Source organism: Neobacillus drentensis (assembly GCF_021560175.1).
Lineage (GTDB): Bacteria > Bacillota > Bacilli > Bacillales > Cytobacillaceae > Neobacillus > Neobacillus drentensis_A.
Map to the genome: position 1 here is coordinate 610,001 of NZ_CP091110.1, position 57,671 is coordinate 667,671.

A 57,671-nucleotide genomic window follows, 5' to 3' on the forward strand; every position below is an offset into this window, starting at 1 on the left:
AAGGCTCGTCCGCTCAGGGTTAGTCGGGACCTAAGCCGAGGCCGAAAGGCGTAGGCGATGGACAACAGGTTGATATTCCTGTACCACCAAAGAATCGTTTGAGTGATGGGGGGACGCAGGAGGATAGGGTAAGCGCGCTGTTGGATATGCGCGTCTAAGCAGTTAGGCTGAGAAGCAGGAAAATCCGCTTCTCGTGAAGGCTGAGCTGTGACAGCGAGGGAAATATAGTACCGAAGTTCCTGATTCCACACTGCCAAGAAAAGCCTCTAGCGAGATTCCAGGTGCCCGTACCGCAAACCGACACAGGTAGGCGAGGAGAGAATCCTAAGGTGAGCGAGAGAACTCTCGTTAAGGAACTCGGCAAAATGACCCCGTAACTTCGGGAGAAGGGGTGCTCTTTGGGGTTCATAGCCTCGAAGAGCCGCAGTGAATAGGCCCAGGCGACTGTTTAGCAAAAACACAGGTCTCTGCGAAGCCGCAAGGCGAAGTATAGGGGCTGACGCCTGCCCGGTGCTGGAAGGTTAAGAGGAGGGGTTAGCGCAAGCGAAGCTCTGAATCGAAGCCCCAGTAAACGGCGGCCGTAACTATAACGGTCCTAAGGTAGCGAAATTCCTTGTCGGGTAAGTTCCGACCCGCACGAAAGGCGTAACGATCTGGGCACTGTCTCAACGAGAGACTCGGTGAAATTATAGTACCTGTGAAGATGCAGGTTACCCGCGACAGGACGGAAAGACCCCGTGGAGCTTTACTGTAGCCTGATATTGAATTTTGGTACAGCTTGTACAGGATAGGTAGGAGCCTGAGAAGCCGGAGCGCCAGCTTCGGTGGAGGCGTCGGTGGGATACTACCCTGGCTGTATTGAAATTCTAACCCGCACCCCTGATCGGGGTGGGAGACAGTGTCAGGTGGGCAGTTTGACTGGGGCGGTCGCCTCCTAAAGAGTAACGGAGGCGCCCAAAGGTTCCCTCAGAATGGTTGGAAATCATTCGTAGAGTGTAAAGGCACAAGGGAGCTTGACTGCGAGACCTACAAGTCGAGCAGGGACGAAAGTCGGGCTTAGTGATCCGGTGGTTCCGCATGGAAGGGCCATCGCTCAACGGATAAAAGCTACCCCGGGGATAACAGGCTTATCTCCCCCAAGAGTCCACATCGACGGGGAGGTTTGGCACCTCGATGTCGGCTCATCGCATCCTGGGGCTGTAGTCGGTCCCAAGGGTTGGGCTGTTCGCCCATTAAAGCGGTACGCGAGCTGGGTTCAGAACGTCGTGAGACAGTTCGGTCCCTATCCGTCGTGGGCGCAGGAAATTTGAGAGGAGCTGTCCTTAGTACGAGAGGACCGGGATGGACGCACCGCTGGTGTACCAGTTGTCTTGCCAAAGGCATCGCTGGGTAGCTATGTGCGGACGGGATAAGTGCTGAAAGCATCTAAGCATGAAGCCCCCCTCAAGATGAGATTTCCCATAGCGTCAAGCTAGTAAGATCCCTGAAAGATGATCAGGTTGATAGGTCAGAGGTGGAAGCGTGGCGACATGTGGAGCTGACTGATACTAATCGATCGAGGACTTAACCATAGTAATAAGCGAACTCGTTTTTACAACATTTCTTCTACATTATCTAGTTTTGAGAGAATGATCTCTCAATTTAATAAGTCTGGTAATTAAGGCGAGAAGGTCACACCCGTTCCCATACCGAACACGGAAGTTAAGCTTCTCAGCGCCGATGGTAGTTGGGACTTTGTCCCTGTGAGAGTAGGACGTTGCCAGGCTTCGCCCCTTTGGGGCTATTATTTTGTCAATTTTAATAGTTGGCCCCTTGGTCAAGCGGTTAAGACACCTCCCTTTCACGGAGGTAACACGGGTTCGAGTCCCGTAGGGGTCACCATCTTAATATGGAGGATTAGCTCAGCTGGGAGAGCATCTGCCTTACAAGCAGAGGGTCGGCGGTTCGATCCCGTCATCCTCCACCATGATTTATTTACGAAAGTGAAAATTCACTTTATTATCTTGCGCCCGTAGCTCAATTGGATAGAGCGTCTGACTACGGATCAGAAGGTTATGGGTTCGACTCCTTTCGGGCGCGCTTATTTGCGGGAAGTAGCTCAGCTTGGTAGAGCACTTGGTTTGGGACCAAGGGGTCGCAGGTTCGAATCCTGTCTTCCCGACCAGTCGCAGGTTAAAATTGGATTATGGCGGTGTAGCTCAGCTGGCTAGAGCGTACGGTTCATACCCGTAAGGTCGGGGGTTCGATCCCCTCCGCCGCTACCATATAGTTTTATACGGAGGAATACCCAAGTCTGGCTGAAGGGATCGGTCTTGAAAACCGACAGGCGGGTCAAACCGCGCGGGGGTTCGAATCCCTCTTCCTCCTCCATATTTACTTAACTTTTTATTTTTTCCTTTTATTATCGCGGGGTGGAGCAACGAGCGTTGCCTCAATGAATAAACTGCGAGTTGTACCCATCGAGCTGTTGCTTGAATAAGCTTTCTGAGATGGGGACAGTCAATAACAAAACATGGAGCATGCTCCAAACTTTATAACTTTTATTATCGCGGGGTGGAGCAGTCTGGTAGCTCGTCGGGCTCATAACCCGAAGGTCGTAGGTTCAAATCCTGCCCCCGCAATTTGGTCCGGTAGTTCAGTTGGTTAGAATGCCTGCCTGTCACGCAGGAGGTCGCGGGTTCGAGTCCCGTCCGGACCGCCATTTTTATACGAGTAGCTTTAGCTGCTAATGATATATATTTCGGCGATTGTGGCGAAGTGGTTAACGCACCTGATTGTGGTTCAGGCATTCGTGGGTTCGATTCCCATCAGTCGCCCCATTTATATTTAAAAAAACTTTTGGGCTATAGCCAAGCGGTAAGGCATCGCACTTTGACTGCGACATGCGTTGGTTCAAATCCAGCTAGCCCAGCCATTTTTTTAGGCAGCATAGCCAAGTGGTAAGGCCGAGGTCTGCAAAACCTCTATCCCCGGTTCAAATCCGGGTGTTGCCTCCAAAATGTATATTGCGGGTGTAGTTTACTGGTAAAACCTCAGCCTTCCAAGCTGATGTAGTGGGTTCGATTCCCATCACCCGCTCCAATATGGGCCTATAGCTCAGCTGGTTAGAGCGCACGCCTGATAAGCGTGAGGTCGATGGTTCGAGTCCATTTAGGCCCACTTAAAAACCTGATTTCCATCTGGAAATCAGGTTTTTTTTCGCATTTGAAGGAATTGCTGTTTTCATGAGGACAGAAAGAAGAAGAGCAAAGTTATGTATATCCGCATGAAGAGCTAATGAAGACAAAAAGAGAAAGATCCAGGTATGTATGTCCGCATGGAGAGCTCATGAGGACATAGAGAGAAAGATTCAAGCTATGTATGTCCACATGGAGCGTTCATGAGGACAATGAGAAAAGGATCTAAACCAGAAAAGTCCACATGACGAGCTTAAGAGGACAAAAATGAGATAAGCCTCAAATTTTTTTAAAAAACCCCCCTCACTTTTTCTCTATTATACTTTCATATTCAGTTTCTATTTAAATAAAACGAACAGTGGCCTGCACTGTTCGTTAACTCCGAGTACTAAAGAGCAAGACTTTCTTCCAACAGTCCCACCTTCAAAAGTCCATTGAGGATCCCATGTTGAGAGGAAGAGGTAGTAATGACATCAGCCGCTGCTTTTGCTTCTGGCACGGCATTGCCCATAGCCACTCCTGTTCCTACTGATGCCAACATCTCAATGTCATTTAATCCATCCCCAAAGGCAAAGGAATTTTCTTTTTCAATTTCTAATACTTCTAGAAGTTTCTGAATCCCGATTGCCTTTGAAGCACCGCGCGGGAGAATATCGTAGGCAACATCATGCCATTTGACGAAACTGAAATCAGCGAAGTAATCGATATATCGTTGGGCATCCATTTCGCTGCAATATAAATGACCTTGATAGATCGACAATTGATTAAAATAATCTTTATCTACCTCGGGATAGGGCATCATCAAGGAATCGAAGCTAGCTTCAATAAATGGATGGTTTTTTTCATTCACTTTATAATCCTCATGACTGCAATAGGCTAAGGCATGGCCATTGCGAAGTGCCATAGCAGACATGGATTGAAGGATACTAGGGTCAATTGGATTGGAGTAGACCTCTTTTCCTCGGTACACCACATATTGTCCGTTCATGGAAACATAAGAATCAATGTTTAGTTCCTTTTGAATCCAGTAAAACATCTTAGGAACGCGGCCAGTCGCAATGACGGTCTGTATCCCTTTGTCCTGGAGCAGCCGAACAGCTTTCTTCGTGGACTCTGGAATTGACTTTTTATCATCTAATAATGTTCCATCAATATCAAAAAATACAATTGGTTTTGTCAATATAGCCACCTCCGGGTAGACACAACACCGTCGTTACGCTCTAGTGAGTTAGATCACGCCGACGGTTGTTGTATGTCGTGCATCTACATCATATTTTATGAAACGCGTTTCAGGTCAAGGGAATAATAAAAAAAGACTTGTGCCTTCAGGTCAAGTCTTTACAAAGCTTATACAGTTTCACGTTCAATTAATGCAGCTGGAATCTCTTGATGGAGAGCCACATGACTATCGCTAACAACCTGTAGAAATAGTTTCTTGCCAATCTCGATGAGAGGAATTTCAATCGTCGTAATCCGCATCATTTGTGCGATTGGCTGATTGTTAAAACCAATAATCGCGAGATCACGTGGAATGGAAATCTTGCGTTTTTGTGCACTGGTAACAAGACCGGCTGCAACCTCATCACTTGTTAGCAGCATAGCCGTTGGCGGATTTGACAATTGTTGAATCCGGTTTAATACCTTATTTCCATCCTCAAAGTGCAGACAACGAGTAATAATATATTCTGGATGATAGGGAAGCTGATATTTTTCAATAAAATGCTGATAGGCTAATGCTCTATTTTTGCTATTTGTACCCGAACTGCGGTAGATACAATAGCCAATTTTACGATGCCCTTTCTGGTATAAGTACTCAAGAGCTGCCATGAAACCTTGATAATGGTCTACAAACGTAGAAGGGACATTCCTGCCTCTTGTATCTTCACATAAAGTAATGGGTCCATATGATAAATATTCTTCAATAGTGGCCCAGCTGGAGGTCCTTGAACAAATCACTAAACCATCAATCTGCTTTTGTTTAAGCATTTGCAGGGCTTCAAATTCTTTGTCCTTATCATAGCTGGTCTGGAATAAGACCAGCTTATAGTTATGTCTTAATGCTTCTGCAGCGATCCCTTTTATTAAGAGAGAAAAATATGGATGGTCAATAAAGGGAACAACCACACCAACAAGAAAGGTCTTGCCCATACTTAAATGGACAGCATTAATATTCGGCTGGTAATTACTTTCCTTAATGGCTGCTAAGACCTTATTTCTTTTTTCCTCGCTTACATAGGGATGTTTATTTAACACCCTTGAAACTGTGGTTACAGAAACTCCAGCCATTTTGGCTAAATCTCTAATGTTTGTCATCGCATCACCTTCTTAGTAAGTGCTTGGTTAATACGATTATAGTACAAACACCGGGCATTCTATATAAACGAGAAAATTTTTAAAAAATTATGGTTGCAAAAACGCTTACATTGGGTTTATAATACAGATAAATCGATTTACTAAATCGGTTTACTAAAACGTTTTAGAATAATTTTCATCTGGAAAGGGTCTTGATTATGAAAAATGTGATTGTCCCGTTAAATGCTTTTGACAGCAACGATGTGACAACTAACGGCCAAGCATCATTTGTCAAACTGATTGCTGAATCCGGTGCTTATGGGATTGAGATTCGTCGAGAATTATTACCTGCAGTAGTTTTACCACTTGGTAAAATAAAGAGTGAAATTGATCGATATGGACTATTCACTGTATATTCAGCTCCAATTGAATGCTGGAAAGAAGATTATCAGTTAAACGAAGATCAGTTGAATTGTATTTTTCAAGAAGCTGTCATCCTTGGTGCAAAGTGGGTAAAGGTTTCATTAGGACATTTCCAGCAAGATAAATCAAATATAGCTGAACTGGGAAAATTTCTGACTAAGCAAAAGGATATACAACTTTTGGTTGAAAACGATCAGACACCTCATGGAGGAAGTGTTCAGCATCTCCAGGCCTTTTTTGAAAGCGTTGTCGACCAAAATGTACCTGTCAAAATGACCTTTGATACAGGTAACTGGTATTATTCAAAACAGGATGTAGAGGAAGCAGTTCAAAAACTAGCACCATATGTAAGTTATCTTCATTTGAAACAGGTAACAGAAACGCTCGAAACCGTGCCGCTTGAGAGAGAGGGTGAACACATCTGGAAGCAAGTTATGAGTAGTTTCCCAGCCGATATTGTGAAAGCGCTTGAGTTTCCAATTGTACCCAAAGAGAAAACGAAAGAATTTATTCAAATGATTACCGATATGTCAAGAGAAAGGGAGGCGTTAGTAAGATGAAACCGCTAGACGTAGTTACGTTTGGAGAAGCGATGACGATGTTTATCGCTAATCAGCCGGGCGCATTACATGAAGTAAGCCAGTTTACTAGAGAACTAGCAGGGGCAGAAACGAATGTCGCGATTGGGCTGGCGAGGCTGGGACTTTCCGCCGGCTGGGCTAGTAAGGTCGGAAATGATGCCTTTGGCAAATTCGTCATTAATCGGCTGAAAAATGAAAACGTCAACATCGATCATGTATGGTTAGATGAAAAATATCCAACAGGATTCCAATTAAAATCAAAAGTGCTCGAAGGTGATCCAGAGGTTCAATACTTCCGAAAAGGTTCAGCAGCAAGTCATCTTAATGTAGCTGATTTTAAAGAGGATTACTTTTTAGCAGCAAAACACATGCATATGACGGGGATTCCGTTAGCAATATCGGACGAGGCAAGAGAATTTGCCAACCATGCTCTTGCGTTTATGAAAAAAGCTGGCCGCACGGTTTCCTTTGATACCAATTTACGCCCAAGTCTTTGGAATTCACAAGAAGAAATGGTGAAACATATTAACGAAGCGGCTTTTCAAGTTGATTATGTGCTGCCGGGTATTTCTGAAGGCGAAATGTTAACCGGTTACAAAGATCCTCGTGATATGGCTTCCTTTTATCTTGATAAAGGTGTTAAGCTAGTCGTGATAAAGCTTGGCAGCACGGGAGCATTTTATAAAACAACATCTGAAGAAGGAACGGTGCCAGGCTTCAAGGCAGAAAAAATTATAGATACCGTGGGGGCCGGTGATGGTTTTGCTGTTGGGGTTATCAGCGGATTATTAGCTGGGCTTACCATTAAAGAAGCGGTGATAAGAGGAAATGCGATTGGTTCCCTTGCTGTTCAAACACCTGGAGACAATGATGGTTATCCGACAAAAGATAAACTTTTAGCTTATATAGAAAAAAATACACAGGGAGTGAAATAGGATGAAACAAACAATTGCAAAACAAAGATGGCTTCGCTTAATTCCAATCGCCTTTATTACCTATAGTCTTGCCTATCTTGACCGGGCAAACTATGGATTCGGAGCAGCGGCAGGATTAGCAAAAGATCTCCATATTACACCTGGTACTTCCTCATTACTTGGTTCGCTATTTTTCTTAGGTTATTTCTTTTTCCAAGTACCTGGTGCTAGTTATGCCGAAAAGAAAAGTGCAAAAAAATTAATCTTCTGGTCCTTGATTTTATGGGGCGGATTAGCTTCGGCAACGGGCCTTATTACTAATATTAAACTATTGTTCGTCATTCGGTTTGCACTTGGGGTAGTCGAAAGTGCTGTTATGCCGGCAATGCTTGTATTCTTAAGCCACTGGTTTACAAAAGCAGAACGTTCCCGTGCGAATACCTTCTTAATTTTAGGTAATCCAGCCACTGTCCTATGGATGTCGATTGTATCCGGATACTTATTAAACTCCGTTGGCTGGAGATGGATGTTTATCGTTGAAGGAATGCCAGCAATCATCTGGGCATTCATCTGGTGGAAATTAGTGAATGACAAGCCAAAAGATGCCAAATGGTTATCAGAAGATGAAAAACGCGAGTTTGAATTACAGCTAGAAAAAGAACAAGAAGGTTTGAAAGCGGTTAAAAACTACGGTGAAGCTTTTAAATCAAAACCAGTCATTTTATTAAGTGCTCAATACTTTCTTTGGAGCATCGGCGTTTATGGCTTTGTGATGTGGCTTCCTTCTATTATCAAAGCGGCACCAAACATGGATATTGTGACAACCGGCTGGTTATCATCTGTTCCGTATATTTTAGCTGTTGTGTTAATGTTATCAGCCTCCTATTTCTCTGATAAAACATTAAATCGCAGTGGTTTCGTTTGGCCATTCCTATTAATCGGTGCAGTAGCATTCTATGCTTCCTATGCACTTGGCACAAGTCATTTCTGGATTTCGTTCATCCTGCTTGTAATTGCTGGGGGTGCAATGTATGCACCATACGGACCGTTCTTTGCGATTATTCCTGAAATCCTTCCTCGTAATGTAGCCGGCGGGGCAATGGCGCTAATTAACAGTATGGGTGCGTTAGGTTCATTCGTTGGTTCGTATATTGTTGGTTACTTAAATGGAACTACAGGTGGGTTTGGTGCATCTTATATCTTTATGGCAGGTTCTCTATTCCTTTCTGCCATCTTAACTGTTTGGGCTGTAAAAGCTGCAAAAAAGGATCGAAACAGCAAGCCTGCAGGTGTAAAAGTAACTGCTTAATTTAGAGATGAAACGAGGGATGACAGCAGGCAGCTTGCCAGCGCTCATCCTTTTTTCTTTTAAAATTGGAAAATTAACCGCATTGCCGCTAAAATGAAGTCATCGACAGTGAATGAAAGAGGACGAGTAGAATGGAAAAAGTGACGATGGCAGATGTTGCAAAAGCAGCAGGTGTTTCCAAAAGTACAGTTTCACAGTATTTAAATAATCGCTTTGAATATATGGGTGAAAAAACAAAGCTGAAGATTGAAGAGGCGATTGAAGCCCTTGGTTATCAACCCAATTATATTGCTAGAAGCTTAAAGCAAAAACGAACCTCGATGGTCGGGATTATTGTTGCCAATATTATGCACTATTTTTCAACTGAGGTTAGCAGGGCAATTGAGGATTTTTTCCAAGGCCATGACCTTCATGCAATTGTGTGTAATGCGGATGATGATCCTGAAAAGGAAAAGAAGTACATCGAAATGCTGCGGGCCAAACAAGTGGATGGTCTGATTATCTTTCCAACAGGACAAAATAATTCATTATATGAAAGTATGATAAAGCAAGGTTATCCGGTTGTCTTCATGGACCGAAAAGTAGAAAATCTACCGGTGTTTTCGGTCGTCACAGATAATCGCGAGTCGACCTTTCGTGCCATTCAGCAATTTGTGGCAAACGGCCACCAGCGGATTGCTTTTGCTGTTCAGCCGCTGATGGTGAGTACCCGAAAGGAACGTTTTGAGGGTTATCAGCAAGCGATGAAAGCTGCCAATCTAGAAATAAATCCAAACTATGTGATTGAATCGGACATTCCAGGGATGAGCAGTAAGCTAGAAAGGCTATTTTCATTGGAGGAAAGGCCAACTGCGATTTTTGCTGGTAATGATCGTGTATTTTTAGAAGTAGTTAAGTGCCTAAGAGCAAAAGGATTAAAGATTGGCGAGGATATTGAGCTAGTTGTCTTTGATAATATCCCATTTGCACAGGTCGTGGAAACGCCGATTACCTTTATTGTTCAACCCGCTACGGAGATGGGAACAAAGGCTGCGGAACTGTTATTTGAACAAATCAATAAAGTAGATAGGGCATCGGAAGAGTTTGTTTTTCCAAGTAAGTTGGTTTAGAGGAGAGTGGAGATGCTCCCCTCTATCCAATTATGCTAAAAGGGTATATACTTTTAATAAACCGATTTAGTAAACCGTTTTACTTTTAGTGAAGGAGTCTATTCAATGAAAATACAATTAGCTTTGGACCGGATGGGGATTGCAGACGCCATCGAGCTTACCAGAAAAGTCGCTGATTCGATTGATTGGATTGAGGTGGGTACATCGTTAATCAAAGAATTCGGTATTGTCAGTGTCAAGGAACTGAAACAGGCCTTTCCAGAGAAAACCGTCGTTGCGGATATTAAAACGATTGATAATGCCAGGTATGAATTTGAGATGTGTTTTGAAGCGGGAGCTGATCTAGCGACTGTCATGGGGGCAGCGCCGCTTGTTACCATCGATGCGTGTATGGAAGTGGCCCGTCGATATAAGAAGAAAGTGATGATTGATTTATTGAATACCTCATCAGAACAAAAGAGGGTGTTAATGAAATACAAGGATGCGATTCTTTGTGACCATGTTAGTAAGGATGAACAAGAGGAAGCGGGCTCACAGAATCGTGGAACCACGAGTGGGCAGCCTTTTGTTGAACCGGCCATTCAAATGGCGGCTGCCGGAGGAATTACCTTAGAGTCAATTGGTACGTTGAGAGCAACGATGAATCCAGCTGTCGCCATTATTGGATCGGCGATTACGAAAGCGGAAAATCCTGCTGAAGCGGCCGCAAAGTTTAAACAAGTATGCCATCAAGAGGAGGAGTTAGTATGATTGTTTCAACTATTTTAAAGGAAATTGAGACTGTATTACGTCAGGTGTCTGAGGAAAATCTGCAAGGTTTGGCAGTTGAATTACAAAAGGCTAAGCGGATTTTTATTATTGGTGAAGGACGGTCAGGGTTAATAGCCAAGTCATTTGCGATGAGATTAATGCATTTAGGCGCAGCCGTATTTGTTGTAGGGGAAACCATCACTCCTGCGATTGGCGAAGGAGACCTCTTGGTCGCAGTATCAGGGTCTGGAACAACAAAAAGTGTTGTCTGGACGGCTGAAAAGACACAATCACTTGGCTGCCAGGTCATCGCGGTAACGACCAATCCCGACTCACCGCTAGCAGCGGCTTCTTCGAGCATCCTGCACGTTCCGGCAGCTACAAAATACCGCCGCGAAAATGAATTAAAAACAATCCAGCCGCTGGGGTCATTATTCGACCAATGCGTACACCTGTTATTCGACACGATCTGCCTGCAGTATAGTCAGCTAAGCAGCGTCAGCAACACCGACGCGTTCTCTCGCCACAGCAATTTAGAATAGCAAGAAGTTGTAAATGGTGTAATTGGTGCCTGACACCATTCGTGTACAGTGTACATTCCAGATGCACAAAGATAGCGGACAGCTGCGAAGAGGCTGATTCAAAGGATACCTTTGAATCAGCCTTTTTCTTTTAGTCAAACTCTAAAAGGGAGGTGTCAATAAAAAAAATTAAAAATTTATTAGGTAATTTATTCCATGTGGATCTCGGAAAACCGCGTAATATCAACGGTGCCTGACACCGTTTTCAATATATTCACCTTAAATATGACATTTATCATGGTTGTCATATGACACCTGCTACTAACATGTACATCAACCTTCCTCTATACTTTGAAGAAAGACTAAGAAGGAAAGGAATTTAAATAAATGACCTTACATGATACGAAAAATCTAAAGAAACAAGTCGCTCCGTTTGAAAAGTCAACAACTAAAGAAAGTATCTTTCAAATTTTCAACACAGTGGTCCCATTTATTGTACTCTGGTACCTGGCCTACGTTAGCCTATCAGTATCTTATTGGTTAGCTTTGGTTCCAGTTATTATTGCAGCAGGCTTCTTAACAAGGATTTTTATCATTTTTCATGACTGTACCCATTTCTCCTTTTTTAAGAGCCGCCGAGCTAACCGTATCCTCGGAACGTTTATGGGAGTTCTCACAGTGCATCCTTTTGATCAATGGGGACACGAACACTCGGTTCACCACGCGACAAGCGGCAACTTGGATAAGCGCGGAACAGGGGATATTTGGACACTGACCGTCGATGAATATTTAGCCTCACCGCTGAAGACTCGTATAGCTTACCGATTCTACCGCAATCCGTTGGTCATGTTTGGATTAGGTCCCATTTATGTATTCCTTTTAAAAAATAGGTTCAACCGTAAAGGTGCAAGACCAAAAGAACGTAACAATACGTATTTAACGAATATTATCATAGTAGCCTTAGTTGCTTTACTTTGCTGGGCAGTCGGCTGGCAGGCGTTTTTGATCGTGCAAGGCTCGATATTCATGATTTCAGGAGCTGCAGGAATTTGGCTTTTCTATGTACAACATACCTTTGAAGATTCATATTTTGAGCATGATAAAGAGTGGGAATATGTATTAGCAGCAGTTGAAGGAAGTTCCTTCTACAAACTGCCAAAAGTATTACAGTGGTTAACAGGCAATATCGGCTTTCACCATGTGCACCACTTAAGCCCAAGGGTTCCTAATTATAAACTAGAAGAGGCGCACGCTAGTACATCGCCATTACAGCATGTTCCAACGATTACACTTGCGACAAGTCTCCGTTCATTGCGTTTCCGTCTTTGGGACGAGAAAGCGAAGAATTTTGTAACCTTTAAAGACATTAAGGAAGCTGCCAAAAAGAGGATTTCTGTTCAGGCAAAGCCAGAACTATAAAAAAGGCTGACTCCACTCTCACAAAGTGGAACAGCTGCCTACTACTTACTGGCCAGATAAGGAGAGAACAAAGGTGATTCGAATTGTAATAGCGGAAGATCAGGAGATGCTGTTAACGGCAATCGGTTCACTTCTCAATTTGGAAGATGATCTAGAAGTCGTCGGACTTGCTGCAGATGGAGAGGAAGCCATTAGACTCGTTTATCGTTTAAAGCCGGATGTATGTTTAATGGATATAGAAATGCCAGTAAAGAGCGGACTTGAGGCAGCCGAAATCTTACAGCCACACGGCTGCAAAGTGATCATTTTAACCACCTTTGCTAGAAAGGGCTATTGGCAGCGTGCCTTAAAAGCGAATGTAAGAGGATACCTACTAAAAGACAGTCCTAGTGAGGAGTTAGCTGGTTCGATTCGAAGCATTATTGCTGGAAAGCAGATCTTTTCTCAAGAACTAGTCGACGAAGAGTTCAATGGCTTCGAGCATGAAGAACCGGTTCAAACTGAAGCTCTCAATGAAAAGCTGAAGTTGGGGACTGTAAGAAAGTATCTTACGGCGTTAAGGGAAAAAATGAAACTCCCGACAGGATAAATAATTAAAATGAGGAAGCCTTACATCACGACACTGTAAGGCTTCCTTTTTTTGAAGAAAGTTAAACAAACGTTTGATTGAAATGCGTAAAACCTTGAAGGTCAAGGGATCTAAGATTTAATCAAACGTTTGATTAATAATCGCAAAAAACTAATCAAACGTTTGATTAAACGGGTCTTAATCCTTGTTATAAAGGAGTTAAGGGCCCATATTGGATTGAAACAAACTCAGGTCTCTAAAACGATCTGTTTTTCTTTTTCTACTTCCAAAGCAGAGACAATATAGGCAAATCCATTCATCAAGAAAACCATGACATTTGATTGGAGCCGTTCACTTTCTCCTAAATAAGTATTTATCAAAATGATAACAGAATACAAAATAACAAAATATAACGCCAGTTTATTGAAAATGGCCAACTAAAACAACCCCTTTATTTAGGATGCTTATTCTATCTTATTTCCCTCAAGCAGGACTTATGCAAGTCATGGACAATAGGCTAGAATCTTAGCTATAAAAATAGAGGCGAAAGCAATCCGCCTCTTACTCACATTATGCTACTTTATTTAAATTTGCTCTAATACCACTTTCCCTTTTACCATGTAAGAAATAGTAAAGGGCAGTTGAAACAAGAACAACTAAGCCAAGAATGACATACAACGATCTATAACCGGTTGCTGGAATGATGAATCCAAGGATATAAGGTCCAAAACCTAATCCGGCGTCAAGAGCAATAAAGAAAGTAGAAGTGGCCAATCCCATCCGGTGTGCCGGCGTTAATTTGACCGCAATCGCCTGTGTGCTTGACTGCATATTACCAAAGCCAAGACCAATCAACGCACCAGCCACAAGTAACATCAGACCCGAGTTGACGGCACTTAGAAGCACCATACCGCCCGCCAAAATGATAAAGCCAGGATACATAATATAATTCGCCCCTCTTGTGTCCATTAAGCGGCCAGTGAATGGGCGTGAAAATAAAACAGCAATCGAATAAACAAGAAAGAAAAAGCTTGCGGCACTTACAAGGTTAATTTCATTTGCATAGAACTTAATAAAGGAAAGAACACTTGAATAACAAAACGAGATGACAAGAGTAATAATGGCAATCGGCAGTGCCCTTGGCTCGATAAAGTTCGAGATTTTAAAACTTTTCGTTTCGACCGAAGACGGTTGTGTAGTCATGGTGATTGCTGGTATATACACAAACAATGAAGTAACAAAACTAATGACCCCTAGAACAACGGAAAAAATAAAGATCATTTGGAATGTGGTATGCTGAGTCATAAATAACCCAATGAACGGACCAATTGCTGTTGCAAGAGTAGTACTCATGCTGAAGTAACCAATGCCCTCCGCTTTACGTGCTGCGGGAATGATTTGAGCGGCAATGGTACCTGTTGCGGTCCCGACGATACCGGCAGCCACACCGTGCAATAAACGGGTTATCAGCATGATCCCGATATTCGAACTAATTAAGTAAAGCATGGTAGTTAAGATAAAGAAGACTAGCCCAATAAATAGCGTTTTTCTGCGGCCGAGGGACTCAATAAACCGTCCGGTAAAAAGCCGGCCAATTAGAGAACCAATGATAAAGATTCCGGTCACCAGACCTGCCTGACTTGTTGATGCCTGAAACTGATCGACTGCATACTCGCCAATAATAACAATCAACAGGTAAAATACAAGGTTAATCAAAAAATTAACCCCGGATACAATAATAAAATCCTTCGTCCATAATCTTGATGTATTCACATTAATTACCCCTTACTTTGTAAATATTATGTTGTATTTCCTCCATGATTTGGATGGTCTCGATTTGTTGCTGCTCAGTAATTCCTTCTAAAATTTCTTGCTCGTATTGGTCAATGGTTACACGAACATCTTGATAAACTTTATTGCCAGCTTCCGAAAGCTGCATTCTTTTTTCACGTTTATCCTTCCCTGGAACATGCTCTACATATCCAAGTTCCTCTAACCGGCTAATCGTTCTTGTAATGGTCGGCTTTTCGACACTCATATAATGGGAAAGCTCCACAAGCGTAGCAGTTCCATTTTGGGCTAAATAGTACAAAATCGACCATTGTGCTCTGTAGAGCTGGTGTTCAGCAAGATGAACATTAAGCCTGTTTTCAAATGGCCGGTACATCATTAGTAATTGATGAAAAAACTTTTGAGAAGTTTTTATGGCAAACACCTCTTATAATAAATAGTTACTCTTGATAATAGTTATCCTGGGTAACTATATCATATTTATGTCTCCCTTGTCCAGTCAATCAAAAAAAGGCAAACAGTGCCTGGCACTGTTTGCCTTCGTTTGGAATGATTAATAATCTGTTACTTCGAGATTCCGATCCAAAAAGGATTCAATCAATTCGCTGATTTGATAGGAAACCTGTGGGGAATCATAATTTTCATAAGCATATTCACAACTGCTTTTATAACTCATGGTCTCATCATAATGAGTCATATGGCGCTCGATTACATCGTCTGCATCTTGACGGTCATGCTGTCTTTGAATAACGGTATCACGGTCAGCATAGATAAAGATTCGGACGACTCCTTCGCCATACATCTTTTTCAGCTTTTCTGTCCCCTCAGGATTCAAGGTAAGATAGACATAGTCGTGGTTTTGAAACGCTTCAACAATGTCTTGTTCGCGAATTCCATAATGAAAACCATCAATTTCAACGCTTTCTAGAAATTCTTGTTGGGATTCCATCTGACTGAATGTTTCTTGGCTGACAAAGTGGTAATCTTCACCGTCTTTTTCATAGTGACGGGGGGAGCGGGTAGTATAAGAGATGACAGTTTCCATATCAAATGCAGTAGCGACCATTTTTGCAATTGTCTTTCGTCCTGAACCATCGGGACCTGTATAAACAAATATTTTTTCTTTACCTTTGATTTGATACATAATGGAGCCTCCTTTTAATATACATGAAAACTAGTTTCTAGTGGGTTTATGCAGGAAGTTATGGGGATTACGACCATTATAGCAAAAACATGGTGTCAATAGATGGGTTTTTTGGTCGATTTTATTTTAAAACAAAGACTACAAATAGGACACACCCACTCTAACATGTTCTTCTCTATTCTATCATAACCTGAAGGGTTAATAAAAAAAAGTAATTAAATTTTATAAAATACATAAGTTTACCTTATGAAAATGATTACAATATCCCTCTTTCTTTGGAAATCTTAGTCCATTAAGTCACCTTTATTGTACAATAAGGAAAGATTACAGTTTAGGGAGACAACAATGGATAAAAAAGAGCAATCATTACTGAAATTTTATTACGAAAAATTACTAGAAAACACGTTTGATGAAAAGGACCTATATGGGTTTTTACTAGCAATCCGAAAGCAAACTAAAGAGATTCGAAGTATACAAGAACTGACCGACTTTGTAATGCTGCGAGATCAACATCAAGGTTATGTAACACAATACCTTCTTGAAACAAGGAAAAAATTCGAAAGCCTTGGGAAAACAAAATCAGCTTTCCGTATCGAAGATGTGTTTGCGTTTAAAGAAATTAAAAATGGACTCAATAAAGCTTTAGCAGCTGTTGAATTGGCAGGATTATCAAACGAACAGGTAAATGATTTTTCGGCCTGCTTGATTTCGATTCTGCAGCAGGTGAAAATTATTGAGGATGACCGCGAGATTGGAAAGTTATATTTTGCGTTATCAAATAGACAGATCATTTTAATGGCAGAGGTTGAGGTTACTCAAAATCTATTTAAGAAAACGAATGCTGTATTTCCGGTTCTGACAGCGAACAATAGTTATATCGATATTAAAAAGCAAGACCGCTATGATACGCCATACTTGTTTGTTGATAAAGTAGTGGAGGTAACAAATCATACTGGTAAACTCGAAATTATGATTCCTGAATAATGGTATGGGCGGTGGATGTGATCCTGCCGCCTTTATTGTTTAGGAGGACATTAATTGCCCGCCGTTTGCGTAGGTGCATTGTTTTTTAAAAAATTTTTAAAAAATTTTTAAAAACATATTGAAACGTTTCCATGGTGATGGTAAGATAGGCTTATCAAATGAATGAAACGTTTCCAAAGGGATAATTAGTTCATTAAATTGCATAAAAATCGGAGGTAATTGTAGTGCCAAGTATTAAGGATGTTGCCAATTTAGCAGGGGTAGGGGTTGGCACTGTCTCTAGAGTCATAAACAATCATTTAAATGTGACACCCGAAACCATAAAGAAAGTAAATGATGCAATTAAACAATTAAACTACATACCTAACGAAGTGGCAAGAAATTTTAAAATGCAAAGGTCGAAAATGGTTGCGCTTTTGCTTCCGAGTGTATGGCATCCTTTCTTCTCAGAAATGGCCTTTTACATCGAAGATCAACTTGACCAAGATGGGTTTAAGCTAATGCTCTGTAATAGCGGGGGAAGGCCTGATAAAGAAGTCTATTACCTTGACATGTTCTACCAAAACAAAGTCGCAGGTATTATCGGACTCACTTACAATGACATTGAAGCAAATGTAAATACGGACATTCCATTTATTAGTATTGATCGTCATTTAGGAACAAACATTACCTGTGTGACAAGTGATAACTATGAAGGTGGAAGAGTGGCTTTAAGAGAACTTGCAAAGGCTGGAGTAAAGAAAGCCGCATATCTAGGTATAACGAGTGATGCTTATAGTGAAGTCGTCCTGAGGAAAAACGGATTCGTAGATGAAGCAAAATTACACGGTATCGAATGTGTCACATTTGAAGAAAACGACAATGTATACAACGATGATGCTTTTTTCAACCGTTTCTTTCAAAACCATGGCGATATTGATGGAATCTTTGCGAATACAGATATTCTTGCTGCTAAATACATCAAAAAAGCAAATGAAAAAGGCTTGAAAATTCCTGAAGATGTAAAGGTCATTGGATATGACGGAATTCAGGACAATGATTTGTTTCATCCAATCCTTTCCACCATCAGACAGCCGGTTGAAGAAATGGCGAGAATGTCTGTCAACCTTTTGCTAAGAAAAATTGAAGGCGAAGAGCTGGAGCAAGAGATTTATCGAATACCAATTCACTATCGGAAAGGGGAAACAACGTAACTAATTTTTTTAGCTAAGATTGGAAACGTTTCAACAGGATAGCTGGGGAGTCATGAAATAAATGAGAGAATGACCGTCCCCCTTTTCCTTGAATAGGTACTAAATTTTTTTAACTCTTGATGGAAACGTTTCAACAGCTGAAATGGAGTGCATAAGCTAGTCTTGCAGCCTGATAGATTGCCTGCTCGAACATGTATTTATTTTAAAAAAAGTTGAGGGAGAGAATATGAAATTAACCTTAAAAGCTTCCACTAATTCCTTAAAACCATCTACCATTCCATTGGAGCGTTTAAACAAGAAAAGTAGAGTGAAAAGGATCATGGAAAACTATGAGCTCTATCTCTTTTTATTGCCAGCCATCGTCTATTTTATTGTATTTCAATATATTCCTATGTATGGTGTTTTAATCGCCTTTAAAGATTTTACCCCGTCACTTGGAATTTTAGGAAGCCCTTGGGTAGGTTTTGAACACTTCGAACGATTTTTTCATTCTTATCAGTTTTGGGATTTAATTAAGAATTCTCTGGGGTTGAGTATTTTTCAACTTATCATCGGATTTCCGATGCCCATTATTATTGCCCTTTTGCTAAATCAAATGATTCATGAAAAATATAAGCGATTTGTCCAAACCGTCATTTATGCCCCGCATTTTATTTCCATTGTGGTACTCGCTGGAATGATGTTTGTCTTTTTTTCAGATAAAGGACTAATTAATAGTGTTGTCACGTTATTCGGAGGAAAAGCGGTTGCTTTTATGTCAGAGCCTGATTGGTTTAAGCCCCTTTATATCGGTTCCGGAGTTTGGCAGGAAACGGGTTGGGCTTGTATTGTCTATCTCGCTGCGCTCGCAGGTGTCAGCCCGGAAATTCATGAAGCCGCAACGATGGATGGGGCAAATAAATGGCAGCGAATCTTACATGTTGATATACCAGCAATTATGCCTACAGCCATTATTCTTCTCATTTTGTCTGTTGGGAATCTAATGAATATTGGTTTTGAAAAGGCCTACCTGATGCAGACGCCTCTTAATCAACCGGCTGCAGAGATTATCCCAACATACGTTTATAAAGTGGGATTACAGCAAGCTGAATACAGTTTTGGAGCGGCAGTTGGATTATTTAACAGCATAATTAATTTGATTCTGCTCTTTATTGTCAACAAAACAGCCAAGAAACTTTCTGGCTCAGGGCTATGGTGAGGAGGATTAAACATGGCAAGTACAGTAAAAAAAATAAAATCAAAAGAAGATAAGATATTTGACGTGGTTAATACCATTTTCTTATCGCTGATTTGCTTGGCGGTATTATATCCATTATATTTCGTCATTATTGCTTCCATCAGCAACCCGAATATGGTCTATAACGGTGATGTTTGGCTTTTCCCGAAGGATATCACTTTTGAAGGATACAAGCGAATTTTCAGCGACCCGAAAATTTGGCTCGGGTATAAAAACACGGTGGTATACACTGTTGTTGGAACGATTGTACAGGTTTCACTGACACTAATGGCAGCTTATGCGCTCTCACGCAAGGACTTTTACGGAAAAAGCTTTTTTATGATGGTGATCCTTTTCACGATGTTCTTTAATGGGGGGTTAATCCCAACCTATTTAGTGGTCAAGGATTTAGGAATGCTTAATACAATTTGGGCCATGATTCTTCCTAAAGCAGTCGCGGTTTGGAATCTGATAGTAGCCAGAAGTTTCTTTGAAGAGAATATACCGAATGAACTTCTTGAGGCAGGGAAAATTGATGGATGTTCTAACACTAGATTTTTCCTGAAAGTGGTACTGCCGCTTTCTAAACCAATCATAGCGGTTATGGTTTTGTTTTACGCAGTTGGACAATGGAACTCGTACTTTGATGCCCTCATCTATTTAAATGATGAGAGTCTTTATCCTTTGCAATTAATCTTGAGAAATATTCTGACCCAAAATCAGCTTAGCATCAAAATGTTAAGCGATCTTGATAACCTTGCAGCGCAGCAGCAGGTAGGAGAAATCATTAAATATGGAATTATTATTGTGGGAGCCCTCCCATTGTTAATTGTTTATCCATTTGTTCAAAGGCATTTTGTTAAAGGTGTATTAATTGGCGGAGTAAAGGGATGATCATTTAGATAACCGCAACCATTTCGCCATTTTATAAAAATAGGCTGTGTTAACAGATACTTTTGAATTTGAGCCATGTTGATTGGAGTGGAGGGCGTGAAGACTCCTGCGGGAGTACGGGGCTGGGGAGACCCCGCAGGCGCTTAAGCGCCGAGGAGGCTCCCCGGACCGCCCGCGGAAAGCGAAACGCCTGGAACGGAAATCAACATCCAAGTTAACACAGCCTGAAAATAAAAAAATAATCATAAAGGGAGAGCACGACATGAAAAAGTCATGGGTAAGGAATTCACTGGTTTTATCAATTAGTTTATCTGCTATTCTCGCTGGCTGCTCGAATAGTTCAAACAGCAATGCAAGTGAAAAGAAAGTCAATGTGAAGATGAATGAAACTGGCTTACCGATTGTTGATAAAAACATAACGTTGAATTTTGTATCACCTAAATCCTCTTTAGCTCCAAATTTTAAAGACATGACACTGTTCAAGGAGCTGCAGAAACAGACTCATGTTCAAGTTAAGTGGAACAACATTCCAAGTGAAGGATATCAAGAGAAGAAAAACCTACTGCTCTCAAGCGGAGATTTACCAGATGCCTTTTATAATTCCGGATTTACAGATTTAGATATTGTGAAGTATGCAAAAGATGGAACGATCATTCCTCTCGATAAATTAATAGATAAGTATATGCCTAACCTAAAAAAGAGATTAGAAGAAAGACCAGCTCTAAAGAGTGTGATCACTGCTCCTGATGGACACATTTATTCACTGCCGAGAGCAGAGGAAATGGACCTTGTTGGATTGCCGAACACCATGTACATAAACAAAACATGGCTGGATAAGTTAGGTTTGAAAATGCCGACTACCGTTGAAGAATATCATGATGTCCTAAAAGCGTTCCAGGATAAAGACGCCAACGGAAACGGCAAAAAAGATGAGATTGGGTTAACGTATCTATTTAATGGCTGGTGTGGAAACTTTGGTGATATGATTGCTGCTTTTGGTGTTCCTGACAACAATGACCACCGTATTGTCCGTGATGGAAAAGTCATCTTCAGTGCGGTGCAGCCGGAATATAAGAAGGCAATTGCTTATTACCATAAGTGGGTGAAAGAAGGAATCCTTGATCCCGAAGCAACCACCCAGGATCAAGCAAAATTATTCTCAAAAGGGAAAACAAAAGACGAAACACTTGGTTCGTTTATTTGGTGGGAAGATACTGAACTAGTCGGAACGGACCGTCAAGATGACTATGCGGTTCTGCCGCCTCTTAAAGGACCAGATGGAACACCGATTGTAGGACGTTCTAATTACTCTGAATACAGCCGTGATGCTTTTGTAATCACGAAAGCCAATAAATATCCAGAGATTACGGCAAGATGGGTGGACCAGTTATATGATCCAAAAGAATCGGCTCAGGTTGACTGGGGTCCACTTGGTGAAATTTATGAAGAAGATGCAAATGGAATGCTTGTAAATAAAGAATTGCCAGCTGGTGTGGCAATGGGAGAATTCCGTCAAAAAGTAGCTCCTGGAGGACCATTCGTGGTATTAAAAGATGACTTCGGAAAAGTAGTCGACATGGAGCCGCGTGCAAAAGAACGTTTGGCAATTTTAGATAAGTATTATCGTCCATATGCTGAAAAAGAAAACTATCCACAAGTTTTCTTTAATGAAGAGGATACCAAACGAGTCAATCAGCTGCAGACCGATATTACTCAGTTTGTTAATCAAAAACAAGCGCACTGGCTGCAAGATGGTGGGATCGAAAAGGAATGGGATAGTTATGTAAAACAATTAGACCAAATGGGACTTCCTGAGCTAATGAAACTATACCAAAAAGGTCTTGATAATTTTAATAAGAACAATAAATAATTCGTGGATTTATTAGAGGGCAGAACATTAAGGGTGCCGCCTTTGTTCTGCCTTATTTTTTCTAAGGTACACTGAAAAATAAGGAGACAGGTGAACATACATGTACGATATTACAGCAATCGGGGAGGTACTGATTGATTTTACACCTTCCGGGTTTTCAGAAAATGGAGGGATTCTGTTTGAACAGAATCCAGGCGGTGCGCCAGCAAACGTTTTGGCCGTATTATCTAAGTTTCAAAAAAGAACTAGATTTATAGGGAAAGTTGGAAACGATCAGTTTGGAACTTTTTTAAGAAATACATTGCAGCAAATCAATGTGGATACTTCAGGGCTAGTGACCTCTGTACATACCAATACAACTTTAGCTTTTGTCCACCTGGATCATACGGGGGATCGAACATTTAGTTTTTATCGTGATCCTGGGGCAGATACAACCTTAGAAGTGGAAGAGATAAACTTTGAAACGATTAAAGATTCACGGATATTTCACTTTGGCTCTGTATCAATGACGAATAACCCTTCTGCTGAAACCACCCTGGCAGCCGTTTCTTTTGCGAAAGAAAACGGTGTTCTTATTTCCTTTGATCCAAATTTACGGGAATCGTTATGGGGAAGTTTAGAACATGCCAAAGAGATGATGTTCAAAGGGCTTCAATTATCCGATATTGTAAAAATTTCTGAGGAAGAATTAGTGTTTCTTACCGGGGTTAGTGATTTAGAAGAAGGATCCAAACTGATATGGGAAAACTATCAAGTTCCATTATTGTTTATCACTTTAGGTGGAAATGGCTGCTTTTTCAGGCATGGAGAAAAAACAGGTCTAGTACCGGGATATGAAGTAAATGTACAAGATACTACAGGAGCAGGAGACGGATTCCTTGGAGGGGTTCTTTATAAGGTTCTTGAGAAAGACGGCAAGATCGATAACTTATCGAAGGAAGAATTAACAGAAATAGCTTCGTTTGCTAACGCTGTAGGCGCATTAGCTACATCCAAAAGAGGTGCGATTCTAAGTATGCCTACTCTCGATGAGACAAAAACACTGATTACTTCAAAGGTAACGACAAAGGAGAACATATAACTATGGTAATTGAGAAATCTAATTTGCTAAGTTCAGAAAAGTACACAGAAAACTATCGGCCGCAGTATCATTTTACACCAGAAACCAATTGGATGAACGACCCCAACGGGATGGTATATTTTGAAGGAGAATATCATTTGTTTTATCAATATCATCCGTATAGCACAGTATGGGGCCCCATGCATTGGGGACACGCGGTAAGCACGGATTTGATTCATTGGGAGCATCTGCCGATTGCTTTATATCCTGACGAAAATGGTACAATTTTCTCCGGAAGTGCGGTAGTGGATTGGAAGGATTCCAGCGGATTTTTTAACGGAGGAACAGGCCTTGTGGCCATCTTCACTTCAGCAGATGGACCAAAACAAACGCAAAGCATCGCTTATAGTACGGACAAAGGGAGAACCTGGATTACATATGCTGGGAACCCCGTTTTAATTGATCATACTATCGCAGATTTCCGCGACCCAAAAGTATTCTGGCACGAAGAGTCACATAAGTGGATCATGATTTTAGCTGTTGGCAACCATGTAAGAATCTATCTTTCAGATGACTTAAAAACTTGGGACTTTGCAAGTGAATTTGGCAGGACAGCCGGTTCCCATAACGGAGTATGGGAGTGTCCGGACCTGTTTAAATTGCCAATTGGGGATACGGATAAGAAGAAATGGGTCATGATTGTCAGCATCGGAAACGATGATGCGCACCCAGAAGGTTCCCGAACGCAGTATTTTGTTGGAGAATTCGATGGAAAAACGTTTATCAATGATAATTCGGATGAAACGGTTTTGTGGGTCGACTACGGCCGTGACAATTATGCAGGAGTAACCTGGTCGGATACATTGGACGAAAGACGGGTATTTATCGGCTGGATGAGTAATTGGAAATACGCTAACATCACACCGACGAAAGAATGGAGAAGCGCTATGACCCTGCCAAGGGAGTTGTCACTTCACAACACGCCTGAAGGCATCCGATTAACACAGACTCCTGTAAAGGAAATAGAAAGTCTTCGGAAAGAAAACAGAAAATGGCAAGATTTAATCATTCACTCAAATTCCGACAATGTGCTATCCGATTGTAAAGGAAAAGAAATCGAAATACTGGCTGAGTTTGAACTGAATTCTGCAACGGAATTTGGATTAGAAGTAAGGACTTCAAATGAAGAAAAGACAATTATTGGATATGATGCAGTAAAAGAGGAACTATTTATCAACCGTGAGCATTCAGGTGAAACTTCTTTCCATCCGTTATTCGCTTGTAGACACTCTGCAAGAGTAAAACCAGAGGAAAATCGAGTGAAACTTCGTTTATTCTTGGACTGGTCTTCAGTTGAAGTGTTTGCTAATAGTGGTGAAACGATCATGACAGACCTAATTTTTCCGAGCAGCACAAGTGAGGGATTAGCATTGTTTGCAAGTGGAGGAGATGTTACACTCGTCTCATTAGAAGTCTATCAGTTAAACTCAATCTGGAAATAAAAAGGGGAAGTCATCCATGAATATCCTAAATAGTCGAATGCTGAGGGGCATTGAAAGAATGGTAGACCTATTTTTATTGAATCTGATCTGGCTTATTGTATGCATTCCAGTGGTGACCATTTTTCCAGCGACAACTGCGATGTATGGCGTGATTCGAAAATGGGTTATAGGCAAAGAAACAGACGGGGTTTTCCGAACCTTTTTCGGGTTATTCCGGGAATGTTTTTTTCAGAGCATGGGACTCTCGATCCCATGGTTTGGATTAGCCTATCTAATTTTTCTCAATTATCAACTGGTGCATTCGAACATGCTAATGATGGGTATTCTTGGGGTGTTAGCTCTATTATTTTTATCGATAACTGTTTATTTATTTCCCGTAATGGCTCATTTTGAGACTAAGTGGAAACATATCATTCGAAATTCACTTATAATGGCCATTTCTTATCCTTTGACAACAGTCTTGTTAATTGGGATTCTCCTCATTTCGCTCTATCTTATTTATTTAATACCGGCAATGATTTTTATTGTGGGAAGCATTTCTGTTTATGGATCCTATACCGTTTGCCATAGGTTATTTACGTGATTCTGTTTGATTCAAAAATTCAAATGAAACTATGAGGCTTGATGTTTGTTGCTGCAAACACAAGCCTTTATACTTTTGTTATTAATACACCCTTTTTACCTTTCCTCTGAGTGAAGCCTCCTTTTATTACTTGCTTTCTAAAGGACATTTCTAAATAATAAAAGCGTAAACAAATTTTGAACGAATGAGGGTATTTTAGTTGAAAGCATTAGTATTTAATACATTTGGCGGTCCAGAAGTTCTCGAATTTACAGAAATGGATAATCCAACGATCGGTCACGAGGAGATTCTCGTAAACATGAAGGCGATAGGCCTGAACTTTGCTGATATATACAGAAGAAAAGGGAACTACCACTTAGCGGGCAAACCTCCTTATATTTTAGGGTATGAAGGGGCTGGTATTGTTGAAAAGGTAGGAGCGAATGTAGAAGGGATAAAGGTGGGCGACCGAATTGCCTTCGCTGATGTACCGTATGCGAACGCGGAGTTGGTTGCTGTCCCATTTGAAAAAGCAATCCCAGTTCCGGAATCCATCTCATTGAATGATGCGGCATCTGTCTTGCTTCAAGGATTAACTGCACACTATTTATCCCGGGATAGTTATGCTGTCAAAGAGAATGACGTGGTTCTGGTACATGCTGCTGCTGGTGGTGTAGGACAGCTGCTTGTTCAAATTGTAAACCTGCTCGGGGGAAAAGTAATCGGTTTAACATCATCTGTGGAAAAAGCGGCTGCCGCAAAGGATGCGGGAGCGAAAACGGTTTTCTTGTATCAGGATGATTGGAAAAAACAAGTGATGGAAGTAACCGGAGGAAAAGGAGTCGATGTGGTTTTTGACTCAGTAGGGTCGACCCTCTCCGACAGTTTTGAGGCTACACGTGTTGGTGGCACCGTTGTGTTTTATGGAATGGCCGGAGGAGACCCAGCTCCTGTAGATCCAAGGATGTTAATGGATACATCGAAAACCCTGACAGGCGGCGACCTGTGGAACGTACTAACCTCACGCGCGGAACGGATTGTTCGTTCAAAGGAGCTCTTCCGCTGGATGGAAGAGGGGAAAGTCCGAGTAGCAGAGCCCACCGTTTTCGCACTGAAGGATGGCGAGGAGGCTCATCGGTATCTTGAAAGCCGTAAAAGTACAGGAAAAATATTATTAATTCCTTAGGGAGAAGGAGCGGTCATGATTCAATTTCAAAATGAATCCATAACGGTGTTTCAAAGTACATTATTTCAGACGACCTGTACGGTAGCTGTGACAGAGGACCTCGTCATCGTGGTGGACCCGAACTGGCTGCCACATGAGATAGAGGAAATCAAGGAGCATGTTGCAAGTGTTCAAGGAGATAGAGAAGTGTATCTTCTGTTTACACATGGGGACTTTGACCATATCATCGGGTATCATGCGTTCCCTGGGGCGAAAGTGATTGCCAGTAAAGGATTGCAGGAACATCCGCAAAAAGAGCAAAAGGTAGAGCTGATTCAGCAATTTTATAATGAGTATTATATTGAGCCTCCCTATACGATTGGCTTTCCGGAAGTAGATTACGTGATTCGTGAAGATGGGGAGCAGCTAGTACTGGGGGAGACGACACTAACCTTTTACCATGCGCAGGGTCATACGCCTGATGGCTTATTTACGTTAGTCGAGCCGCTTGGGCTATGGATTGCGGGTGATTACCTTTCTGATTTTGAGCTGCCGTTTATTTATTACAGTGCTAAAGCATATGAGGAAACACTTCGGAAGGCAGAACAAGTATTGTTGAATCATAGAGTGTCCTTGCTGGTGCCTGGGCATGGGCAGGCAACGGACAGTCAGGAAGAGATGGGGCGCCGGATTCAACTGTCACAGGATTATTTGAGGCGCTTGATAGCTGCTGTGATGGAGGAGGATGCTGCCCAGCTGAGCGGTTTGGAAAAGGAAATGCCATTTCCGTCTAACTTTACGAAGGAGTGTCATAAAGACAATGTAGAGATTGTGCGGAAGGAGTATTATGGTGGCTGATGAGGGATATTTGTCGGATGTAGAAGATTTATAGACAGTTTCTATAAGCTTCAGTGAATTTTGTCTAATAGAATATTTGTAAAAGACATTTTAAAAAATTAATGGATGAGTTTGTCTGATAGGAGGGGTCTATAAGACAAAATTGATGACTTGGGGTTGGGTTTTGTCCAATAGGGCGGGTCTATAAGACAAAATGGATGACTTGTGGTTGTTTTTGTCCAATAGGGCGGATCTATAAGACAAAATGGATGACTTGGTGTTGTTTTTGTCCAATAGGGCGGGTCTATAAGACAAAATGGATGACTTTGAGTTGGGTTTTGTCCAATAGGCCGGATCTATAAGACAAAATGGATGACTTGGGGTTGTTTTTGTCCAATAGGGCGGGTCTATAAGACAAAATGGATGACTTGGGGATGGGTTTTGTCCAATAGGGCGGGTCTATAAGACAAAATGGATGACTTTGAGTTGTTTTTGTCCAATAGGGCGGGTCTATAAGACAAAATGGATGACTTTGAGTTGGGTTTTGTCCAATAGGGCGGATCTATAAGACAAAATGGATGACTTTGAGTTGGTTTTGTCCAATAGGCCGGGCCTATTAGACAATATGGATAACTTTGAGTTGGTTTTGCTAATCCGAGCTAATCATCTAAAAAGTGTTCTTCTAGAAATTTCCTTACTTAGTACTCCAATTCTTCTACAAATTCCTATACAAATACAACCCAAACCCCAAAGTATCGCGGCCCCATTGCAAATAGGTCCGTCTCCAAGATCGGATCCGCTCTAGCATTGCCTCAACATCGGGGTCCTCTGGATGCTCCAAACAATAATTCTCGATAGAAGAGGAATAAAGCCACTCATAATCATCCCATTCCTCATCATCTGCCACATAGGACCAGAGCGGGATTAATCCTAACTCCTCACCGACCCTGACCGTATCAGCATGACTTTTACATTCAGATTCATCTGCACCGCCAAGTGCCTCTAAATACTCTGAGCTAGGTGACTGCTTCCAATATCCTTCACCAACTAAAATATAACCATTCTTTTTAACAAGATTTTTAAGTGTCCTTAGGGTCTCCTCAAGACCACCCAAAGCGTGAGTCGAACCGATGCAAACTCCGAAATCAAAACTCCCAAGTCCTAATCCTTTCACGGCAGCACCTGCATCTGCAGCGATATAGTCAATGCTATCCTCTGGTATCCGCGTGGCTACCCGTCGTTTTGCTTCTTCAATTGCACCATCATACAATTCAATGGCCGTCCCCTTTACCTGATAGCTTTCCACTAAGCGGATTAACAGTTCACATTTTCCGGCACCAATATCGATCACCTTATCGTTAGGCTTTGGAGCCGTCATTCCTATCATTTTCATGAGCTTAGCTTCACCGATCGGATTAGCAAATGCGTGATTACGATGGGCTATCGCTGAAAATTTATTTCGATCCATTATTTTATCTCCTTTTATCTTCCCTACTGCATAAACTAATCAATAGTATATCAATTTATTATTCTAATTCAGGAACCTGAGCCGCTGTTTAATCAATCTTTTAAAAAGATGAAACCTAGTCCAACCTTTTTCGTATAAATAAGAAAGAAAGGAGATGAAGCGATGTTTTTAGCAGAACTTCAGCGAGAGGAAAAGACCGCTTTTCTTGAACTTGCTGTTTTAATCGCATCCATTGATGGGAATTTATCTATATTTGAAACCTCCATACTGAACAAGTATCAGAAGGAATTGGGGCTGGAGGATTATAAACCGACAGGGATGGATCTAAGAGATATACTCGAAAGCTTCAAAAGTGAACGAACTAAAAATATTGTTTTAACAGAACTCTTCCAATTGATTTATTCAGATGGTGTCTTCCATGACCAGGAAAGCAAATTTGTCCGGCTGATAAAGGAACACTTTGGATTTGAGACAGATGAATTTGGGAGCTTCAAGGGATGGATTGATAAAATAAAAGAATTATCTTTAACCAAAGAGAAATGGTAACGACCGGGATCCAGCTTACTAAAGTTCTGGGTCCATTTTTATTTTCGCAGCTTTAACCACTCATCCTCTAACATACTCATTTCCCATAAACTCCAGTATTCGTCCCCATTCTTACTTGAATCCCGAAGTAAACCTTCTTTTATAAAACCGGCCTTTTCGTAGCAGGCAATCGCCGCAATATTAAAGTCAAATACCCCGAGGCTCACTCGATGTAAATGTAGTTGATCAAAAGCAATCTTAAGAATTGCCTTGATCATTTGCTGGCCTATTCCTTTACCTCTAACATCTTGACTACCGACTAGCACTTTGCCAATTCTCGCGGAGTTACTTTTTCTGTCAATTCTTCCTAATGAGATATGTCCGATCACATCCCTGGTTTCTTGATCGATTACTTTATAAACTAAGGTACTTGAATCCTCCTTATTGGCACTTTTTATGTATTCTTCTAATTGCTCTTCCGTTAAGGGGTAGTCGAATCCAGGACCGCTCCATTGAAGCAGAAATGCAGGCGAATCAATCCAGCTAATCAGTTGTTGAAAATCTGCTCGTTCAAAATAGTGTAGTTCAATCATGAATGGACCTCCTTTTTGGTGAATTTAAAAGTTTACCAATCACTTTAACTGATCTTTCGTTAAATCAGTAAGCAATTCCACAATTTTCTCATTTGTCTTATTAAGTTTTTTTAACTGAGTTTCTATCGATAAAATAGTGGCAATGACCAGTAATGTAATTAGTAATCCTACTATTCCTAAGATAATTGTCATCTGCTCTCATCCTTTCAGAACCAGTATACCTTATAAAGTGTATTCTCCACCGTTCTAGGCAACTCCTTCTAAGGAAAAAATTAACTAAGAATCTGTAATTAAGTATTTTATTGGGAACTATAAATAAAGAATAGTTTACTTTTTAAAAAATAAGGGTAAGACTCTTATCGAGAGGGTGAGAGATAGTGACTGAAACAGATGTATCCAAATATGAAAAGAAAATCATTATCCGCAACATACGGATGGAAGATATTGATGAGATTATAGAATTAGGCAAGGTATGCTTTCCGAATATGGAACCTTGGAAGCAGGAACAGCTCCGCAGTCATATCCGCATTTTTCCTGAAGGCCAGTTCTGTGTGGAATACGAAGACAAAATTGTCGGCTCCTGTTCAAGTCTTATTATCAATTTTGATGAATACAAAAACCAACACACTTGGAATACCATAACAGACAACGGGTATATCACCAATCATGACCCAGAGGGATTTAACCTTTACGGAATTGAGGTAATGGTCGATCCCGAATACCGCCGCATGAAGCTGGGCCATCGACTTTATGAAGCACGAAAGGAACTGGCCCGTGAGTTAAACCTGCAAAGCATTATTATTGGCGGACGTATTCCCAACTATCACTTATACAAAGATCAAATGACAGCCCGTGAATATGTTGATGCCGTTGAAAGACACAGCATTTATGATCCGGTGTTATCCTTCCAGCTCCTGCAGGGATTTAGGATTAAACGGATTAATTCCCGATACCTGCCTGATGACAAGGCATCAGAGGCATTTGCGACGCTAATGGAATGGAACAATATCGATTATCATCCGAAGTCCCGGCGCGTGTACCGTGCAGCAGATCCTGTCCGAATCTGTGCGATCCAATATATGATGAAAAAAATTGACTGCTATGACGAGTTTAAGCGGCAGGTTGAATATTATGTCAACGTGGCAGCAGACTTCGGTTCTGATTTTGCGGTATTTCCAGAAATCTTTACCACGCAATTGATGTCCTACTTAGAAGAAAAAAGACCTGACCAGGCAGTAAGGCTGCTAGCAACTCATACGGATCAATATATCGAATTGTTTACAGAACTAGCGGTTCGATACAATGTTAATATTGTCGGAGGCTCCCATTTTGTGGAAGACAATGGTGAGATTTATAATGTAGCCTATCTATTCCGGAGGGATGGGACGATTGAGAAGCAGTCTAAATTACATATCACCCCGAATGAGCGGAAATGGTGGGGAATTTCGGAAGGTAATGAATTCAATGTATTTGAAACGGATTGTGGGAAAATCGCGATTCTCATTTGTTACGATATTGAATTTCCCGAACTTGGCCGAATGGCTGTCGATATGGGGGCCAACATCATCTTTGTTCCATTCTGTACAGATGACCGCCAAGGCTATTTACGGGTAAGGTATTGTGCTCAGGCACGGGCAATTGAGAATCAAATTTATACCTGTATTGCTGGCACGGTGGGGAACTTAACTCATGTGAAGAATATGGACATCCAATACGCACAATCGGGAATTTTCAGCCCATCGGATTTTGAGTTTGCCCGGGATGGAATTGTTGGGGAATGTGATGCCAATATCGATACGGTGGTTGTAGGTGACGTGGATATTGAAAAGTTAAGACGTTCGCAAAAATCCGGCTCGGTCCGGCAATTACAGGATCGCCGGCGGGATTTGTATCGAATTGAATGGAAAAATTTAATGCGTGAATCATAAGAAAAGGCGGACAGTATCAACTACTGTCTGCTTTTTTATAAGGTAAGAAAGTATAAAAGTTTTCGACTTTGAGAATTGTCCAGCTCCAGCGCCTAGCCCCTCGAGGTCACAAGCCAATCCGTCCAAAAGGTTAAAAAGCAACCTTTCGGCCGGCTCGTCTTGTGCTTGTCGGGGCTGAACAAGGCGCTTTCGCTTTTCTTATGTTAAATTTCATAACGATTTACCCTGAAGGGAAAAGTATAATGAGAACCGATAAAGGGGTGGAACTAATGGGTGATGAACCAAGAGATTTTATAACAATTGAAGATAAGAAGGGCAATCGTAAAGAATTCGCTGTAGAGGCATTGTTTGATATGGAGGAAGAATCCTATGCACTTTTAGCGGCGGACGACGAAACAGTTGTCATGAAAATTGAAGGAGAAGAGGGAAACCAGTATTTAGTGGGCATTGAAGATCCACTAGAAAGTGAAGCGATTTTAGATGCCTATCAAATAGCAGTTGAAGAGGCACCCGCGGAATAAGAAAAAATAAGAGAATATAAGAGAAAATTCCTTAGCCAGGTTAATGCCTTAGATGCAGGTACCCATATATTCATACTTAACCTTTTATGGGCTGGACGATTAATTGTTCAGCTCTTTTTATTAAGCTTACTGAATTGAAATTTATCTAATCGGGTGTTTTATATATCTATCAAGATCGGTAATCTGAAGCCCTTTTTTAATAATGGACTTTTTAATCAGCTTAGTTTCATAATACATCGCTTTTGATAAGATACCATTTTCGATATTTTCATTAATATGGAAATAAAATTGAGCTAATACATCAATGGGTAATTTATCATATAAGTTTGGCAAAAATAAATCCTCCGATTTGGAAATATTTTATATTCATCATACCTATCACAATTATTCCAAAATAACTAACTTTTTAAAATATTACGTCACTTCTATATTAAAGGAATAGGATATTTTTTCAACAGCTTTTAAAAAAAAAAATGATCCCTAAACTAGAGGGCTTGCTTGAATGATAAACAGTTAATGGACGCTCTGCTTTAGTTATAAAAGTTAAAGACAGTAACCTGAGAATACATAAAAAAATCTGGGAAATGATAACACTATATATTTAAGGAATCATCTAGGGCCTGTTTAGGAGAGAAAAATGTATGTATTTAGATATTGCTTTGGAATTAATAGTAGGCTTTTTTACCCTCCTCCTAGTATTAAAATTTTTAGGAAAAATTCAGTTTTCACAGATTACCCCGTTTGATTTTATCACTGGATTGGTCATGGGGAATTTTGTAGGGGATGCCGTATTTGATGATCGGATTGATATAACGGAAATCATTTTTACCATTGTCTTTTGGGGACTGCTGATTTATTGTGTAGAAAAATCAACCCAAAAGTTTATGGCATTTAGAGTCATGTTTGAGGGCAAACCAGCATTATTAATTAAAAATGGACAAATCCTATATCAAAGCCTAAAAAAGAATCATATTGATTTAAATCAACTGCAGCAGCAAATGAGAAAGCAAGGTTACTTTTCTATCTTTGAGGCAGAATATGTTATTTTGGAACGGGATGGACAATTAAGCATTGTCCCCAAACATGAATACGGGGCTCCTACAAAACAAGACTTAAATATTCCTAAAAAGAAAGTGAGTTTGCCCTTTGCTCTGATCATGGATGGAAAATTGGTTGTCGGAAATCTTAAAGAAGCAGGATTGACAGAAGAATGGCTTAAAGAACAGTTAACCAATCGAGATATTAACGATTATAGGGATGTATTATATGCAGAGTGGGAGGAAAACAATGGTTTAAACCTGTCTAAATATAACTAGTTTATAGTAATGAGAAATGGAAAATGGCTCGGTTCAGTTGAACGGAGCCATTTTTTATGAAAAATTTGCAAGTAGAGTTGGTTTGACCACTACTTACCCTTTTTCTCTGCCATCTGGAGAGCTGCAGCATTGTTTATAATCCCATTCCCAAAGTAGGGACTTCGTGTGTTTTTACCTACCGGCTGCGCACTGCCGGTAATGATTTTGACTACATCGGTATTTTTTAGCTTTGGATTGACTGAACGGATTAAGCCCGCTAAAGCGGTAACATGTGGTGCCGCCATAGAGGTACCAGAAAGGGAGGCATATTCTCCATTGGAAAAAGTACTTGGAATATCTACACCCGGTGCAGCGACATCCACATAATCTCCGAAGTTTGAGAACTCCGCACGTTTTCCATCCCAATCCACCGCAGCTACCCCCAAGACACCCGGATAGGCAGCGGGATAGCTTCGCTGGCTGGTATTATCATTACCAGCTGCAGAGATGACAACGACATTTTTTTCTAATGCGTAATCAATTGCACTTTCTAAGATATCACAACTTTGATAATTTCCAAGGCTTAAGTTTATCACATCTGCGTCATGGTCTACCGCCCAGCGGATTCCTTTTGCAACGTAAAAAGAACCACCAGTACCATCGGCGCCCATTACCTTTACAGGAATAATCGGGTTATACCACGTGATTCCTGCCATACCCACACCATTATTCGTATCGGCAGCAATAATACCGGCCACATGTGAGCCATGGCCATTATCATCATCTGGCTTGTTGTTGTTATCTATGGCGTTATAGCCGGTTGTTAAACGCCGCGCAAGATCAGGATGATCCAGGTCCACACCAGTATCAACCACTGCAATTTTCACCTTTTTGGAACCGCGGCTAAGGTTCCAACCCCGTTCTGTCCCAATTGCCGGCAAATTCCATTGATAACTTTGGTAATAGGTGTCATTGACCTCATTTGGTATAAAAATATAATGAGGCTCTGCATATTCAACCGCTTGATTTTTGATAAAATATTTTTCCAGTTCATTAGTAGATAAATGGTTTGATTTAAAAATATAAACGGTTTCATGTTGTTCTCTCAGGCTTCCATCAATGTCTTTTAGATATTGATTTATTTTTTCTTGTGGAGGGATTGTTTTGAAATTGACGACGATTTCTTTTTCATAGTAATGGCTTTTGTCCTGCTTATTATGGTGAATCACCTTGATTGCCGGGCTGTTGTTGAGCTTGTGGACGAGTTGATGATTGCTTTTAATCATATTAATTCTTTGAATTTGGCCATTCTGTTGTTGAATATTTTTTACCTGCAAAGGCTTGCTGCCGATATCTGTGCGGGTGATGGTATGGTTCCGCAGTTCTCCTTTATCTAAGAAAAACGGCCGCATGGTAGCAAACAGAATAATGCCTAATCCTAATGTGAAAATACCGAGAATGAACCTATTTCGCATTCCTTCACCTCAAGTGTAAATATTTTATTAATAGCATGTTACATTTAGACACTTTTATGAATAGGGTGGAAAACTAGTTTAGGTTTTAAGTCCATTTTAAGAGTGAACGTATCAATGGTTGTGTCAATTGGTGAATAAAAATTTGAAAGCATCCTTTTAAGCAGGCAGCCAATGGGAAACTTATTGACGACCGTAGTTCAAAAAAATGAGGCACTGGGGTAGTCAATAGAGCGTATTGACGACCGTAGCTCAAAAAAATGACGCACGAGGGTAGTCAACAGGGCGTATTGACGACTTGAGGTCATAAGGACGAGGTCCGAAGGTAGTCAATAGTGCTTAAAAGACTGAATGGGGGAAAGAATCTGGGCGCATACTTTAAAATACATTATTTTTAGGGAGGGATCTGTTTGATGAAGGTTTTATCAATGAAACAGCCTTGGGCTAGCCTTTTTGTATTGAGAGAAGCCGAATATGAAACCAGGACATGGAAAACCACTTACCGGGGCACATTGGCCATCCATACAAGTAAACAGATAGATAAGAAAGCCTGCTCCCACCCAGCCATTCAAGCTTTGCTCGGTAAGCATGGATATACGGTCAATACTCTCCCGACTGGACTAATTATCGCCGTCTGTGAGCTAATTAATTGCTTAGTGGTAACCGACAATCATTCCACATGGGCCGTCCTAGAAAATGGCACCATAGTATCAGAAAACTCCTACTACTTGGGAGACTTCAACGTGGGAAACTATGCATGGGAAGTAAAACACATGCAGTTGCTGGAACAACCCATCCCCGCAAAAGGACACCTAGGCTTATGGGAATACGATATCTAAGTGTCAGCCACCAGTGGACACTGTCTTTTTGTGGTGCCTGACACCATGTTTTAAACTTCACATTTTTCTTTAAAGTTGCAGCGCTGGCATTTGTTGGATGAGTTTTTCTCAAATTGGTCTATGTGTAATGGCTTATTCTTTGCAGGATTTTCGAGATAGCCAAGCATATGATAGATGCTTTCATTCATTAATACTTGAGCAGAGTCAATCTCAAACTGGGACAATTGATATTCCTGGTTTTTGCCTGTTAACAAATACTCATTCCGCAGGACGATGTCTTCAATTGGGATCCCTTGTTTCTGGGCGAGGAACAGGGCATAAAGGGCGAGCTGCTTCCGGTCTTCCTCTGACTCTTTACCAGTTTTCCAATCGACCACAACCCATTTTTCCTGACTTACATCTTTGTATACAAAGTCGAGAACAACAAATACATCAACTCCATTCACTTCAAAGGTTTGAAAATCCTCTGAGTGGAGAACCTGCATTTCTAACTTGTTCAAAATATCTTGATAGGTTTTACTTCTAAAGAAGTTAGCCGCACATAGCCGCAGCTTCGTCTTGGCGGAGCTAATCTCATCAGGGCTCAGCCCTTTTCCGTAGTAAATCTCATGAAGCATCTGATATCGCTTCGGCTTCCGAAACCAATGTGCGCGATTTTTGGTTGAATCCAGATAGGCCTTATTAAGGTGGTGCGTTACCAAGTCAACCATTTCCCTCTCAGTAAAAAGCATTTTCCCATTTAAAAAATTTTTGAGCTGCTGGTCAATCACCTTATGGATGACATCTCCTAAAAGAATCGGGATATTCTTAATATTTTTTAGGCGATAAGCGGCCTTGTTTTCTTCAGGGGCTTCATACTCCCAGCCATTATGAGATTCATAGTATTGATGATAATATTTTCGTGTGCACTCTAAGAATGTCTTATGTCTGGAATTGGACCAGGAAAATTCGGGATAATCGCGGTAAACGTACATACTTTACACCTCTTAATAAAATATAAGCATAGGTTCATTGTATTGGCAGAAGGCTTTAAAAATCAATTGGCATGTTTCATGGATTCAGTATGGTACTATTGTTTTAACATCTTCGACAAATAGAAGTGGAGGTATTTATTTGAAAAAGGCCGCAGCAACCATCATAGGACTATTAATAGCAGACCTTCCAGAGAGCTTCGTGACTAGACGGATTTCTGAAACAATGCTCGAATTCGGCGGAATAAGGGGTGACCGCCATTTTGGGATAACAAGTAAAGCTGATTCAAGACAGCCTATGTTTCCAAGAGGAACGGAAATCCTCAACCGCAGACAGATTACGATTGTCTCCCAAGAGGAATTAGAGCAAATTGCTGATGAACTTGGAATCGACCAGATCAAACCGGAGTGGCTGGGAGCTAACCTGCTAGTAAAGGGATTTCCAGATTTAACGAAACTCACGCTTGGCTCACGAATCCTCTTTCCAAGTGGAGCAGGATTATTTTGTATGGGGGAAAATATGCCTTGTACCTTGCCGGGTGAAGAGATTCAACAGCATTATGAGGGCCATGACAAGCTTGCCACTCGTTTTGTCAAAGCAGGTTATAAGCGAAGGGGAATTGTTTGCGCAGTTGAAAGACCGGGGATTATCCATGAAACGGATGAAGTACAAATTCTACTAAATGACTATGCCAACCCCATGCAGTAGAAGGATCCAACTTTTTTCGGACAGTGGGAATGTGACTGACTCAAAGGCACTTTGAGTCAGTTTATCACTTATATAAAAAAACTTTTAAATTATCTTTAGAATCAAGGGTTGCGAGCAAAACGTTTTTAACCTCCGTTTGATATTTTCGTTCTAACGCCGTATTAACCCAGTTAATATCCTTATGTATTTGTTTTAGCTCCTCTGAATTGATTCTGCCTTCCTTAATAATAATCCTTGGCAATTCAAATGGTTCTGTAGCCATTTTACAGGCAGCTGGCGTAATGGGTTCATATTTTGGGTCTAAAAAGACAGAAATTTTCCCATCGGCTTCCCAAATTGCTAAAGTCACCTTCTTCAGGTCATTAACCTTTTCACCCCGTAATTCTTCTAATAAATCATCAATGGTAATCCTTGCTTTCTTTAATCCTTTGAAAATAATTTCTCCATCCTGAATGAGGGTGATCGGGGCATGATTAACAAGTCGTCTAAACCATGGGATTTTTAGACTAAGAAAAATACCGCCAAGATACAGCACAACCAATACAATCGTCGTTGTCATCGAGCCCTTTAAATCAAGATGGTCGTCTGACAAGGGATGGGCAATAATATTTCCAATCACTAACGCAATCACAAAATCAAGGAGTCTTAACTGGGAGATGGCCCGCTGTCCTAAAACCTTAGCGACAATCAGCAAAAAGAAAAAAACCACGACAGCTCGGAGAATCCATTCCACCATAGTCAGTGTATCCTGGGCTTGAGCAAAATTCATAGAGGACACCGCCCTTCGTACCATAAACTCCCGCTTAGTTTAACACTGATGGTGTTTCCATAATCCTTTATAGACGTTAATTTTTTTAAAAAAATTAGAAGGCCCAGTCCAAGCATTAGGGACTGGGCCTTTTTCTACAAACCAAAGGACATAACAACATTAGGATTATTTTTCTTCTTCAGTATAGGCTTCTACTGTCGTATCTCTACATTCCCAGCATTCAGTCCTATTTCTCTCCATAATCGATAACTCTTTTCCACAAGAAATGCAAATATCCATAGGTCAAGATTCCCCTTTCCAGTGAAAATGTTTTACAAGTATATGAGTACAAATAATCAAATATACCACGGTACTTACAGTTTATGCGGGGTTTGTGCTTTTGCCCTTGTCTAGTTATTTAATTTTTTGGTTAGGAAAAATGAATTTTAATTAGGATGGAGGGGTGGGACGAGTATTAAGGTTATTTGGAAAAGGTTAATTAGTTGGAGAAGAAATAATAGTAGGTTTTGAATGGGATATTTACATTGGATTGATTCAGTTAAGGACAAAGAAGTGTGCAAAGTGGAACCAAAATGACCAAGCGGATTAGGAATTCAATCATTTGGTAACTCCTTTATGAGATATTTAATAATCACAGTATAGGCAATTTTTGTAAAGGGAAAATAGGTTAAATGTAAATTTACTGTAAAATCTTTTAGAAGACAGAGCAGGGGCACTGCAAAAACATAAATTTATCATGAAAAACAAAAGAATTGCAGATAATTTATATATTAGACCCTAAGGAGGAGCCCAATGACCACAAACAATTTTGATCCAAACCTCAATCCAACCGCTAAGAAGAACCAAGAAGAAAAACTTGAAATTAGCTCAACAGGTTATGGACTTGAATCAGTTTCAAAAGAAACTGGAGAAACGCATAATAAACAACAAACAGCAGAGACGAACCAGTCATGCGGAGGTTTATAAACTAAAAAAGATAAAGCTAAAATCCCCCAAACTAACAATTTGGGGGATTTTGGTGTAAGCTGTTAGCTCCTAAACAATAAACTAATCCTGAAGATTTAATCCATGTTGCAGAACTGTCTCTCTAATTTTTTCAGGAGAGACCTGGGTTTCATTATATTCAATTTTCACTTCACCGTCCGCAGTGTCTACCAAGGCTCTCTCAATACCTTCCATCTGCGTAAGGACAGACTCCAGTGATTGAATCGGCTGCTCATTGACAGCTTCTTTTACATAAATAGTTAGATTAGCCACAAGCATCTTCCTTCCAGTTTATTAGCATCTCTCTTATGAAGATTTCCTAATAAGAAAGAAATATTCTCACTATTTTTAAAAAGATAGAGTGAAAATGATGCAGGTCAAAAATTCAGATAACCCTCTACTTAAATACTTTGCGAAATTATAACAGAGAACTATTTTTGACCAGCATCAACAAAGATTAAACAGTATCTGGAGATGACACCTTATAGTAATCTCGCATTTAATTAATTTACTATTTTAAATACTTGTCCCGCAGCTCGCCAATCCCCTCTTTGCATACTCCATAGGAAAGCCAGGAGCAACCCTTACATAGATAATCCAAATCATCTGGTTTGACTTTTTCAGCCGTTAATTGAACTAAATAGGACTTATGATAGACAGCCCCTTCGATTAATTCCAGTTGACGAATGACATTAAGGTCCATTGTTAGGACATGTTCATTGGAACCTGCACTTGCCTCACAGGTGGTTTTTCCCTTATGAGGGCAAGTACAACAAGTATCATCAAGTGCGGCGACAACCCTTATGGGGAAATCCTGTTGCTCATCCCTGATTTGTGTGACAATTGCGCTCATTTTCTTTACAAAATCTGGACTATATCCCATGCCGCGAAAGCCATGGACGCATAATAAATGGTGACCTCGTAAATTCAAACTCAACCATATCACTCCTTCGATTTCATTATACATATTTTCTGAGTTTTTTATAAAAACATGGAGGTGTACTATATAATTCTCTTATATGTTACATATATATGGAAATTATACTTCTCTAACCACTTATTTCTGAATTGGAGGTAAAACATGACTCAACAGTTGTATTCTATCGTCATCATGATCGCTTTATTTTGTTTCGTTATCTATAGGAGGGTACGCCGAAATATTGGCTGGCAGGAACTAAATCCAAGGAAATTAGTGGTCAGGACCTGTATTTTCTTTATAATTGGGCTGATCTTTTTCTCCGGAGGACTTACCCATCCAATCAGCATAATTTCAGATGTGGCGGGGATTATAGCAGGGATTCTGCTCGCTTACTATGGGGCTTCATTAACTACGTTTGAAAAGCGGGAAAAGCATTACTACTACCGCCCCAATACCTGGATTGGAAGTACAGTTACTTTTATCTTTTTAGCTCGATTTATCTACCGATTCTATCGTATGTATACTTCCGGGCTCCTAACAATGTCAGTATCAAACCACCAACCGTCTAGTTATCAAAACATCAGTGCAGCAGTCGGAAGTTCCTGGACAGCAGGATTATTGCTGATTATGTTTTCCTATTACATTTTCTATTATTTGATCTTATTAAAGAAGAGGAAGCAATTAACACATACAGAGAACTAACATGGGGTGTTTTATCTCCTTGTAATGCTAGCTCTAACAAAGCCTCTCTTAAAATTTAAGAGAGGCTAAACAGGATTAACTAATTCTAATTCCTTGTTCATCATGGATGATTTTTTCATTATCACTTAAGTTTGTAAATACTACTGGGGTAATAATGGATGGTACTTTATCTTTAATTAATTCAAAGTCAACCTCGAGCAGCCTTTGTCCCTTTTTAACTGTTTGCCCATCTTTAATTAAGGCAGTGAATCCTTCACCTTTTAAGCTGACGGTTTCCATTCCTACATGAATTAAAATCTCCCTTCCATTATGATCGACAAGGGTCACAGCATGTTTTGTTGGAAATACACTAATGACTTTCCCATCAACTGGAGAGACTACCGTTCCCTTTGTTGGCTGGATGGCAAAGCCATCTCCCATCATTTTCTGCGAAAAAACAGGATCTGGAACAGATTCAATTGGAAGCAGTTGTCCTTCTAACGGTTGTAAAATAAATGGATCATTTTCAGATGTCTTCTTTTTAAATAAGTTTTTAAACATGTGTAAAACCACCTTAATGATTATTTTTACTGTGTAAAATAGTTCGCAACAAGGAACCGGTTCCAAAATTAATTAGCAGATAGAAATAATACAATTTTATTTTAAGGAACAGCAGGAAAAAGTTCAACCGTTTTATTCTAATTGACTATCATATTGGAGAAAATGATTTATACTAAAATAAATTACTCTAAATGAAATGGCTTGGGAAAACGATTAAAATTTAAACAATTGAATTAAAAAATACAATTTTGCTATATGAAAATGGGGATGAAGCTATGAAAACTATTGCAGACATTGCCCGATTATCTGGTGTCGCCAAGAGTACAGTTTCTCGGTACTTAAATGGTGGGTCTGTCAGTGAATTAACGAAAAAAAAGATTGAACGAGTGATAAAAGAAACTGGTTATATCCCCAATACATTTGCCCAAAGTTTAAAGGCAAAGAAACCGAATATTATTGGGACCATTGTGCCCAGGCTGGATTCTTATGCTACTTCGCAAACGTTAATTGGAATTGACCAACAGCTTAGGGAACTAAATTACCAAATGTTAATTTCAAATACCAGTCAGGATCTCGACCGGGAAATTGAAAATATATACACAATGGCTAGGCAAAAGGTCGCAGGAATTATTTTATTGGCCACACAAATTACGGATACACATTTGGAAGCATTTCAACAGCTGCAAATTCCAATATTGCTTGTTGGACAAGAGCATAAAGAGGTATATAGTGTCATTCATAATGATTATGAGGCAGGCTATGATATGGGCAGGTATATCTTGTCTAAAGGCCATCGGAAAATTGCCTATTTAGGTGTCACAGAAAAGGATATAGCGGTAGGAGTGAAGAGAAAGGAAGGCTTTAGAAAAGCCATTCAAGAGGCTCGGGGCTGTGAGGTTAAATACTATGAAACAAGTTTTAGAATGGCTGAATCCATCACCAAAGCACCCCAAATTATTGACGAATTTAACCCATCTTTAATCGTTTGTGCTACCGATAACATCGCTCTGGGTGCAATAAAAGCTGCCCATTTAAAAGGGATCAGAATCCCAGAGGATTTGTCGATTACAGGGTTCGGCGGGTATGAAGTAACAGAAATTGTACACCCTAGTTTAACCACTGTTAAGTTTTATTATAGAGACGCTGGTCAAGTGGCAGCTCAAAGCATGGTTCGACTGTTGAACAGTGAAGACCTGCCCCCAGTTATTTTTTCTAAATATAAAATAATTGAAAGGGAAAGCGTTGACAACTTATATAATCATAAATTATAATGTGTATGGAATCGGTTCCAAAAGGGACCTTTTAATTTAAAGTTAAGTAGAACCGGTTCCCTATTTTTATGATCAGGAATTTTTTTAAAACATTTTGGAACCGGTTCCGTTGTTTCGGGACTTATCATTTATTTTTTTGCAGCGAATTGGAACCGGTACCAACTAAAAAACTATGATAAAGGAGAATGAGTGATGAACTACAAGGAAGTTGCAGTGGCCATTTTGGCTGCAATCGGAGGAAAAGAGAATGTATCTGCTGCTGCACATTGTGCTACCAGGCTGCGTTTAGTAGTAAATGATGAAGACAAGATTGATTCAGCTGCTTTGGATGCTATTGAAACGGTGAAAGGAACATTTTCAACAGGGGGACAATTCCAAATTATCCTAGGTGCCGGAATTGTTAATGAAGTGTATAAGCATTTCATTCATCTTGTTGGTATTTCCGAAATGTCTACAAGTCAGGTAAAAACTGTAGGAGTGAAAAAACAAAATCCAATCTTACAGCTCGTCAAATTGTTATCTGATATTTTTGTACCAATCATCCCAGCTATTGTTGCAGGCGGTCTTTTAATGGGATTAAATAACCTATTAACCGCAAAAGATTTATTTATAGCTGGAAAATCGTTAATCGATGCGAACCCAGGTATCGCTGATTTAGCAGCCATGATAAACACCTTTGCAAACGCTGCCTTCGTGTTCTTGCCTGTTTTAATCGGTTTCTCTGCTACGAAGCGCTTTGGCGGTAATGCCTTTTTAGGAGCAGCACTTGGAATGATTATGGTTCATCCCGATTTGTTAAATGCTTATGGATACGGAGCTGCTTTAATCGACCATAAAGTCCCTGTTTGGAATATACTTGGCTTTGAAATTGAAAAAGTAGGTTATCAAGGAACGGTTTTACCAGTACTAGCTTCTTCCTTTATTCTGGCGAAGATTGAAGTAAACTTACGAAAGGTTATCCCATCTGCGTTGGATAACTTATTAACACCCCTGCTTTCTATTCTTGTAACAGCTGTACTCACATTTGCATTTGTTGGTCCAATTACAAGATCTGCTGGTAACCTTTTTACAGATGGAATTGTTTGGTTATATAACACGACTGGATTTGTTGGCGGCGGGATCTTTGGATTCTTTTATGCTCCAATTGTTATCACAGGTATGCACCAAAGCTTTATAGCGGTTGAAACCCAATTACTATCTGATATGGCCAAAACAGGCGGTTCATTCTTATTCCCAATAGCTGCCATGTCAAACGTAGCTCAGGGAGCTGCAACTCTTGCTGTTTTGCTTATGACGAAAGACAAAAAGATGAAAAGTATTGCCTCTGCTTCAGGTATTTCCGCATTGTTAGGTATTACAGAACCTGCCATGTTTGGTGTCAACTTAAAGCTAAAATATCCGTTCATCGGAGCGATTATTGGAGCCGCTGTGGGCTCAGCCTTTGTCACTTTCTTTAAAGTAAAAGCTGTGGCAATGGGACCAGCGGGTCTTCCAGGTATTATTTCGATTAAGCCAGATTCCATCCCTTACTACTGCATTGGTATGGCCATCTCGATCGTTATAGCATTCATGTTAACAATCGTATTAGGCAAAAGGGATGCTAAGAAGAATTCAGTGAACGTGGAAAAGCAGGCAGCATAATGAATAAAAGGTGAAGGGGGAATCAACTGATTCTCCTTCATTGCTTAAAAGGAGTTTAACAAACATGGTGTGGACAAAAGAGCGGCGTTATCGCCGGATAGAAGATACAAGCAGGGAAGAACTCTTGAAATTGCAATCAGAGGTTAGGGGCTGTGAGTGGCGTCAAACCTTTCACATCCAGCCAGAAACAGGTCTACTAAACGATCCGAATGGATTTTCATATTATAACGGCGAATATCACCTATTTTATCAATGGTTTCCGCTTGGACCTGTACATGGTTTGAAATACTGGTACCATACGAAGTCAAAAGATTTGGTTCATTGGGATAATGTCGGGATCGGAATCGAACCGACGAATCATTATGACAGCCATGGGGCCTATTCAGGAAGTGCAGTCGAACATGAAGGTAAATTGCATTTACTTTATACAGGGAATACACGTGATGAGAATTGGATACGACATCCATACCAATGCCTTGCAATTATGGATAAAACGGGGGAAATTAAAAAATGGGACCAGCCTGTTATATATGATGTACCCCACGGCTATACGGATCATTTTCGTGACCCTAAAGTTTGGAAAAAGGGCAATCACTTCTACGCGGTTATTGGAGCGCAGCGAGAAAATAACACCGGTTGTATCGTGTTATATCGTTCGGAGGATTTGCTGATTTGGAATTTTGTAGGAGAATTGCAAACTAGTCTTCCCTCGTTCGGCTATATGTGGGAGTGTCCGGACTATTTCGAATTGCAGGGACAAGGTGTTTTGATCTTCTCCCCTCAGGGACTGATCCCTGAGGGAGATGAGTTTCAAAACATTTATCAATCTGGTTATATTCTAGGTGAACCTCTGGATCTAAAAAACAGAACCCTAACACACGGCTCTTTTCAAGAATTAGATAGAGGTTTTGATTTTTATGCACCACAAACGATGTTAGACCCGGACGGCAGGAGGCTTTTAGTAGGATGGATGGGGCTGCCGGAAATTGATTATCCGACAGATAAAAATGGGTGGGCCCATTGTTTGACATTACCTAGAGAACTATCCATTCGTGGAGGTAAACTCATTCAACAGCCAGTAAAGGAGCTTAAAGAACTTCGCAAACAACTCTACGTCATAAGGGATGTAATCTCTGATGAGAAGAAGGTCTACGAACATTTTAATGGCACATCTTATGAAATGGAATGTGAGTTTGAAAGTTTTGATGCGGCGGCTTTCGGTGTTGAATTCAGGGCCGGAGAACAGGAAAAAACGGTTGTTAAATACGACACCGCTCAAAAAAAGGTCATTTTAGATCGCACCTTTTCAGGGGAACCAGTTGGCGAAGCGTATGGGACAGAGAGAAAGTGCCCAATGGAAGGCTCAAAAATAAAGTTTCACTTCTTTGTTGATATCTCTTCTGTTGAGATCTTTATAAACGACGGGGAAGAGGTATTTACAAGTCGAATTTTTCCGAATGCTGACAGCAACGAGATTCGTTTTTTTGCAGAAGGTGGAAGAGTATTATTTCAAGCGAGTAAATGGGACATTTAGTAAGAGGATGGGGTGAAGAACTTGAGAACTATGTATTCAATTGGTGAGGTATTAATCGATTTCATTCCTCTCCAAAAGGGGAGAGCCTTAAAAGATGTGATTGCGTTTGAGCGGGCGCCTGGCGGTGCTCCTGCGAATGTTGCAGCAGCAGTGGCGAAATATGGGGGAAAGTCTTCAATGATAACTAAGTTAGGTAACGATGCTTTTGGTGACTTTCTTTTAGAGCAGCTTCAGCAGGCTGGTGTAAATACGGAAAAAATTTTAAGGACAAGTGAGGCAAATACTGGGCTTGCCTTCGTATCGTTACGTTCTGACGGGGAGCGGGATTTTTCTTTCTACCGCAATCCTTCTGCTGACCTTTTGCTTCACGAGAATGAAATAGAGGAAAATTGGTTTAATAACGGAGATATTCTTCATTTCTGTTCCGTCGATTTAGTGGAAAGCCCAATGAAGCAAGCACATGTTAAGGCCATTCATTTAGCAAAGGCTAAAGGAAGTCTGATCAGCTTCGATCCAAATGTACGGCTCCCTCTATGGAGAGATCCTGAAGATTGCAGAAAAACAATTTTGGAATTTATTCCAACCGCACATCTTGTGAAAATATCGGATGAAGAGCTCGAGTTCATTACAGGGATCCAAGACATAGACCAAGCCATCCAATCTTTATTTGTTGGCGACGTAAGGGCTGTTATATTTACAAAAGGTTCTCAAGGTGCAGAGCTATATGTACATGACCAACGCTATCAATCAGGCGGATTTACAGTGGAGGTAGAGGATACCACTGGCGCAGGAGATGCCTTCATAGGGGGATTTTTATATCAACTGTTAGAAAAAAATGTTAGACAACAAAGCCTTGAGGAAATCTTACATCAGCATCATATGGAGATTCTTGCCTTTGCGAATGCAAGTGGTGCGCTTACCACGGCAGGAAAAGGGGCCATTTCCTCTCTTCCGACAAAAGAAAAAATAAGTGAATTACTTCAAAAATAGATGGAATGGGCGATATCCAAACAATCATCTCAAAACTCGATTAAGTATGAATAATTTTTATGAGAAAGAGAAAGATGGCAGTGAATTTCTTTACTGCCATCTTTCTCAAAATCAAAATAAGTCCCGTTGCCTATTTTCTTAAAAAGTACGTCTCCTGCGGTGCGTTTGTTTAAAATGATACATAGCACCGATCATTCCAGCGTCATTTTGATGTTTACAACTTTCGATTGGGATCTTAATTTCTTTCCACCAATATAGCTGGTCCAGCTGATAATTAATATGATTTATTAAACCTTGTTGAGCGAAAACCCCGCCGCCGATTAGTATTTTTTGAGGATTTAAGGTTGCAGCTAAGTTGAAAACTCCATAACTAAGGTTTTTAATCCAATCGTCAACTATTCTTCTCACGGAATAATCATGTTCAGCTTTTTGAAAAATAGTCTCACCATCCACTTTTTCAGCTTCATTAATTCCCTTTAGATGTTTATAGTTACGAATTAAGGCAGTAGTAGAAGCATTGTTATGCATGGCATCCCCTGATGACTGCGTAATCATAAATCCAAATTCGCCACCTCGAAAACTATGCCCCCGCAAAAGTCTTCCATTTATAAAAATTCCGCCGCCAATTCCAGTACCAACCGTCATACAAATAAAATCTGTACATCCTTTTGCGTTCCCACTCATTTTTTCTGCAATAGCAGCACAGTTACCATCATTTTCAATTTCAACAGGCAGGGGAATCCTTGCTTCCAGTAATTTTTTAAGATTTTGATTATTTAAGGCTGTTATAGCTCCTGCTTGTTCTGAATAACCCGTATCGGGGTTAATAAAACCCGGCAAACTAACAGCAACCCCCAGCACATTATGATTATTTTGATAAGTCCTTATGGTATTAACCATCCTATCAAGAAATTTTTCTAGATTGAAAGAGGGGGTATCATAGCTTCCTTTTGAAAGAATGGATCCATCCTCTACTAATACGCCATGCTTTACCACTGTCCCGCCAATATCAAAAGCAATATACTTCCTCACCTTTTTTCCTCCTAATTATGCCATGGTTATGTTCTATTACTCTTAATCGTTTACCTTAATGATTTTTCCCTCGTCTGAATCAGGTGTCTGAAATTCCTTGTAAATTTGTTTTAATACCTCTTGAGAAAGTCGCTTCTCCGATTTATTTCGTTCCTTACAAGTTTGATAATCCGTATCAACGTAATAAATCTTTAAAGTAAGTCCGAATTCCTTAGCGACACGTATCCATCTTTTTCGACGATCTCTCGTCCTGTTTGTAGTATCAACAATCACTTTATGTCCACTTTTTAGTAATGACCTGACCATGAGTTCAGCACTTTCCCACACAAGCGGTTCAGCTTCCGCTTTATAAATTTCGCCATGTAAAGCTAATCTGATATCATCCAGAGATACCCGTACCCACCCTTGGCTTTGAAGTATCCTCGCATAAGTTGATTTTCCGCTTAACGGCATCCCGCACATAATAGCCAATTTCATGCTATATCTCTCCCTTATCACATACTTGCCGGCACTCTTTTAGACAAACAACCCGAGTGTATTTAAACCTTCAAGTGCATTTACTCTATGAAATGCAAGTTGGTGCGATTTTGACAGGGACAAATTAACCTGTACGCCTTACGGAAGTAGTAATTTTTGATGAATAACCTATTTTTTGTGTGAATTTGTGATACAAGCCGCTTCCATTTCGTGACAAGTTACATAAGTATAAAAAGCCAAGATAATAATTAATCTAAATTTCTATTAGATTATATTTTTCACAGATGTACATTAAAAAAAGGAGAGGAAAACTTATGGTGAGGAAAGCGATTATCCCTGCAGCCGGGTATGGTACAAGGAGCCTTCCTATAACAAAGGCAATACCTAAAGAAATGTTTCCATTAGGCTTAAAACCGGCCATTCATTATATTGTTGAGGAGGCCGTTCAGTCAGGGATTGAACAACTATTAATCATAATTTCTAATACAAAGCACTCTATTGTAGACTACTTTGACCACTCAATGGAGTTAGAGGCTTTTTTAAAAAGCAAAAATAAAGAACATATGCTTAAACATTTAGAACTTCCAAATATAGATATTTTCTATATAAAACAGCACCATGCTAACGGACTTGGCGATGCCATCCGACTTGGAAAAGAATTTATAGGAGACGAACCGTTTGGTGTGTTATTACCAGATGATTTTGTCATTTCTGATCAAACTCCTGCACTTAACCAATTAATTGATGAATATAAGAAAACCAAAAGTAGTGTTTTAGGATTAAAACAAGTAAAACAAGAGCAATTAAAAAATTATGGGGTCATACAAGGTACAGCTAATTCGAGCCTGATTGAAATTGAAAATATAGTGGAAAAGCCCAAAAAAAATCCACCTTCAGATTTAGCCGTTATTGGAAGATATATATTTACTCCTGCCATTTTTCAATGCTTAGAGGAACTAAAGGAAGGCGTTGACGGAGAATTTCAGCTGACAGATGCGATTAAAAGTTTGCTAGAAATGGAACCGGTATATGGAAAAATTGTATCTGGAGATCGGTACGATTTAGGGAATTTAGGGGAGTATATCGAACTAATGCAAATCATGAGCAGGGAACAATCACTTGAATAATTTCCGTATGAGAAGGAGAGAGTTGTTGTGTTAGAAAAAGTTTCTATTATTATTCCTTTCCAATCGGATTATGGTCCAAGAGCAAAGGCGTTCGAATGGATTAAACGATATTATGCCCGTGTCATGCCGGAAGCAGAAATATGTGTAGGATTAATGTATGGCGGGGAAATTAATAAATCTAAGGCTGTTAACCTAGCTGCTAAAAAGGCTACCAGAGATATTTTTGTCATCGCGGATGCGGATGTTGTTTATGACCCTAACCTGATTGTGAATTCAATTAAATTACTGAATAAGGGTGGCTTTGTCGTTCCTTTTACAGAAGTCTATAATGTTGAAATGGAAGGTACGGAGAGACTACTAAAGTCAAAACCAAATTGGCCAATAGAGGTAAGAGCTGAAGAATGTACAAAATCAAATTGGGTTTATGAAGGATTTGCTGGAAAACTATTTGTCATATCAAGAGAAAACTTCGAAGCAGTTGGCGGTTTTGATGAGCGATTTATTGGCTGGGGTGGAGAAGACGATGCATTTTCCCATGCAGCTCGGACGATTTGTGGAAATCTAATCAATTTGGAAGGAAAAGTATTTCACTTATGGCATCCGGGTTCAAGCTATCAAACAAACCCACACGGTAAAGAGAATGCTAAACTTCTCGGTCGTTATGAACGTGCTAGCGGCGACAAAGAGAAAATAAAGGAACTTATTGAGGAACGGAATAGGACACTAGAAGAACATCAAAATCATACACTAGTTAATTATCAAAATATATTACCAGAATCACCAAAAAGCAAAATTTGTTTTGCTATCCTTGTTCATGAAGATAGGGAGTTAGTCAAGCAGTTAATTGACAATGTCCGATACTATTGCCCCAACAGTACAATGGTTTTATATAACGGGGGGAATGATCCAACACTCTGTGAAGGATTAGGTGTACCTGTTTGTCCTTATAGCCATAAGTTAGTGCGGGGATGGACGACTATTTATTTTATGGAAGTAATGGAATGGTTAGAAGAATTGGGAATTGAGTATAAATATTTTATTAATATCGATTCTGATGCACTGTTCATTAAAAAAGGATATGAGGAATTTATTCAAACCCAAATGAAGGATGCCGATTATATGGGGGTGAAGCTAAGAATTCCTGAAGAAGATTGGTATATCGGAACTGAAATGAAGAAAGACATAAACAGGTGGAAACAATTATTTAACCTCAAACCGTACTATGGAGTTTTTAATGTGGGTCAGGTAATTTCGAGACCGGTAGTGAAAGCGCTGCTGGATCCAAAAAGAAAACAAAAGTTAAAAAATGCTTTAATCGAAACCATTTCTTTTGGTACAGATGAAATATTTTACGTTAACATGGCAAAGGAACTTGGATTCAAGTTGAAAAAATATCCCAATACAATGGACACAAGGATGATACGATATCGTCCATACTTTACCATAGATGAAATGATTTACTGCCTAAATCAAACCGAAATTAACGGTCTGGCTCATCCCGTCATTCGCGACCAAGCGGATCCAGTTAGGAAATTAATCCTTAATCTTGACAAGGAATATAATACAAGACAGTACCAAAACAAGGCATATCCATGGTATGACGACAATCCCCATAATTATTCTGTATCCCTTCCAATAAGAAGTACATTTGGGAATTTAGAACTGGTTGTCCGGTCGAACTCTTCTTTAGTCCATTATTATCAGTTACCGGATGGCAGCTGGAAAAAGAGTGAAAAGTTTGCGAAGGGTGTTACAGGAGATCCGATATTTTTTGAAAATAATTCAGGCCAATTCGGGGTTGTCTGTAAACTAAAAACAGGTGGAATGGCATTTTGGATGAGGGATAACAAAGCGAAGGGCTTCCCTTGGTATGGACCAACTATTTATAATGTAGAGGATATAGACCCGATTATGGGATGTAAACTACCGAATGGTAAAAATATTATTGTATATAAGGATGAGGAAAAATATTTTTATTGGGCACTCGACAGTGAGAGATGGAATAAGGTCTTTCCTTCTAAATAATATAAATCGGTAGAAGAATGTTTTAAATGAGGAAACCAGAATAGTGCAGCTGTTTTGCCGTCTCGGTTAGGAACAGTATCACTATTCTGGTTTTGATAGACTTCGTTTTAATTTCTAGAAAGATGTCATAAATATCTTTGAAAATTTAAAAATGTAAACGTTGACATTTTGAGGTTCCATGCTAGAATAAAAATATAAATTTAATAAAACATTCCCTTTTAGGATTGTTACTGTCCGGCAGGCAAAACCTAAATTACTCAAAGTATGAGAATGCTATGTTCTTATACTCTGAGTAGTTTAGGTTTTTTGTTTTTCTTGGTCTGAAAGCGGATACAAAAACTGTTTTATAAATAAATGGAGGCGTTTTTCATGGCTAAAAAGGATTACACAGGATTAACAAAGAACATTTTGGAGCTGGTCGGCGGGAAAGAAAATATTAACAGTGTATTTCATTGTATAACAAGGCTTCGTTTTAAATTAAAGGACGAGAAAATCGCCAAAACAGACGAAATCAAAAATCTAGAGGGCATTGTGACTGTAATGCAAAGCGGCGGGCAATATCAGGTTGTTATTGGTAACCACGTACCTGATGTGTATGCAACGTTCTTACAAGTAGCGAATATGAGTGCTTCTTCAAACGACGATTCAAGTAAAGATGAAAAAGTTGGAATGGGTGCCAAATTTATCGATATGATATCAGGTGTGTTCACACCAATTCTTGGTGTGTTAGCTGCTACGGGTATGATTAAAGGTTTAGCTGCACTAATCCTTGCTTTAGGCTGGGTTTCAGCTACATCAGGAACGTATAACTTACTGAATATCGCAGGAGATGGTTTATTCAATTTCTTACCCATCTTTTTAGGTTACACAGCAATGAAAAAATTTGGTGGAACCCCCTTTATCGGAATGGCAATTGCAGCGGCTTTGGTGCATCCAACATTGTCAACGTTAACTGCAGGAAATCCACTTTATACACTATTTAAGGGAACGTTATTTCAGTCTGATATTCGCATTACGTTCTTAGGTATTCCAGTCATCATGATGAGCTATGCTTCATCCGTTATACCGATTCTACTATCATCATTCTTCGCAGCAAAAGTAGAAAAAGGGTTCAAAAAAATTGTTCCTGATGTTGTAAAAACTTTCGTTGTACCATTTTTAACGATTCTCATTATGGTTCCATTAACGTTCTTAGTGATTGGGCCAGTTGCTACATGGGCAGGCAGTCTTCTTGGTGCAGCAACATTATGGATTTATAAGTTAAGCCCTATTCTAGCTGGTTTGATCATCGGCGGGTTTTGGCAAATATTCGTTATCTTCGGACTTCACTGGGGACTTGTTCCGATCGCCATTAACAACTTAACAACATTACATTATGATCCAGTTCTAGCAACCACCGTTATGGTATGTTTCGCACAAATTGGTGCAGTTTTAGCGGTTATGTTAAAGACAAAAAACAAAGGATTGAAATCACTCAGTGTTCCAGCGTTCATTTCAGGTATATTCGGTGTAACCGAACCAGCTATTTACGGTATAACATTACCACTTAAGAAACCGTTTATTATGAGCTGTATTGGTGGTGCAGTCGGCGGTGGTATCATTGCTGCTACTGCAGGGAAATTGTGGATGTTTGGTGGAATGGGTATTTTCGTTTTCCCAGCCTTTATCAAATCAGGTTCATCACTAGATATGTCTTTCTATGGAGCAATCATTGCATTAGTGGCAGGCTTTGCCGCAGCATTTATTTTAACGTATCTATTCGGTTTCAAAGATCCAGCAAATAAAGAAAAAGCAACTGATGAACCAAAGGCAGTAAAAGTTTTTGATAAGAACCGTACTCAAGTGGTTGCAAGTCCTTTAAAGGGAAAAGTGATTCCATTAAACCAAGTAGAAGACGCAGCATTTTCAAGTGAGGTAATGGGTAAAGGTGTTGCGATAGAACCCTCAGAAGGAAAAGTAGTTTCTCCAGTTAACGGTGTGGTAACGACCCTATTCAGAACCAAACATGCCGTTGGCATTACATCCGATAATGGCGTGGAAATCCTTATCCATGTTGGCATGGATACTGTTAAATTAGAGGGAGAATATTTTACAGCTCATATCAAACAAGGCGACACCGTAAAAGCAGGAGATTTATTAGTCGAATTTGATATTAAAAAAATTAAAGCAGCAGGCTGTGAACTAACCACACCCGTAATTATCACAAACAGTGAAGCGTATACAGAAATTAACCCAACAGTAAAAGAATCAATCGAACAAAAAGAAACATTATTAACCGTTTATGGTTAATGGGGAAATTAGGGAGCATAGGGACGGTTCTGCTGCTTCGGAAGCAGCAGAACCGTCCCCATGCATCCTTTTTTTTATGCTGTGGGTTGGACATTTTCTCCATTTTAAAACAAGGCTTTTCCAAGCGGAACAAGCTTCTGTCTCTTGCAATAAAATGATACTAACAGAGCTAGTACGTTTTCGGAGTATTTAATAATAGGGAGCAGGGAGAAAATGGGGACTATTAACGGAAAGGATTTTATTGAACGGTTAAATAAGCTGGAAAATGAAATTTGGTATGACGGAGCAAAAATCAAGGGGGAAATTTCGGAGCATCCTGCCTTTAAAGGAATTCTGAAAGAAAAGGCTTCTTTGTATGACTTACAAAATGATCCCAAACTAAAAGAGGAGATGACTTTCCAGTTATCAGATAAAGAAGAACCAATAGGATTATCTTATTTGCAGCCAAAAACAATCGAGGATTTAAAAAGAAGAAGGAAGATGATCGAACACTGGGCTCGATTCACACATGGAATGATGGGAAGAAGCCCAGACTATATGAACACAGCTGTAATGAGCTTTGCCGCCTCGGCCAGCCTGCTAAAAGACAAGGAAAATTGTTTTTCTGAAAATATTCAATCTTTATATGAACGAGCAATGAAACAAGACCTCTCGTTTACCCACACATTTATTACCCCTCAGGTCAATCGTTCTCAGGGATATTTGGAACTTTCTGATCAGCCCATCTCTGCTAAGGTGATTGATAGAACAGAACAAGGAATCGTTATAAAAGGGGCTCGTCTGCTCGCTACTCAAGGGGGGTTAACAGATGAAGTCCTCGTTATTACTGCTCCTAGATTATTTCTAGACCCAGATGAAGTCTTTGCCTTTTCCATTCCTTCAAATACAAAAGGATTAAAATTTATTTGCAGAGAATCATTTGTGGGAGGAGAATCCGCTTTTAATTATCCTCTTAGTTCGAGATATGAGGAGATGGATTCCATCGTAGTCTTTGATAATGTACTAGTTCCATGGGATCGAGTATTTTATTACGATAATGTGGAAGCCGCAACTGATTTCATGAGCAAAAGCTCTTTTCACACCTTTGCCTACCATCAAGTTGTGACCAGACAGATTGTTAAAACAGAATTTATTCTCGGCGTGGCTCAACTGCTTGTCAAAACGATAAATGTTAGTGAATATCAACATATCCACGAAAAGGTTTCTGAAATCATCATCGGTCTTGAAACCATGAAGGCATTAGTAGAGAAATCAGAAAACGATGCCGAGCTGGATGAATGGGGCTTTATGCGCCCTAGTATGACTCCGTTACAGGTCGCGTGTAACGTTTTTCCTAAAATGTATCCTCGTTTCATTGAAATTGTACAACTAATTGGGGCTAGTGGTATGGTCTCATTACCAACCGAGAAATCCTTTGATTCAGAAATTAGAGCAGACCTAGATCAATATTTACAGGCGCAATGTATGAATGCGGAGGAACGTGTTAAGGTATTCCGCTTGGCATGGGATCTTACCATGAGTTCATTTGGTACAAGACAGACTCAATATGAGCGTTACTTTTTTGGTGATCCTATCCGCCTGTCCAGTAGTTTGTACAGCACTTATCTAAAAGATAATCATGTTAAAAAAATCAGTGAATTCTTAAATCTAAATAATAAAGAGTAAAAAAAGAAACAAGTCGTGATAATGGGCATGCACGACTTGTTTCTTTTAATAGATATTTGTTAGGTGATCTTCAAGACTGAGATGGAAATTTTACATTATAAAGCTTTTTTAATCATTTCAATCATATTCTGATATTCTTCGTCTGTTAAATATGTTTTTCCTGGGTTCATTTCAAAAGTGGAACCCCAATTCTCTTTATTTTCATATTTAGGCACAATGTGCATATGTAGGTGATGCAGAGTATCTCCATACGCTCCATAATTAATTTTATTAGGTTGGAAAGTCTTATCTATAGCGGCAGCTACCCTCTTTACATCGTTCATGAAAGCAGCTAATTCCTCTGGGTCAAGCTCAAATAATTCTTTGACATGATCCTTATAGACGACATTACAACGACCCGTATAAGTCTGTTCTTTAAAAAGAAAGACTGTTGAAACATCTAGCTTAGCTATTTCAATCATCAGGTTGTCGCGTCGTTCATCCTTCATGCAATACATACATTGTTCATTTACTTCCATACCTTTTCATCCTCACTATTCTGTCATGTTGTTTCATAAGTCACCTAATTATACGCCTAATTATTGCCCAATGCATAAGAAATAAACAAGGGTAAGCATGGGTAAGCATGGGGACGGTTCTTATGCGTACGAAGCAATAGAACCGTCCCGTTGCTCCCGTTGCTCACCGTAAAGAATTATATGTGTTTAAACAAATATTAAATAAACATATATTGTTTAGGCATTTAAATATCTATATAATTGCGGAGGGGTGAATTTATGGAGTTTTCTAATTATACTTTTTCTGAATCAATGGGGCATCAGCTTGCAGAAGCAACTCGATTAATGAGCAATCGTTTAAATCAAAGATTTAAGGCGAATCATTTTCCAGTCACATTTGAGCAATGGACTATTTTAATACATCTTTGGGTAGAGGATGGACTATCACAACGTGAATTATGTATCAAATCCAAAAAGGATAATCCAAGTGTTTGCAGGCTTATCGACAATATGATAAAAAGAGGGCTGGTCGAACGGGTTCCTCATCCAACGGATAGACGTACAAATTTAATTTACTTAACTTCAGAGGGCAAGAAATTAGAGGAGAAATTAAAAAGAGAAGCTTTCAATAATGTGCAAGATGCAACAAATGGGATAGGCCAAAATGAAATAGACATTTGTTTTCAGGTATTAAAGCAAATTATTAAAAATTTAGAGTAGATTGTGAGACTAATAAGATTTCGCTGTTCAACCGGGGGGAAAAGGGATGAATCTGAAAACAGAGAATAAATTAGAAGAAAGAATTAGTACTAATAGTGAAAAACAAATTGGGATTGTTATCGTACTAGGCTTTTTATCTGCACTTGCGCCATTTTCCATGGATATGTACCTGCCCGCTTTACCTACTTTAACTACAGATTTACACACTAGTACGTCTTTAGCACAACTAAGTCTGATGTTCTGTTTGCTGGGACTTGCATTTGGACAATTAATTGCGGGACCAATAAGTGATGCTCGCGGCCGCCGGATCCCGCTTATTATCGGGATGGTCATCTTTATCGTCTCATCACTATTGTGTGCATTTACGTCCTCCATTGAGGTTCTGATTATTTTACGGTTAATTCAAGGCCTTGCTGGTTCTGTTGGGCTTGTTATTTCACGTGCTGTTGTACGGGACTATTACACGGGTAACAAAATGACCCAATTTTTTGCTCTTTTAATGCTAGTTAACGGGATCGCGCCGATTGTTGCTCCTATAATAGGAGGACAGCTGCTTCGTCTTACATCGTGGCAAGGTATATTCCTCATACTTGCTACTTTAGGGATAGGACTGCTGGTGGGCGTAATCTATAAATTGCCTGAAAGTTTACCGCTAGAAAAACGTCAGACGGGAGGAATTAAGCAGACGCTTTCCTCAATGCAAACCCTTATAAGAGACCGAGTATTTATGGGTTACGTATTGTCGCAAGGTTTTATAATGGCTGCTATGTTTGCCTATATTTCTGGGTCGCCATTTGTTTTACAAAAGTTCTATGGTATTTCCCCGCAGGCTTATAGTGCTATTTTTGCGACTAACAGTATTGGTATCATTTTTGCCTCACAACTTAG

General features: G+C 40.1%; 55 protein-coding genes, 13 tRNA genes and 2 rRNA genes (2 of these 70 running past the window's edge). 51 read left to right on the plus strand and 19 right to left on the minus strand.

From position 1 onward, the window contains the following. From L1999_RS02890 to L1999_RS02960, 15 genes are all read left to right on the plus strand, one after another. Positions 1-1,571, plus strand: a 23S ribosomal RNA gene (locus L1999_RS02890) (it extends 1,364 nt beyond the left edge of the window). 78 nt (positions 1,572-1,649) lie between these two features. After that, positions 1,650-1,765, plus strand: a 5S ribosomal RNA gene (gene rrf / locus L1999_RS02895). 41 nt (positions 1,766-1,806) lie between these two features. Then, positions 1,807-1,881: transfer RNA gene (locus L1999_RS02900), tRNA-Glu, on the plus strand. A gap of 9 nt (positions 1,882-1,890) precedes the next feature. Beyond that, a tRNA-Val gene (locus tag L1999_RS02905) sits at positions 1,891-1,966 on the plus strand. Positions 1,967-2,005: 39 nt separating this feature from the next. Next, positions 2,006-2,079: transfer RNA gene (locus L1999_RS02910), tRNA-Arg, on the plus strand. An 8-nt stretch (positions 2,080-2,087) separates the two neighbouring features. Then, positions 2,088-2,164 (plus strand) — tRNA-Pro (locus L1999_RS02915). Between the two features lie 23 nt (positions 2,165-2,187). Continuing rightward, positions 2,188-2,264: transfer RNA gene (locus L1999_RS02920), tRNA-Met, on the plus strand. 13 nt (positions 2,265-2,277) lie between these two features. Then, positions 2,278-2,370: transfer RNA gene (locus L1999_RS02925), tRNA-Ser, on the plus strand. Positions 2,371-2,547: 177 nt separating this feature from the next. Beyond that, a tRNA-Met gene (locus L1999_RS02930) sits at positions 2,548-2,621 on the plus strand. A 3-nt stretch (positions 2,622-2,624) separates the two neighbouring features. Beyond that, positions 2,625-2,701: transfer RNA gene (locus L1999_RS02935), tRNA-Asp, on the plus strand. Between the two features lie 42 nt (positions 2,702-2,743). After that, positions 2,744-2,819: transfer RNA gene (locus L1999_RS02940), tRNA-His, on the plus strand. Between the two features lie 20 nt (positions 2,820-2,839). Next, a tRNA-Gln gene (locus L1999_RS02945) sits at positions 2,840-2,914 on the plus strand. 8 nt (positions 2,915-2,922) lie between these two features. Next, a tRNA-Cys gene (locus L1999_RS02950) sits at positions 2,923-2,996 on the plus strand. An 11-nt stretch (positions 2,997-3,007) separates the two neighbouring features. Continuing rightward, positions 3,008-3,081: transfer RNA gene (locus L1999_RS02955), tRNA-Gly, on the plus strand. Positions 3,082-3,085: 4 nt separating this feature from the next. Further along, positions 3,086-3,159: transfer RNA gene (locus L1999_RS02960), tRNA-Ile, on the plus strand. A 405-nt stretch (positions 3,160-3,564) separates the two neighbouring features. On the opposite strand, the gene L1999_RS02965 is transcribed toward L1999_RS02960, so the two are convergent. Beyond that, positions 3,565-4,365, minus strand: a complete 801-nt coding sequence (locus tag L1999_RS02965; RefSeq protein ID WP_430540002.1) for a Cof-type HAD-IIB family hydrolase — start codon at positions 4,363-4,365, stop codon at positions 3,565-3,567. Between the two features lie 158 nt (positions 4,366-4,523). Further along, complete coding sequence (locus L1999_RS02970; protein ID WP_235742146.1) at positions 4,524-5,489, minus strand: LacI family DNA-binding transcriptional regulator; 966 nt, start codon at positions 5,487-5,489, stop codon at positions 4,524-4,526. A 197-nt stretch (positions 5,490-5,686) separates the two neighbouring features. Between L1999_RS02970 and L1999_RS02975 the strand changes: the two genes are divergently transcribed. The 8 genes from L1999_RS02975 (at position 5,687) to L1999_RS03010 (ending at position 13,083) form a co-directional block, all read left to right on the plus strand. Further along, positions 5,687-6,451 (plus strand): sugar phosphate isomerase/epimerase family protein, encoded by a 765-nt coding sequence (locus L1999_RS02975; protein ID WP_235742147.1) that lies wholly within the window; start codon positions 5,687-5,689, stop codon positions 6,449-6,451. Further along, positions 6,448-7,407: a sugar kinase gene (locus L1999_RS02980; protein WP_235742148.1), complete on the plus strand. Its 960-nt coding sequence runs from the start codon at positions 6,448-6,450 to the stop codon at positions 7,405-7,407. The genes L1999_RS02975 and L1999_RS02980 overlap by 4 nt, the downstream gene beginning before the upstream one ends. A 1-nt stretch (position 7,408) precedes the next feature. Continuing rightward, complete coding sequence (locus tag L1999_RS02985) at positions 7,409-8,695, plus strand: MFS transporter (protein WP_235742149.1); 1,287 nt, start codon at positions 7,409-7,411, stop codon at positions 8,693-8,695. Between the two features lie 131 nt (positions 8,696-8,826). Beyond that, positions 8,827-9,804 carry a LacI family DNA-binding transcriptional regulator gene (locus L1999_RS02990; protein WP_235742150.1) on the plus strand — a complete coding sequence of 326 codons (978 nt, stop codon included), beginning with the start codon at positions 8,827-8,829 and terminating at the stop codon, positions 9,802-9,804. Between the two features lie 105 nt (positions 9,805-9,909). Further along, complete coding sequence (gene hxlA, locus L1999_RS02995; RefSeq protein ID WP_235742151.1) at positions 9,910-10,554, plus strand: 3-hexulose-6-phosphate synthase; 645 nt, start codon at positions 9,910-9,912, stop codon at positions 10,552-10,554. Continuing rightward, on the plus strand, positions 10,527-11,096 hold the full coding sequence (gene hxlB / locus L1999_RS03000; RefSeq protein ID WP_235742152.1) for a 6-phospho-3-hexuloisomerase: 570 nt from the start codon (positions 10,527-10,529) through the stop codon (positions 11,094-11,096). Before hxlA ends, hxlB begins: the two co-directional genes overlap by 28 nt. Before the next feature lie 366 nt (positions 11,097-11,462). Beyond that, positions 11,463-12,494 (plus strand): Delta(5) desaturase DesA, encoded by a 1,032-nt coding sequence (locus tag L1999_RS03005; protein WP_235742153.1) that lies wholly within the window; start codon positions 11,463-11,465, stop codon positions 12,492-12,494. A 73-nt stretch (positions 12,495-12,567) separates the two neighbouring features. Beyond that, entirely contained in the window at positions 12,568-13,083 is a 516-nt protein-coding gene (locus L1999_RS03010) for a response regulator (RefSeq protein ID WP_235742154.1), read from the plus strand. Positions 13,084-13,310: 227 nt separating this feature from the next. On the opposite strand, the gene L1999_RS03015 is transcribed toward L1999_RS03010, so the two are convergent. From L1999_RS03015 to L1999_RS03030, 4 genes are all read right to left on the minus strand, one after another. Beyond that, on the minus strand, positions 13,311-13,499 hold the full coding sequence (locus tag L1999_RS03015) for a hypothetical protein (RefSeq protein ID WP_215041527.1): 189 nt from the start codon (positions 13,497-13,499) through the stop codon (positions 13,311-13,313). A 133-nt stretch (positions 13,500-13,632) separates the two neighbouring features. After that, complete coding sequence (locus tag L1999_RS03020; RefSeq protein ID WP_430540021.1) at positions 13,633-14,841, minus strand: MFS transporter; 1,209 nt, start codon at positions 14,839-14,841, stop codon at positions 13,633-13,635. After that, positions 14,837-15,268, minus strand: a complete 432-nt coding sequence (locus L1999_RS03025) for a MarR family winged helix-turn-helix transcriptional regulator (RefSeq protein WP_235744232.1) — start codon at positions 15,266-15,268, stop codon at positions 14,837-14,839. Before L1999_RS03025 ends, L1999_RS03020 begins: the two co-directional genes overlap by 5 nt. Before the next feature lie 138 nt (positions 15,269-15,406). Then, entirely contained in the window at positions 15,407-15,997 is a 591-nt protein-coding gene (locus tag L1999_RS03030) for a guanylate kinase (RefSeq protein ID WP_235742156.1), read from the minus strand. Positions 15,998-16,342: 345 nt separating this feature from the next. Here L1999_RS03030 and L1999_RS03035 point away from each other — a divergent pair, with 345 nt between their 5' ends. From L1999_RS03035 to L1999_RS03080, 10 genes are all read left to right on the plus strand, one after another. After that, positions 16,343-16,981, plus strand: a complete 639-nt coding sequence (locus L1999_RS03035; RefSeq protein ID WP_235742157.1) for a hypothetical protein — start codon at positions 16,343-16,345, stop codon at positions 16,979-16,981. Between the two features lie 224 nt (positions 16,982-17,205). Continuing rightward, positions 17,206-18,174, plus strand: coding sequence for a LacI family DNA-binding transcriptional regulator (locus tag L1999_RS03040; protein WP_235742158.1), 969 nt, complete (start codon positions 17,206-17,208; stop codon positions 18,172-18,174). 226 nt (positions 18,175-18,400) lie between these two features. Further along, entirely contained in the window at positions 18,401-19,372 is a 972-nt protein-coding gene (locus L1999_RS03045) for an ABC transporter permease (RefSeq protein WP_235742159.1), read from the plus strand. Positions 19,373-19,384: 12 nt separating this feature from the next. Next, positions 19,385-20,284 (plus strand): carbohydrate ABC transporter permease, encoded by a 900-nt coding sequence (locus L1999_RS03050; RefSeq protein WP_235742160.1) that lies wholly within the window; start codon positions 19,385-19,387, stop codon positions 20,282-20,284. 262 nt (positions 20,285-20,546) lie between these two features. After that, on the plus strand, positions 20,547-22,154 hold the full coding sequence (locus L1999_RS03055; protein ID WP_235742161.1) for an ABC transporter substrate-binding protein: 1,608 nt from the start codon (positions 20,547-20,549) through the stop codon (positions 22,152-22,154). Positions 22,155-22,254: 100 nt separating this feature from the next. Beyond that, positions 22,255-23,235, plus strand: a complete 981-nt coding sequence (locus L1999_RS03060) for a carbohydrate kinase family protein (protein WP_235742162.1) — start codon at positions 22,255-22,257, stop codon at positions 23,233-23,235. A gap of 2 nt (positions 23,236-23,237) precedes the next feature. Next, complete coding sequence (locus L1999_RS03065) at positions 23,238-24,716, plus strand: glycoside hydrolase family 32 protein (protein ID WP_235742163.1); 1,479 nt, start codon at positions 23,238-23,240, stop codon at positions 24,714-24,716. Positions 24,717-24,732: 16 nt separating this feature from the next. Next, positions 24,733-25,299 carry a YesL family protein gene (locus L1999_RS03070; RefSeq protein ID WP_235742164.1) on the plus strand — a complete coding sequence of 189 codons (567 nt, stop codon included), beginning with the start codon at positions 24,733-24,735 and terminating at the stop codon, positions 25,297-25,299. 199 nt (positions 25,300-25,498) lie between these two features. After that, entirely contained in the window at positions 25,499-26,464 is a 966-nt protein-coding gene (locus L1999_RS03075) for a quinone oxidoreductase family protein (protein WP_235742165.1), read from the plus strand. 15 nt (positions 26,465-26,479) lie between these two features. Next, positions 26,480-27,301 (plus strand): MBL fold metallo-hydrolase, encoded by an 822-nt coding sequence (locus L1999_RS03080; protein ID WP_235742166.1) that lies wholly within the window; start codon positions 26,480-26,482, stop codon positions 27,299-27,301. Between the two features lie 694 nt (positions 27,302-27,995). Here the strand turns inward: L1999_RS03080 and L1999_RS03085 are convergent. After that, a complete protein-coding gene (locus tag L1999_RS03085) occupies positions 27,996-28,748 on the minus strand; it encodes an SAM-dependent methyltransferase (RefSeq protein ID WP_235742167.1) in 753 nt (250 codons plus the stop codon). Between the two features lie 162 nt (positions 28,749-28,910). On the opposite strand from L1999_RS03085, the gene L1999_RS03090 reads away from it, so the two are divergent. Continuing rightward, positions 28,911-29,294, plus strand: coding sequence for a TerB family tellurite resistance protein (locus tag L1999_RS03090; protein ID WP_235742168.1), 384 nt, complete (start codon positions 28,911-28,913; stop codon positions 29,292-29,294). A gap of 38 nt (positions 29,295-29,332) precedes the next feature. On the opposite strand, the gene L1999_RS03095 is transcribed toward L1999_RS03090, so the two are convergent. Beyond that, on the minus strand, positions 29,333-29,866 hold the full coding sequence (locus tag L1999_RS03095; RefSeq protein ID WP_235742169.1) for a GNAT family N-acetyltransferase: 534 nt from the start codon (positions 29,864-29,866) through the stop codon (positions 29,333-29,335). Between the two features lie 39 nt (positions 29,867-29,905). Further along, positions 29,906-30,058: a hypothetical protein gene (locus tag L1999_RS03100; protein WP_235742170.1), complete on the minus strand. Its 153-nt coding sequence runs from the start codon at positions 30,056-30,058 to the stop codon at positions 29,906-29,908. A gap of 185 nt (positions 30,059-30,243) precedes the next feature. Here L1999_RS03100 and L1999_RS03105 point away from each other — a divergent pair, with 185 nt between their 5' ends. Both L1999_RS03105 and L1999_RS03110 read left to right on the plus strand, forming a co-directional pair. Next, on the plus strand, positions 30,244-31,794 hold the full coding sequence (locus tag L1999_RS03105) for a bifunctional GNAT family N-acetyltransferase/carbon-nitrogen hydrolase family protein (RefSeq protein WP_235742171.1): 1,551 nt from the start codon (positions 30,244-30,246) through the stop codon (positions 31,792-31,794). Between the two features lie 242 nt (positions 31,795-32,036). Then, the gene (locus L1999_RS03110) at positions 32,037-32,315 is read left to right on the plus strand and encodes a DUF1292 domain-containing protein (protein ID WP_235742172.1); all 279 of its coding nucleotides are present in this window, start codon (positions 32,037-32,039) and stop codon (positions 32,313-32,315) included. 141 nt (positions 32,316-32,456) lie between these two features. On the opposite strand, the gene L1999_RS03115 is transcribed toward L1999_RS03110, so the two are convergent. Next, positions 32,457-32,648, minus strand: a complete 192-nt coding sequence (locus tag L1999_RS03115; RefSeq protein WP_235742173.1) for a hypothetical protein — start codon at positions 32,646-32,648, stop codon at positions 32,457-32,459. 308 nt (positions 32,649-32,956) lie between these two features. On the opposite strand from L1999_RS03115, the gene L1999_RS03120 reads away from it, so the two are divergent. Beyond that, positions 32,957-33,631: a YetF domain-containing protein gene (locus L1999_RS03120; protein ID WP_235742174.1), complete on the plus strand. Its 675-nt coding sequence runs from the start codon at positions 32,957-32,959 to the stop codon at positions 33,629-33,631. Positions 33,632-33,720: 89 nt separating this feature from the next. Here the strand turns inward: L1999_RS03120 and L1999_RS03125 are convergent, their stop codons facing one another. Then, positions 33,721-35,085, minus strand: coding sequence for a S8 family peptidase (locus L1999_RS03125; RefSeq protein WP_235742175.1), 1,365 nt, complete (start codon positions 35,083-35,085; stop codon positions 33,721-33,723). A gap of 410 nt (positions 35,086-35,495) precedes the next feature. On the opposite strand from L1999_RS03125, the gene L1999_RS03130 reads away from it, so the two are divergent. Beyond that, positions 35,496-35,921, plus strand: coding sequence for an ASCH domain-containing protein (locus tag L1999_RS03130; protein ID WP_235742176.1), 426 nt, complete (start codon positions 35,496-35,498; stop codon positions 35,919-35,921). A 50-nt stretch (positions 35,922-35,971) separates the two neighbouring features. Here the strand turns inward: L1999_RS03130 and L1999_RS03135 are convergent, their stop codons facing one another. Next, the gene (locus L1999_RS03135; protein WP_235742177.1) at positions 35,972-36,895 is read right to left on the minus strand and encodes a PD-(D/E)XK nuclease family protein; all 924 of its coding nucleotides are present in this window, start codon (positions 36,893-36,895) and stop codon (positions 35,972-35,974) included. Between the two features lie 139 nt (positions 36,896-37,034). Here L1999_RS03135 and L1999_RS03140 point away from each other — a divergent pair, with 139 nt between their 5' ends. After that, positions 37,035-37,601 carry an MOSC domain-containing protein gene (locus tag L1999_RS03140; protein WP_235742178.1) on the plus strand — a complete coding sequence of 189 codons (567 nt, stop codon included), beginning with the start codon at positions 37,035-37,037 and terminating at the stop codon, positions 37,599-37,601. Positions 37,602-37,665: 64 nt separating this feature from the next. Here the strand turns inward: L1999_RS03140 and L1999_RS03145 are convergent, their stop codons facing one another. Beyond that, positions 37,666-38,370: a DUF421 domain-containing protein gene (locus L1999_RS03145; RefSeq protein ID WP_235742179.1), complete on the minus strand. Its 705-nt coding sequence runs from the start codon at positions 38,368-38,370 to the stop codon at positions 37,666-37,668. Positions 38,371-39,162: 792 nt separating this feature from the next. On the opposite strand from L1999_RS03145, the gene L1999_RS03150 reads away from it, so the two are divergent. Then, complete coding sequence (locus L1999_RS03150; RefSeq protein WP_235742180.1) at positions 39,163-39,336, plus strand: hypothetical protein; 174 nt, start codon at positions 39,163-39,165, stop codon at positions 39,334-39,336. 81 nt (positions 39,337-39,417) lie between these two features. On the opposite strand, the gene L1999_RS03155 is transcribed toward L1999_RS03150, so the two are convergent. Then, on the minus strand, positions 39,418-39,633 hold the full coding sequence (locus L1999_RS03155; protein ID WP_430540003.1) for a heavy-metal-associated domain-containing protein: 216 nt from the start codon (positions 39,631-39,633) through the stop codon (positions 39,418-39,420). Positions 39,634-39,865: 232 nt separating this feature from the next. Then, complete coding sequence (locus L1999_RS03160; protein ID WP_235744233.1) at positions 39,866-40,237, minus strand: DUF1284 domain-containing protein; 372 nt, start codon at positions 40,235-40,237, stop codon at positions 39,866-39,868. A 198-nt stretch (positions 40,238-40,435) separates the two neighbouring features. Here L1999_RS03160 and L1999_RS03165 point away from each other — a divergent pair, with 198 nt between their 5' ends. Further along, positions 40,436-40,975 carry a CcdC protein domain-containing protein gene (locus L1999_RS03165; protein ID WP_235742182.1) on the plus strand — a complete coding sequence of 180 codons (540 nt, stop codon included), beginning with the start codon at positions 40,436-40,438 and terminating at the stop codon, positions 40,973-40,975. A 75-nt stretch (positions 40,976-41,050) separates the two neighbouring features. Here L1999_RS03165 and L1999_RS03170 read toward each other — a convergent pair whose 3' ends face one another. After that, entirely contained in the window at positions 41,051-41,515 is a 465-nt protein-coding gene (locus tag L1999_RS03170) for a PTS sugar transporter subunit IIA (protein ID WP_235742183.1), read from the minus strand. Positions 41,516-41,790: 275 nt separating this feature from the next. On the opposite strand from L1999_RS03170, the gene L1999_RS03175 reads away from it, so the two are divergent. The 4 genes from L1999_RS03175 (at position 41,791) to L1999_RS03190 (ending at position 46,951) form a co-directional block, all read left to right on the plus strand. Continuing rightward, on the plus strand, positions 41,791-42,786 hold the full coding sequence (locus L1999_RS03175) for a LacI family DNA-binding transcriptional regulator (protein WP_235742184.1): 996 nt from the start codon (positions 41,791-41,793) through the stop codon (positions 42,784-42,786). Between the two features lie 192 nt (positions 42,787-42,978). Next, complete coding sequence (locus tag L1999_RS03180; RefSeq protein WP_235742185.1) at positions 42,979-44,427, plus strand: sucrose-specific PTS transporter subunit IIBC; 1,449 nt, start codon at positions 42,979-42,981, stop codon at positions 44,425-44,427. A gap of 64 nt (positions 44,428-44,491) precedes the next feature. Beyond that, the gene (locus L1999_RS03185) at positions 44,492-45,961 is read left to right on the plus strand and encodes a glycoside hydrolase family 32 protein (RefSeq protein WP_235742186.1); all 1,470 of its coding nucleotides are present in this window, start codon (positions 44,492-44,494) and stop codon (positions 45,959-45,961) included. Between the two features lie 21 nt (positions 45,962-45,982). Then, the gene (locus L1999_RS03190; RefSeq protein ID WP_235744234.1) at positions 45,983-46,951 is read left to right on the plus strand and encodes a carbohydrate kinase family protein; all 969 of its coding nucleotides are present in this window, start codon (positions 45,983-45,985) and stop codon (positions 46,949-46,951) included. Between the two features lie 138 nt (positions 46,952-47,089). Here the strand turns inward: L1999_RS03190 and L1999_RS03195 are convergent, their stop codons facing one another. Next, a complete protein-coding gene (locus tag L1999_RS03195; protein WP_235742187.1) occupies positions 47,090-47,983 on the minus strand; it encodes an ROK family protein in 894 nt (297 codons plus the stop codon). Positions 47,984-48,025: 42 nt separating this feature from the next. Beyond that, complete coding sequence (locus tag L1999_RS03200) at positions 48,026-48,460, minus strand: ATP-binding protein (protein WP_235742188.1); 435 nt, start codon at positions 48,458-48,460, stop codon at positions 48,026-48,028. A 314-nt stretch (positions 48,461-48,774) separates the two neighbouring features. Here L1999_RS03200 and L1999_RS03205 point away from each other — a divergent pair, with 314 nt between their 5' ends. The 4 genes from L1999_RS03205 (at position 48,775) to hpaB (ending at position 55,566) form a co-directional block, all read left to right on the plus strand. Beyond that, on the plus strand, positions 48,775-49,587 hold the full coding sequence (locus L1999_RS03205) for a UTP--glucose-1-phosphate uridylyltransferase (protein WP_235742189.1): 813 nt from the start codon (positions 48,775-48,777) through the stop codon (positions 49,585-49,587). Between the two features lie 27 nt (positions 49,588-49,614). Then, positions 49,615-51,612 (plus strand): galactosyltransferase-related protein, encoded by a 1,998-nt coding sequence (locus L1999_RS03210; protein ID WP_235742190.1) that lies wholly within the window; start codon positions 49,615-49,617, stop codon positions 51,610-51,612. A gap of 369 nt (positions 51,613-51,981) precedes the next feature. Continuing rightward, entirely contained in the window at positions 51,982-53,901 is a 1,920-nt protein-coding gene (locus L1999_RS03215; protein WP_235742191.1) for a beta-glucoside-specific PTS transporter subunit IIABC, read from the plus strand. Positions 53,902-54,114: 213 nt separating this feature from the next. Next, positions 54,115-55,566: a 4-hydroxyphenylacetate 3-monooxygenase, oxygenase component gene (gene hpaB / locus L1999_RS03220; RefSeq protein WP_235742192.1), complete on the plus strand. Its 1,452-nt coding sequence runs from the start codon at positions 54,115-54,117 to the stop codon at positions 55,564-55,566. 95 nt (positions 55,567-55,661) lie between these two features. Here hpaB and L1999_RS03225 read toward each other — a convergent pair whose 3' ends face one another. Continuing rightward, positions 55,662-56,084: an HIT family protein gene (locus L1999_RS03225; protein WP_235742193.1), complete on the minus strand. Its 423-nt coding sequence runs from the start codon at positions 56,082-56,084 to the stop codon at positions 55,662-55,664. Between the two features lie 258 nt (positions 56,085-56,342). Between L1999_RS03225 and L1999_RS03230 the strand changes: the two genes are divergently transcribed. Beyond that, on the plus strand, positions 56,343-56,783 hold the full coding sequence (locus L1999_RS03230; protein WP_235742194.1) for a MarR family winged helix-turn-helix transcriptional regulator: 441 nt from the start codon (positions 56,343-56,345) through the stop codon (positions 56,781-56,783). Positions 56,784-56,829: 46 nt separating this feature from the next. Next, on the plus strand, positions 56,830-57,671 hold the 5' portion of the coding sequence (locus L1999_RS03235) for a multidrug effflux MFS transporter (protein ID WP_235742195.1). The gene runs 400 nt beyond the window's last position; the window shows 842 of its 1,242 coding nt (coding positions 1-842); its start codon is at positions 56,830-56,832; its stop codon lies beyond the right edge, outside the window.

What these genes read in the sequence shown, in the direction of transcription:
- L1999_RS02970 (WP_235742146.1), bottom strand. Translation starts at nt 5,489, where the DNA reads ATGACAAACATTAGAGATTTAGCCAAAATGGCTGGAGTTTCTGTAACC.
- L1999_RS02975 (WP_235742147.1), top strand. Translation starts at nt 5,687, where the DNA reads ATGAAAAATGTGATTGTCCCGTTAAATGCTTTTGACAGCAACGATGTG.
- L1999_RS02980 (WP_235742148.1), top strand. Translation starts at nt 6,448, where the DNA reads ATGAAACCGCTAGACGTAGTTACGTTTGGAGAAGCGATGACGATGTTT.
- L1999_RS02985 (WP_235742149.1), top strand. Translation starts at nt 7,409, where the DNA reads ATGAAACAAACAATTGCAAAACAAAGATGGCTTCGCTTAATTCCAATC.
- L1999_RS02990 (WP_235742150.1), top strand. Translation starts at nt 8,827, where the DNA reads ATGGAAAAAGTGACGATGGCAGATGTTGCAAAAGCAGCAGGTGTTTCC.
- hxlA (WP_235742151.1), top strand. Translation starts at nt 9,910, where the DNA reads ATGAAAATACAATTAGCTTTGGACCGGATGGGGATTGCAGACGCCATC.
- hxlB (WP_235742152.1), top strand. Translation starts at nt 10,527, where the DNA reads ATGCCATCAAGAGGAGGAGTTAGTATGATTGTTTCAACTATTTTAAAG.
- L1999_RS03005 (WP_235742153.1), top strand. Translation starts at nt 11,463, where the DNA reads ATGACCTTACATGATACGAAAAATCTAAAGAAACAAGTCGCTCCGTTT.
- L1999_RS03030 (WP_235742156.1), bottom strand. Translation starts at nt 15,997, where the DNA reads ATGTATCAAATCAAAGGTAAAGAAAAAATATTTGTTTATACAGGTCCC.
- L1999_RS03035 (WP_235742157.1), top strand. Translation starts at nt 16,343, where the DNA reads ATGGATAAAAAAGAGCAATCATTACTGAAATTTTATTACGAAAAATTA.
- L1999_RS03045 (WP_235742159.1), top strand. Translation starts at nt 18,401, where the DNA reads ATGAAATTAACCTTAAAAGCTTCCACTAATTCCTTAAAACCATCTACC.
- L1999_RS03050 (WP_235742160.1), top strand. Translation starts at nt 19,385, where the DNA reads ATGGCAAGTACAGTAAAAAAAATAAAATCAAAAGAAGATAAGATATTT.
- L1999_RS03055 (WP_235742161.1), top strand. Translation starts at nt 20,547, where the DNA reads ATGAAAAAGTCATGGGTAAGGAATTCACTGGTTTTATCAATTAGTTTA.
- L1999_RS03060 (WP_235742162.1), top strand. Translation starts at nt 22,255, where the DNA reads ATGTACGATATTACAGCAATCGGGGAGGTACTGATTGATTTTACACCT.
- L1999_RS03065 (WP_235742163.1), top strand. Translation starts at nt 23,238, where the DNA reads ATGGTAATTGAGAAATCTAATTTGCTAAGTTCAGAAAAGTACACAGAA.
- L1999_RS03070 (WP_235742164.1), top strand. Translation starts at nt 24,733, where the DNA reads ATGAATATCCTAAATAGTCGAATGCTGAGGGGCATTGAAAGAATGGTA.
- L1999_RS03080 (WP_235742166.1), top strand. Translation starts at nt 26,480, where the DNA reads ATGATTCAATTTCAAAATGAATCCATAACGGTGTTTCAAAGTACATTA.
- L1999_RS03085 (WP_235742167.1), bottom strand. Translation starts at nt 28,748, where the DNA reads ATGGATCGAAATAAATTTTCAGCGATAGCCCATCGTAATCACGCATTT.
- L1999_RS03090 (WP_235742168.1), top strand. Translation starts at nt 28,911, where the DNA reads ATGTTTTTAGCAGAACTTCAGCGAGAGGAAAAGACCGCTTTTCTTGAA.
- L1999_RS03095 (WP_235742169.1), bottom strand. Translation starts at nt 29,866, where the DNA reads ATGATTGAACTACACTATTTTGAACGAGCAGATTTTCAACAACTGATT.
- L1999_RS03100 (WP_235742170.1), bottom strand. Translation starts at nt 30,058, where the DNA reads ATGACAATTATCTTAGGAATAGTAGGATTACTAATTACATTACTGGTC.
- L1999_RS03110 (WP_235742172.1), top strand. Translation starts at nt 32,037, where the DNA reads ATGAGAACCGATAAAGGGGTGGAACTAATGGGTGATGAACCAAGAGAT.
- L1999_RS03120 (WP_235742174.1), top strand. Translation starts at nt 32,957, where the DNA reads ATGTATTTAGATATTGCTTTGGAATTAATAGTAGGCTTTTTTACCCTC.
- L1999_RS03125 (WP_235742175.1), bottom strand. Translation starts at nt 35,085, where the DNA reads ATGCGAAATAGGTTCATTCTCGGTATTTTCACATTAGGATTAGGCATT.
- L1999_RS03130 (WP_235742176.1), top strand. Translation starts at nt 35,496, where the DNA reads ATGAAGGTTTTATCAATGAAACAGCCTTGGGCTAGCCTTTTTGTATTG.
- L1999_RS03135 (WP_235742177.1), bottom strand. Translation starts at nt 36,895, where the DNA reads ATGTACGTTTACCGCGATTATCCCGAATTTTCCTGGTCCAATTCCAGA.
- L1999_RS03145 (WP_235742179.1), bottom strand. Translation starts at nt 38,370, where the DNA reads ATGAATTTTGCTCAAGCCCAGGATACACTGACTATGGTGGAATGGATT.
- L1999_RS03150 (WP_235742180.1), top strand. Translation starts at nt 39,163, where the DNA reads ATGACCACAAACAATTTTGATCCAAACCTCAATCCAACCGCTAAGAAG.
- L1999_RS03155 (WP_430540003.1), bottom strand. Translation starts at nt 39,633, where the DNA reads ATGCTTGTGGCTAATCTAACTATTTATGTAAAAGAAGCTGTCAATGAG.
- L1999_RS03160 (WP_235744233.1), bottom strand. Translation starts at nt 40,237, where the DNA reads ATGGGATATAGTCCAGATTTTGTAAAGAAAATGAGCGCAATTGTCACA.
- L1999_RS03165 (WP_235742182.1), top strand. Translation starts at nt 40,436, where the DNA reads ATGACTCAACAGTTGTATTCTATCGTCATCATGATCGCTTTATTTTGT.
- L1999_RS03170 (WP_235742183.1), bottom strand. Translation starts at nt 41,515, where the DNA reads ATGTTTAAAAACTTATTTAAAAAGAAGACATCTGAAAATGATCCATTT.
- L1999_RS03175 (WP_235742184.1), top strand. Translation starts at nt 41,791, where the DNA reads ATGAAAACTATTGCAGACATTGCCCGATTATCTGGTGTCGCCAAGAGT.
- L1999_RS03180 (WP_235742185.1), top strand. Translation starts at nt 42,979, where the DNA reads ATGAACTACAAGGAAGTTGCAGTGGCCATTTTGGCTGCAATCGGAGGA.
- L1999_RS03185 (WP_235742186.1), top strand. Translation starts at nt 44,492, where the DNA reads ATGGTGTGGACAAAAGAGCGGCGTTATCGCCGGATAGAAGATACAAGC.
- L1999_RS03200 (WP_235742188.1), bottom strand. Translation starts at nt 48,460, where the DNA reads ATGAAATTGGCTATTATGTGCGGGATGCCGTTAAGCGGAAAATCAACT.
- L1999_RS03205 (WP_235742189.1), top strand. Translation starts at nt 48,775, where the DNA reads ATGGTGAGGAAAGCGATTATCCCTGCAGCCGGGTATGGTACAAGGAGC.
- L1999_RS03215 (WP_235742191.1), top strand. Translation starts at nt 51,982, where the DNA reads ATGGCTAAAAAGGATTACACAGGATTAACAAAGAACATTTTGGAGCTG.
- hpaB (WP_235742192.1), top strand. Translation starts at nt 54,115, where the DNA reads ATGGGGACTATTAACGGAAAGGATTTTATTGAACGGTTAAATAAGCTG.
- L1999_RS03225 (WP_235742193.1), bottom strand. Translation starts at nt 56,084, where the DNA reads ATGGAAGTAAATGAACAATGTATGTATTGCATGAAGGATGAACGACGC.
- L1999_RS03230 (WP_235742194.1), top strand. Translation starts at nt 56,343, where the DNA reads ATGGAGTTTTCTAATTATACTTTTTCTGAATCAATGGGGCATCAGCTT.